Source organism: Parahaliea mediterranea (assembly GCF_017255185.1).
GTDB lineage: Bacteria > Pseudomonadota > Gammaproteobacteria > Pseudomonadales > Halieaceae > JAFKCZ01.
Genome location: NZ_JAFKCZ010000003.1, coordinates 114,707 through 172,193, shown reverse-complemented (window position 1 = coordinate 172,193; position 57,487 = coordinate 114,707). Strand labels below are relative to the sequence as shown.

Here is a 57,487-nt window from a genome sequence, read left to right as displayed (position 1 = left end):
GCCGCCGCGCCCCTGGTCCGCGCGGGCGTGCCGGTGTCCGGCGGTGAGCGGGGGGCGCAGGCAGTGGCCGCGAACGGGCATTTGGTGTCGCCGGTCCCCGGTGAGCGTCCCGGTTCGCCCGCGGCAACGGAGCTCCCGCGCCCGGAGGGGCGTGGGCTACCCTCGCCACCGGTCTCTTCCTCCTCTCCTTCCCCGTCTTCCCCGCCCGTCCCGCCGGTGGCGGGGTCGTTGTCCGCTCCCGCGACGGGAGCCTCACCGGACAGATCCCCCGCCGGGTCGCCGGCGAGCGCCGCGCCCGTCTCGCCGGTACTGGCGGAGGTGGAGTCGTCGGCGCCGGAGCGCGCCGCCCGGGAGCGGGCGGCGCGGGAATGGGCGACCTGGGAGCAGGTTGCCCGCGAGCAGCCGGTGGCGGGGCGTGCCGGGGCTGGCGAGTCGTCACCGGTGCGTGGCGAGGGCGCGGGGCACGGGATGAGCGAAGCGCTGCAGGGGGTGGTGCGCCAGCAGCTGGAAATGTTGGCCATGCCGGTACTGCGCTGGGAGGGGGACGTGTGGTCGGGACTGTTCATGGCCTTCACCCTCCACTTCCCGAACGCCCAGGCGCGGGACGGGCAGTCCGGATCCGGGGACGCGGGCGACGCCGGCTCCGGGGGCGACGAGTGGGTGTCGGAGTTGCGCCTGGAAATCGCCGGCCTGGGTGATGTCCAGGTGTCCCTGCGGATGTTCCGCGAGCAATTGGAGCTGGGGCTGGAGGCGTCGTCGGCGGCGCTGGCCGGTGAGCTCGCCGCGCGCCGCGAAGAGCTTGAAACGCGCCTGGCCCGCTGTGGTTTCGAGGCGGTAAGCCTGCACATTGGCGACCGGGAGGCGCGCAATGACTGACGAGGCGTCCGGTGCGGATCCCCGCCGACGCGCGGTGGCGCTGGCTTACGGCCCCGACGACAGTGCGCCCCGGGTCGTGGCCCGGGGCTACGGCGAACTGGCCGAGCGCATCATCGCCGCGGCGGATCGCGAGGGTATTTACGTGCACGGGGCGCCGGAGTTGGTCGGCCTGCTGATGCAGGTCGATATCGATGAGCAGATCCCGGAGAAGCTCTACCTGGTGATCGCCGAATTGCTGGTCTGCGTGGGCGATATCCAGCGCGGGCTGGGCGCCGGCGCCGACGACTCCGACCCCGCCTAGGCGGCCCCCGTCGGCGGGGCCGTGTTGCCGACCGGCTGGCCGTGTCTGTGAGTTTCTCACTGGATCACCTTGCCCATGAGTTTTTCGTCGGAATTCGGACTCAGTTCACAGTTTTCATCGCGGCGACGCTTGTCCTGATATTCTTTGTGGTTATTATAGGCTTAAAACAACATGCACCGAGATGGGGCATGACGCGCCCGGACGGCGCTGAATTCCAGTCTCGCTAAGTGCAGGCCAACATCGGCAGGGATGCAAGTCAGTTCGCGGAGTTCGCCACCAAGAGCGCACCCGTATGTCGTTTTAGTAGGGATCGGAGGTACAGCTCCGGCCGAATTGCACGAGGTGCCATGTCCGTGAGTGAAAATAATGTCGACCTGGTTGAAATCCAGGACCTGAATCTGAGCTATTTGCTCATCGCCCAACGCCTGTTGAAGGAAGACTACACCATGGCGCTGATGCGCCTGAAGGTCGACGACGAGACCGGGCGGCTGCTGCTGTCCCTCTCGGCCAAGCAGCTAGGCAGGCTGGCGCGCACCAACCAGTTGCTGTTCCGCTTTTGCATCAGCGACGCCAGCCACCTGTCGCAACTGACCCAGAATGAGCGCAGCCAGGGCATGGACCTGATGCATACCTCCTTGCTAATGGCTTCGCTGCCGCCATCGAGCGCGTTGAATACGGTGGAGGGGGTCTGAGGTATGTCGGGAAAAAGTCTGGTCGCAGAGATGCAGCAGGTGCAGCTGGCCATCGAGTTGATTGAGCTGGGTGCCCGCTTGCAGGTACTGGAAACGGAGACCGATCTGAGTCGGGGCAGGTTGGTGCGGCTGTACAAGGAAGTGCGGGGGATGTCCCCGCCCAAGGGCATGCTGCCCTTCTCCACCGACTGGTTCGTGACCTGGCAGCCGAACATTCATTCGTCACTGTTTTACAACTTCTACCGCCAGCTCACCGTCACCCTGGGCTGTGACCGGATGGAGGGCTTTACCAAAGCCTACCGCCTCTACCTGGAGCAGTTGGCGCTGGAAGACGCGGAGCCGGTGCTGGGGCTTACCCGGGCCTGGACCCTGATTCGATTTTTCGAGAGCGGCCTGTTCGAGCTGTCCGAGTGCACCCGCTGCGCCGGCCACTTCGTCATGCACGCGCACACGCCCAATAGCGATTACGTCTGCGGCATTTGCCAGCCTCCCTCGCGGGCCGGCAAGACCTCGCTGCAGGCCAACAGCCGCTAGCAGACCTCGTCCGGTTTCACGCCGCGGGCCCGCCCGGAGGCTTCTGGCGGGCGCCTGGCCGCGCCCGCCCGCAAGCCGGATAAATCCGTTTTTCATCCCGTTGGGCCGCTCCTGGCTCCGGCGGCGTGTGTGCGGCCATTGCCTCGCGGGAAACTTGTCCGCCGCCCTCAAGCGGCCCTGCCGCTTGCCGATAGACAGTCCAGAAGCTATCCATGCCGGCAACAAGGATAATCGTTGTGCTTATACCAATCGGGTTCGTGATCGTCGTGTTTTCCGTCTTCGGGGGCTTTGTCCTGGCGGGGGGGAACCTGGGGCCCCTGATCCAGCCCACCGAGATCCTGATGATCTGCGGCTCGGCGCTGGGGGCGTTTATCGCCGCCAACAACGGCAAGGCGATCAAGGCGACGCTCAGTACCGCGTCAAAGCTCAAGCGCACCACACGCTACAACAAAGAAACCTACATGGAGCTGATGTCCCTGCAGTACAAGCTGCTGTCCAAGATGCGCCGCGGCGGCATGCTGGCGATCGAGCGCGACGTGGAGAATCCGCAGGAAAGCCCGCTCTTTGGCGAGTATCCGCGCATTCTGGCGGACCCGATGATCATGGGATTTCTCACCGACTACCTGCGCCTGATGGTCAGTGGCGGCATGGACGCGATGGAAATCGACGAGTTGATGCTGCACGAGATCGAGGCCTTCGAGCACGAGGCCCACATTCCCTCCGACGCCCTGGGCAAGGTGGGTGACGCACTGCCCGCCTTCGGTATCGTCGCCGCGGTGCTGGGGGTGGTGAAGGCCCTGAGTTCCGCCGACGCCGGTGTCGAGCAGATGGGGCTGATGATTGCCCACGCCCTGGTGGGGACTTTCCTGGGCATCCTGCTGGCCTACGGTTTCGTGAATCCGGTGGCGAGCCGGATCGACCGCCAGGTCCACGAAGCGGTGAAAATGCTGCAGTGCATCCGGGTGACCCTGCTGGCCGCGCTCAACGGCTACGCACCGCCGCTGGCGGTGGAATTCGGACGCAAGGCCCTGCACACCTCCGAGCGCCCCAGCTTCAGTGAACTGGAGGAGCACGTGCGCTCCGCCCGGGGAGCGGAGCCCGAAGCGGCATGAGCAAGGGAGAGCGGCCCATTATTATTCGCCGTCCCCGCAAGGTGACGGTGGCCCATCACGGCGGCAGCTGGAAGATCGCCTATGCGGACTTCATGACCGCGATGATGGCGCTGTTCCTGGTGTTGTGGATTCTCTCCAGCGCCACGCCGCAGCAGCTGCGCAGCGTGGCGGAGTACTTCCGCACGCCGCTGTCGGTGGCCCTGGCCGGGGGCGACAAGCAGATGTCCAGCACCAGCGCGATACCGGGGGGCGGGCCGGACCCGACCCATATCGACGGTGAGAAAGAACGTATAGAGATGCGGCTGGAGAGTCGGGCCACCGATGTCCAGCGGCAGTTCGTGGCCCTGCAAAAGCGCATCGAATCGGTGGTCACCGCCGATCCGCAGCTGCGGGAGCTGTCGAACCAGATCCGTTTTGACATGACGCCCTACGGCCTGCGCATCCAGTTGGTGGATACCGAGCAGCGTCCCATGTTCGAGACCGGCAGCGACCAGGTGGCGCCCTACATGCGCGACCTGCTGCGCGCGCTGGCGCCGCTGCTCAACGAAATGCCCAACCGGCTGAGTATCAGCGGGCATACCGACAGCGTGCCCTACGCCGCCGGCGTGAGCGGCTACAGCAACTGGGAGCTGTCGGCGGATCGCGCCAACGCCTCGCGGCGGGAGCTGGTGATGGGCGGCTTCGACAACGGCAAGTTATTGCGGGTGACCGGCATGGGCGACCAGCTGCCGGCGCCGGGCAGCGATCCCGGTGACCCGGTCAACCGGCGCATCACCCTGGTGGTATTGAACCGGGAAGCGGCGCAACTGATTCGCGACCGCGTCGGGGCCTCGCTGGGCCTCGGTGAGTTGGCAACATCCAGATAAGTACTTCGGACATAGCATGGATATCAGCGATTTTTTTGACACGTTTTTCGAAGAGGCGCAGGAGCTCCTGGATGAAATGGAGCAGCACCTGCTGGCGCTGGACGTGGACGCCCCCGACCCCGAGCAGCTCAACGCGATCTTCCGCGCGGCGCACTCGATCAAGGGGGGCGCGGGAACCTTCGGGCTCGAGGTGTTGCAGCGCACCACGCACCTGCTGGAAAACCTGCTGGACTACACGCGGCACGGCGAACTGACCCTGCGCCGTGACATCGTGGACACCTTTCTGGAAACCAAGGATATGTTACAAGATCAGATGGACGCATATCGCGCTGGCGAGGAACCGGATCCCGAGGCCTATGAGCGCATTTGCAAGGTCCTGCAGCAAATGGCGCTGGATGAGATCGGCGAGACCGCCGATGTCGGCGGCGCGCCCGCGCCGGCACCGGCGGCCAAGCCCGAGCCAGCCCCCGAGCCTGAACCGCAGGCGGCGCCCGTGGAATCCGCCAGTGCCGGCGGCGACCTGCTCGAAGTGGTGTTGCTCGGTGTCGGCGAAAAGGACCGGGAATTGCTTATTGCCGAGTTGGGGCAGCTGGGAGATATCGTATCCCGGGACGGCGAGGAAGAGCGTTACCGCGTGCTTCTCACCTCCAGCGCCAGCGCCGACGATGTCGAGGCGGTGATGTGCTTTATCGCCGAGCCGGAGCAGTTGCAGATCCGGGCCGTGGAGGCATCTTCGCTGCCGGCGGATGCGCCGGCCCCGGCGCCCGAGGCGCCAGCGCCGGCCGAGACTGCCAGCAAGGCGGAGCCGTCCGGCGGCGCCGCGGCACCGGTGGCAAAGCCGCGCAAAGAGGCCAAGCCCCGCGACGGAGCCGCCAAGGGGGCGGGCAAGGGCGGTGGGGAGTCCACCTCCATTCGCGTGCCGGTGACCAAGGTCGACCAGATCATCAATCTCGTCGGTGAGCTGATCATCACCCAATCCATGTTGAACCAGGTGGTGGACGACGATACGAATGCCGGCGGCACCCTGTCCAGCGGGCTCAATCTCTTGCAGCGCAATGCCCGCGACCTCCAGGAAGCGGTGATGTCGATCCGCATGGTGCCCATGGATTACGTATTCAGCCGTTTCCCGCGGCTGGTGCGTGACCTCGCCTCGAAGCTGGACAAAGAAGTGGAGCTTGTCACCGAGGGCAAGTCCACCGAATTGGACAAGGGGCTGACAGAACGCATTATCGACCCACTGACCCACCTGGTGCGCAACAGCCTCGACCACGGTATCGAGGACCCCGACACCCGGGAAGCCGCCGGCAAGCCCCGCGTTGGCAAGCTGACCCTGTCGGCCCAGCACCAGGGCGGCAATATCCTGATCGAGGTGATCGACGACGGCGCCGGGCTCAACCGCGAGAAACTGCTGGCCAAGGCCGAGAGCAACGGCTTGCAGGTCTCCGACGGCATGAGCGACGAGGAGGTCTGGCAGCTGATTTTCGCGCCCGGCTTTTCCACCGCCGCCCAGGTGAGCGACGTGTCCGGGCGCGGGGTGGGCATGGATGTGGTCAAGCGCAATATCCAGGCCATGGGCGGCCACGTGGAGATCCTGTCCCGCGCCGGCGAGGGCACGACCACCCGCATCGTGCTGCCGCTGACCCTGGCGATCCTCGACGGCATGTCGATACGCGTCGGCAAGGAAATTTTCATCCTGCCGGTCAATGCGGTGCTCGAATCCCTGCAGCCGCGCAAGGAAGACCTCTACCCGATGACCGGCGGCGACGTCCTGCTGAAGATCCGCGAGGACTACCTGCCGGTGATCGCCGTCCACGAGGCCATGGACGTGGAGGGCGCCGGCACCGAACCCACCGAGAGCATTACCGTGATCGTGCAGGGTGAGGGCCGCCGCTACGCGCTGCAGGTCGACGAACTGATTGGCCAGCAACAGGTGGTGGTGAAGAACCTGGAAACCAACTATCGCAAAGTGCCCGGCGTGTCCGCGGCCACCATTCTCGGCGACGGTAGCGTCGCGCTGATCCTCGATGTCGCCGACCTGCATCGGCTGAGCCAGCGCAAGCGCGAGGGCGGTCCCTTCGACACCAGCCGCGATTCAATGTCCTTGAAGGAGGTAGCTCTGTCATGACCCAATCCAGTGCCGCGCGCGAGTCCGTCGACAGCAATGTGCGCAACAGCGAGTTCCTGGTGTTTTCCCTCGGCAGCGAGGAATACGCCATCGATATCCTGAAGGTTCAGGAAATACGCGGCTACGAAAACGTTACCCGCATCGCCAATGCCCCCGATTTCATCAAGGGCGTGGCCAACCTGCGGGGCGTGATCGTGCCGATCGTGGATCTGCGCATCAAGTTCCGCCTCGACAATGTCGAGTACAACGAGCAGACCGTGGTCATCGTGGTCAGTATCGAGGGGCGCATCGTCGGCATCGTCGTCGACGGCGTATCCGATGTGATGAGTCTCAAGCCGGACCAGATCAAGCCGGCGCCGGAATTCGGTGTGAGCATGCCGGTGGATTATCTCAGCGGTCTCGGCAACCTCGAGGATCGCATGTTGGTGCTGGTGGACATTGAGAAGTTGCTCACCAGCGACGAGATGGCCCTGGTGGAAAAGGCGGCCGAGTAGAGAGCGGTACGGTGGCGGTATTTCAACCCCTTTAACGCGGGGATTCTGGTGGTGAAACAAAGATGCGCAACAATCAGCCGGTAACGAACCGGGAATATGTCCTCGGCGAGAATCATTTCCTGATTTCTCACACTGACCTCAAGGGTCGCATAACCTACGCCAATCCGTCCTTTATCGAGGTGAGCGGGTTTAGCAACGAGGAACTGGTGGGTGCCCCGCACAACATCGTCCGCCACCCGGATATGCCCGGAGAGGCCTTCGCCGATCTCTGGGGCACGCTGCAATCCGGCGACCACTGGGTTGGCCTGGTGAAGAACCGGCGCAAGAACGGGGACTACTACTGGGTGCGCGCGCAAGTGACGCCGATTGTCGAGCGCGGACGCACGCTCGGCTACGTTTCGGTGCGGACCCGCGCGCGACCCGAGGAAATCTCCCGGGCCGCCGCGGCCTACGCCTTGTTGCGCGATGGCCGGGGAGGGCACCTGGCGGTTCATCGGGGGCAGTTGTCTCGCCGCGGGTGGCGCGGTGCCTTGCAGCGGCTCCTGGCCGGTTCGGCGGGGGCCGGGTTATACGCGCTACTGGCCCTCGCCGCGGTATTGGTGGCAGCGAGCACCGCCCTGGGCTTTGCCGCCATTTCCGGACAGGAGGGGGCGCCGGGCTGGATGTGGTGGGCGCAGTTGGCGGTGCCGGCCCTGGGGCTGCCGCTGCTTGCGTTGCTTACCCTGTACAACCGTCGCGCCCTGGTGGCGCCGTTAAGCGAGGCGGTGACCTTCTCGGTGCAGATCGCCGCGGGTAACCTGGCGGTGGCCTCGCCCGCCAAGCGGCGGGGCAAGACCGCGGAGCTAATGGCCAGCCTGGATATCATGCGCAAGAGCCTGGCCAATATCGCCGGCGATGTGCGCGAGGGCCTGGCCGTGGTCAACCCGGCGGCCAGGGATATCGCCACCGGCAACGACGAGATGGCGGCTCGCGCCCAGCATCAGGCGGCATCCCTGCAGCAGACCGCCTCCAGCATGGAGCAGATGTCGGCCGCGGTGCAGCAAAATACGGAGCACGCGCGTCAGGCCCGGGGCCTGGCCGAGGCTTCCGCCGCCACGGTGGTGGAGAACGGTGAGCTGATGGGCCGGGTGGTCGACACCATGACGCGCATCACCAGCGGCGCGGGGCGCATGGCCGATGTTATCGAGGTTATCGACAGCATTTCCTTCCAGACCAAGCTGCTGGCCCTCAACGCCTCGGTGGAAGCCGCCAGGGCCGGCGAGCAGGGTCGCAGTTTCGCCGTGGTCGCCGGCGAAGTGCACCAGCTCGCGGGTCGCTCGGCCGATGCCGCGAAAGAGGTCCGGGAGCTCATCGCCAGCTCCGCCAGCGATATCGAAGGCGGCGACGCGCTGGTGAGGCGCGCGGGCGATTCGATGGAGGACCTGGTGCAGAAAGTGACGCGTCTCAGCGAGCTGATGGGGGATATCAGTTCGGCGAGCGAGGAGCAGAGCAGCGGTATCGCACAGGTGACGGCGGCGGTGGCGGACATGGATGCCGTGATGCGCCAGGACGCGGAGCGGGTGCGGGCCAGCGCCGCGGAAACACTGCGACTGCTCGAGCGGGTGGAGCGCCTGGACCACTCGGCATCGGTGTTCCGGTTTGACCAGTCGCGCGATAGCGTCGTGCCGTTAAAGCCTTCCGCGCCTTCTGCTAGGGGCGACGGTGCGCGCCCGGCCGGCGGGCAGCGGCGGAGCGCGCAGCCCCAGGCGCTGGCCGGGAGCCGCAATTGACCGTGGTGGGTGGGCCGGCGTCGGCGGCGCCGATGTCGCAGATGGGAAGTTTGCGCGACCTGACCTTCAGCGATCGCGACTTCGGGCGGATTCGCGACCTAATCTACCGGCGCGCGGGTATTGTGCTTGCCGATCACAAGCGCGAGATGGTTTACGGCCGGCTCGCGCGTCGGGTGCGCGCCCAGGGGCTGCACTGTTTCGGCGATTATGTCGATCGTCTCGAGCGGGATTCAGCAAGCCCGGAGTGGGACGCCTTCACCAACGCCCTGACCACCAATCTCACGTCCTTTTTTCGCGAGGCCCACCATTTTCCCCTGCTCGCCGACCATGTCGCGGGTGCCGGGGGACGGGTGCGAGTGTGGTGCGCGGCGGCCTCGACCGGCGAGGAGCCCTACAGTATCGCCATTACCCTGATGGAGGCGCTGGGCGGGCGCAGGGAGTTCGAGGTACTCGGTACCGATATCGACACCGACGCCCTGGCCCGGGCCGAGCAGGGTATCTACAGTATGGAGCAGGTCAGTAAACTGCCGCCCGAACGCGTGCGACGGTTCTTCCAGAAAGGCAGTGGCTCGCGAGCGGGCTATGCACGCATCCGGCCCGAGGTCGCGGCGCGGGTGAGCTTCCAGAAGTTAAACCTGGTGGCGGACCAGTGGCCGGTCACCGGGGAGTTCGACGCGATATTCAGCCGCAATGTGATGATCTACTTCGACCAGCGCACGCAGGTGCGTATTCTCGAGCGCTTCGCGCCACATCTGAAGCCCGACGGCCTGCTCTTTGCCGGGCACTCCGAGAGTTTTTCCTACATCAGCGACCATTTCCGGCTGCGCGGCCAGACCGTTTACACCCTGGCGCGCTGAGCGGCGTTTTCGGGGGCGTGGTCGAATGAATTCGACCCTACAGGGGGGCAGGTTAACCCGTGTAGGGCGGAATTCATTCCGCCTCCCGCGCCGCCGATTCAGGTCGAATGAATTCGACCCTACAGGGGCGCAGGTTAACCCGTGTAGGGCGGAATTCATTCCGCCTCCCGCGCTGATTCAGGTCGAATGAATTCGACCCTACAGGGGGCGCTGGTTAACCCGTGTAGGGCGGAATTCATTCCGCCTCCCGCGTCGATTCAGGTCGAATGAATTCGACCCTACAGGGGTGCAGATTAACCCGTGTAGGGCGGAATTCATTCCGCCTCCCGCGCCGATTCAGGTCGAATGAATTCGACCCTACAGGGGGCTCAGGTTAACCCGTGTCGGGCGGAATTCATTCCGCCTCCCGCGTCGATTCAGGTCGAATGAATTCGACCCTACAGGGGGCTCAGGTTAACCCGTGTCGGGCGGAATTCATTCCGCCTCCCTCGCTGATTCAGGTCGAATGAATTCGACCCTACAGGGGCGCTGGTTATCCCGTGTCGGGCGGAATTCATTCCGCCTCCCGCGCCGATTCAGGTCGAATGAATTCGACCCTACAGGGGGCGCTGGTTATCCCGTGTAGGGCGGAATTCATTCCGCCTCATTCCGCCCCATTCAGGTTGAACGAATCCCATCCTAAAGGCCGGCGCGTCCCAGCCGATACACAGAGACGTAATCCCTGCCGGTGGTGGTCATTGTTGCTCGCCGCCCGTTGCAATGGAGGAGAAGGGACTTGAACTCTGCCAAAGTCCGCGTGTTGTGTGTTGACGACTCGGCATTGATACGCGATTTGATGCGAGAAATCATCAACGAACACGACGATATGGAAGTCGTCGCCACGGCACAGGATCCCCTGGTGGCGCGCGACCTTATCAAGCAATACAACCCGGATGTGCTGACCCTTGACGTGGAAATGCCGCGGATGGACGGGTTGGACTTCCTGGAGCGCCTGATGCGCCTGCGGCCGATGCCGGTACTGATGGTGTCGTCGCTGACCCAGGCGGGTTCGGAGGTGACGCTGCGGGCGCTGGAACTCGGCGCGGTGGATTTTGTGGAGAAGCCCTCGCTTGGCATCCGCAACGGCATGCTTGAGTACAGCGACCTGATTGCCCGCAAGATACGCGCCGCCGCCAGCTCGCGGCCGCAGCGGGCGGCGGCGGAGCGTCGCGATCCACCGCGAGTGATTCGCGCGCCCATGGTGTCGAGCGAGAAGCTGTTGATCCTGGGCGCGTCCACCGGCGGCACAGAGGCCCTGCGGGTGGTGCTGGAGCCGCTGCCGGCCAATGCGCCGGCGATCCTGATCGCGCAGCACATGCCGGGCGGATTTACACGCTCTTTTGCCCAGCGCCTGGACAGGTTGTGCCAGATATCGGTCAAGGAAGCGGAGGACGGCGAGCGGATACTGCCCGGTCACGCCTACATCGCGCCGGGGGATTCGCACCTGCTACTGGCGCGCAGCGGCGCCAACTACGTGGCGCGCCTGGATAATGGACCGCCGGTCAATCGGCATCGCCCGTCGGTGGATGTGCTGTTTCGCTCCGCGGCCGAACAGGCCGGCCGCAACGCCATTGGGGTGTTGCTAACCGGAATGGGCAAGGACGGCGCCCAGGGGCTGCTGGAGATGCGCCAGGCGGGTGCGCCCACGGTGGCGCAGGACGAGGAAACGTCGCTGGTGTTTGGCATGCCGCGGGAAGCGATTGCCCGGGGTGGAGCGGTCGAGGTGCTGCCCCTGGGACAGATTGCCCCGAGGATGATGGTTCTGGTCGAGGAGTCCGGGCGCGCGCAGCGGGTTTAATCGCGGCGCCGCCGGTCCCCGGTCGCAAGCAAGAAAAATTCACAACAACAGGCTTATTCATAAACAAAGTTAAAGGAAACGCCAGCATGACTAATTTACTGCGTAACCTGAAAATCAACGTGGCCATGGCCTCGATCCTGCTGTGTTTTGCAGTGCTCATCGGTGTCGTGGCGGCGCTGGGGTTGATCGCCAACCGGACTGCCGGTGAATCGCTGGACCTGATAGAGAATATCAGTGTCGAGCAGGTTGACGCGGCGGGCATCGCGGTCATGAATTTGAATGCCGCCCGGGTGAAGCTGGAAATGGCGGCGAACTACGTGGCCATGGATCGTTCGCTGCAGGCCGAGCGGCAGCTGAATCGCACCAAGGTGGACCTGGATGAATCGCAATCGCAGTTCGACAAATACATTGCCCTGCCCAAGAGCGATCAAGGCCAGGAGATGGCGCTGGCTATCCAGAGCAACTTCACCGAAGTCATGGAGCTGGTGAAGGAGCAGTACAGCGCGCTGGAGGCGGGGGACGTCGATGACTTCGATTCCCTGCGGCAGATACTGGTGCCGCCGACCGACGCCCTGGCGGAAAGCTTTGCCGCTTTTTCCAACTACGCCAACGAGCGCCGCGTGGAGCAGATCGGCGCCTACGAGGCGCAGACCGAGCAATTCACGCAGATCGGCATCGGCCTCCTGGTCTTCACGGTGGTGATGATCGCGCTGATCTACCTGGGCATGCGCAAGCTGCTCATCCAGCCGATCTACTCCGCGGTGGACAGCCTGCAGCACATCGCCGACGCCGATCTCTCGCACGAGATCGACGTCCCCGGCAAGAACGAGATCGGCCAGCTGTTTGCCGCCATGCACCATATGCAGCAGAGCCTGGGCAGGATCGTGACCGATGTGCGCGATAGCAGCAACTCGATTTACGTCGGCACCACCGAGATTTCCAGCGGTAACAACGACCTGTCCGCGCGCACCGAGCAGCAGGCGGCGTCCCTGGAGGAAACCGCGACCAGCATGGAAGAGCTGACCGCTACCGTGAAGCAGAATGCGGACAACGCGCGGCAGGCCAGCGGGCTGGCCAACGACGCCTCGATAACCGCCACCCGCGGCGGGGAAGTGGTCGACCAGGTGGTGGATACCATGCAGCGTATTTCCGAAAGCTCGAAGAAGATCGCCGATATCACCGGCATGATCGACTCGATTGCCTTCCAGACCAATATTCTCGCCCTGAACGCCTCGGTGGAGGCGGCCCGGGCGGGCGAACAGGGGCGCGGCTTTGCCGTGGTCGCGGGCGAGGTGCGCAACCTGGCCGGCAACAGCGCTGACGCGGCGCGGGAAATCAAGACGCTGATCGAGAACAGCGTGGCCCAGGTCGACCAGGGCTCAGGCCTGGTGGCCCAGGCCGGTGAAACCATGAAGGAAGTGGTGAGCGCGGTGAAGCGCGTGACCGACATCATGGACGAGATTTCGGCGGCTTCCCAGGAGCAGAGCGGCGGTATCGACCAGGTCAGCAACGCGGTCAGCCAGATGGACGAAGTGACCCAGCAGAACGCCACCCTGGTACAGGAGGCGGCCGCGGCCGCGGCGTCCCTGGAAGACCAGGCCCGGCGCCTGGAGCAGGCCGTGGCCATCTTCAAGCTCGCCGGTGTCCCGGCGCGCTCGGCGGAGTTGGCGCCGCGTTCCGAGCCGGTGGCCGACCAGCGCGAGGAGTTCGAGGGCGACGCCGCCAATGATGCCGAGCAGCGGGAGCGGGCCAGCGCGCCGGTGAAGCTGGCCACGGCAGGCGGGCGCGCCGCGCCACGGCGCGAGGCCGCCTCCGAGGACGAGTGGGAAGAGTTTTGACGGTTTTTTTAGCAGCCATTTAACGAGGCACGACAAAGATGGACAAGAACATGAGAATCCTGGTGGTGGATGATTTCCCCACCATGAGACGGATTGTACGCAGCCTGCTCAAGGAGCTCGGCTTTACCAACGTGGACGAGGCCGAAGACGGCCAGGAGGCCCTGACCAAGTTGCGCTCGGGCTCCTTCGAGTTCGTGGTGTCGGACTGGAACATGCCCAATCTCGACGGCCTCGAGATGCTCAAGCAGATTCGCGACGACGGTGACCTGAAGGACCTGCCGGTGCTGATGGTCACGGCCGAGGCGAAAAAGGAGAACATCATCGCCGCGGCCCAGGCCGGCGCCAACGGCTATGTGGTCAAGCCATTCACCGCAGCGACCCTGGAAGAAAAACTCGGCAAGATTTTCGAGAAACTGGGCAAATAGACGGGTACTGACCCATGTCAGGAGTAGCAATTATGAGTGGTGAGGCTCATCAGGTGGTCGCGAGTGACGGCCATGCAGGGGATGACCTGGTCCAGCGTATCGGCCAGCTGACCCGGATGCTGCGCGAAAGCATGCGCGAGCTGGGGCTCGACAAAGAAGTGGAAAAAGCGGCCCAGGCCATCCCCGACGCCCGCGAACGGTTGAACTACGTGGCCTCCATGACCGAGCAGGCCGCCGAGCGAGCACTCAACGCCATCGACCGCGCGCAGCCACTGCAGAACGAAATCGAGCAGAAAGCCAAGGAACTCGACGAGCGCTGGCAGGGTTGGTTCGCCGAGCCCATGGAGCTGGATCAGGCCAAGGACCTGGTGCAGGAGACGCGCGCCTACCTGAATACCGTCCCGGAAGTGACCCGGGCGACCAACCAGGAACTGCTGGAAATCATGATGGCCCAGGATTTCCAGGATCTGACCGGCCAGGTCATCAAGAAGATGATGGACGTGATCAAGGAGGTCGAGCACCAGCTGCTGCAGGTGTTGCTGGACGCCGTCCCGGACGGTAGGGACCGCGACGAAATGCAGCGTATCCTGGACGATCCGGGCGCCGGCAAGGAGAAGGCGGAAGCCTCGCTGGTCAACGGCCCGCAAATCAAGCCCGATGGCGAGGACGTGGTCAGCAGCCAGGACCAGGTCGATTCCCTGCTGGACGAACTCGGCTTCTAAACAGCGCCTGGCATTGGGCGGCGCGGCCGTCCCGCGGGCATAAGCGCGAATAAGGCACCTTAGGCGGCGTTTATCGTCGGATCGGTGTGCCGGAGTATTGCCGACAATGGCCGGCACTATTCAGGTATTCCCCCCAGTCCGACATGGCCGACGACAGTAGCGACCAGGAAAAGACCGAAGCCGCCACCCCCCGGCGCCTGGAAAAGGCGCGGGAGGAGGGGCAGGTTCCCCGATCCCGGGAACTGGCCACCTTTATGCTGCTGCTGGGTGGCGTCGGTGGCTTGTGGGCTCTCGGTACCGTGCTGGCCGGGCAGCTGGGGCAGGTCATGGAGCAATCCTTCCTGTTCGAGCGGCGCCAGGCCCTCGAAACCAGCGTGATGGTGACCCATGCGGCGGTCCTCGGCGAGCGCACCCTGTACTCGCTACTGCCCCTGTTCGCGCTGCTGGCCCTGCTGGCGCTGGCCTCGCCGATGCTGCTGGGCGGCTGGTCGCTATCCGCCAAATCCCTCAAACCCCAGTTCTCCAAACTCAATCCCATCAAGGGCCTGAAGCGGCAGTTTTCCAGCCAGGCGCTGGCGGAGCTGGCCAAGGCCGTGGCCAAGTCGCTGCTGGTCGGCGGCGTGGTGGTGTCCTACCTGGTCGCGCATCGCGGCGAATACATGGCCTTGATGGACCTGCCTATTGACCAGGCGCTGGCCAACACCGTGCGCATGGCCGCGGCGGCCTGCGGCTGGATGGTTCTCGTGCTGGTGGTGGTGATCCTGATCGACGTGCCCTACCAGTTGTGGAGCCATGCCAAGAAATTGCGCATGACCAAGGACGAGATCCGCCGCGAGCACAAGGAAACCGAGGGCGACCCTCAGCTCAAGGCGCGCATCCGCTCGCAGCAGCAGAGCGTGGCGCGGTCGCGGATGATGAGCAAGGTGCCGGAGGCGGATGTCATCGTGACCAACCCGACCCACTACGCCGTGGCGCTGCGCTACGACGAGGCGAACATGTCCGCCCCCCGGGTGGTGGCCAAGGGCGTGGACGCGGTCGCCGAACGCATTCGCTCGCTGGCGGCGGAACACCGGGTGCCCTTGATGGAGGCGCCGCCGCTGGCGCGTGCGCTGTATCGCCACGTGGACCTGGATCGCGAGATTCCCGCGGGGCTCTACACCGCCGTGGCCGAGGTCCTGGCCTGGGCATTCCGCCTGCGGCGGGTGCGCCAGGAGGGCGGCGTTTCGCCCGCGCAACCCCGCGACCTGCCGGTGCCGGCGGAGCTTAATGTGCCGGCCGGGGAGGGCCAGGAGCAATGAATACGCTGACCCGTTATTTCGGCAACAGCGGCATGTTCGATCGCGCGCAGATGCAGGTATTGGCGGGGCCGCTGCTTATCCTGCTGGTGATGGCGATGCTGATCCTGCCGCTGCCGCCATTCGCCCTCGACCTGTTCTTTACCTTCAATATCGCGTTGGCGGTGATGGTGCTGCTGGTCAGCATGTTCACGCTCAACGCCCTGCAGTTCGCCGCGTTTCCGGCGGTGCTGCTGTTCACCACCCTGCTGCGACTGTCCCTGAATGTGGCCTCCACACGGGTGGTGCTGATGGAGGGGCACCAGGGGGGCGACGCCGCGGGACGGGTCATCGAGGCCTTTGGCCAGTTCCTGGTGGGCGGCAATTTCGCGGTCGGCCTGGTGGTGTTCCTGATTCTGGTGGTGATCAATTTCATGGTGATTACCAAGGGCGCCGGGCGTATCGCCGAGGTGGGCGCGCGCTTCATGCTGGACGCCATGCCCGGCAAGCAGATGGCCATCGACGCCGATCTCAACGCCGGTCTGATCGGCGAGGAGGAGGCCAAGTCGCGCCGCGCGGAGGTGGCCCAGGAGGCCGACTTCTACGGTTCCATGGACGGCGCCAGCAAATTCGTGCGCGGCGACGCCATGGCCGGCCTGGTGATCATGGTGGTCAATATCATCGGCGGGCTGCTGATCGGCATGTTGCAGCACGATATGTCATTCGCCGACGCCGGGCGCACCTACACCCTGCTTACCATTGGCGATGGCCTGGTGGCGCAGATCCCGGCCCTGGTGATCTCCACCGCCGCGGGTGTCACCGTGTCGCGGGTCAATACCGACCAGGATGTGGGCCAGCAGATGATCAGCCAGCTGCTGATCAACCCCAAGGTCATGGCATTGTCGGCGGGGGTCATGGGCCTGCTCGGCCTGGTGCCGGGTATGCCCAACCTGGTTTTCCTGCTGTTTACCGGACTGCTGGGCGGCGCCGCCTGGTGGCTGACGCGACAGCGTGACAACCGCATTGCCGAGGAGCAGATCAATACCGGGCCGCCGCCGGTTCCCGAGGCGCCGGAGGCGAGCTGGGACGACGTTCAGTTGGTCGATACCCTGGGCCTGGAAGTGGGGCACCGCCTGATTCCGCTGGTCGACCACCGCCAGCAGGGCGAGTTGTTGGGCCGGATCAAGAGCGTGCGCAAGAAGTTCGCCCAGGATATCGGTTTCCTGCCGCCGGTGGTGCACATTCGCGACAACCTGGAACTCGGCGCCAATACCTATGTGCTGACCCTGAAGGGCGCGGAAGTGGGCCGCGGCGAGGCGTTTCCGGGCAAGTGGCTGGCGATCAACCCCGGGGAATTGAGCGGCGAGGTCGAGGGCGAGGCCACCCGGGATCCGGCCTTTGGCCTGCCCGCGGTGTGGATCGACGAAGGGCAGCGCGACCTGGCGCAGGTCTACGGTTACACCGTGGTCGACGCCAGCACGGTGGTCGCCACCCACCTCAACCACCTGCTGCACCGTCACGCCGGGGAAATGCTGGGCCGCCAGGAGGTGCAGCAGTTGCTCGACAAGCTCGGCGCCGAGAGCAAGGCCCTGGTGGAGGACGTGGTGCCCAAGGCGGTGTCGCTGACCTCCCTGCAACGCCTGCTGCAGAACCTCCTCGAGGAAGATGTTTCGATCCGCGACATGCGCACCATTCTCGATACCCTGGCGGAGCGCGCCACCGGCGAGTCGGACGTCGACGAGCTGACTGTGCAGGTGCGTATTGCGCTGGGCCGCGCCATCACTCATCAATGGTTCCCGGGGCGCGAGGAGCTGCATGTCATCGGCCTCGACAGCACCCTCGAACAGGTACTGATGCAGGCCATCAGCGGCGGCGAGGCCATGGAGCCGGGCCTGGCCGACACCCTGATGGCGGAGAGCGCGGCCGCCCTGGCCCGCCAGGAAGAGGCGGGCGAACCGCCGGTACTGGTGGTGCAACCGGCCCTGAGACCGTTGTTGGCGCACTTCCTGCGCCGCCGCCTGAGACAGCTCGTGGTGATGTCGCAGGCTGAAATTCCCGATGACCGCAGCCTGCGGATGACCAATGTGATAGGGGCGAATCAATGACTGTAAGGCGTTTTGTTGGAACCAGTAGTCGCGAGGCGATGCGCCAGGTGCGCGCCAGCCTGGGCGAGGATGCCCTGATCCTCGCCAATCGCCACACCGAGGCGGGCATTGAGATTCTCGCCATGACCGAGCACGACAGTGGCGCCGTGACAGCCGCGGCAGTCGATGCACCGCGTTTCGATACAGTGGCCGCCGATACGGCGCCAGCCGACGTTGCGGCCGCCGATGCTGCGGCAGCCGTTGCTGCGGCAGCCGTTGCTGCGGCAGCCGATGCTGTGGAAGCCAATGTCGCGGCAGCCGACGCCGCGGCGGATTTTGCCGCGGCACCCGCTGCCGCGAAGGCCGCCGCCGAAGGCGCGCGGGGCGCGCCACCCGCTGGGCTTGCCCATCCCGTCGCCGCCGCGACGGCGGCGGTCGCCGAGCCGACACCGGCCGTGTCGTCCGCTACCGGCGACGATTTGCTGGCGGCCCACGAGCGTCTGCTGCGTGAGGTCCAGGAGATGCGCGAACTGCTGGACGCCTCGAGGATGGCGCCGCGGTCCCGGGACGAGGAAGGCCGCACCGGCACCGCCGATGACAGCGCAGGCGCTGACGCCGGCCGCGCCGAAGCCGGCCGCGCCGATGCTGGCCGCGCCGATGCTGGCCGCGTCGAAGCCGTGCGCCGGAATATTCTCGCCGCGGGCCTCGGCGTGGGCCTGGCGGAGGAAATCCTGGCGGCGATGCCCACGGGACTGGAAACGGGGCGGGCGATGGACGCCTGGCTCGCCAGGCAGCTGATCGGGCGCCTGCGGGTGGCGGAGGACGCCGGGGCGGAACTCGACGAGGGGGGCGTGCTGGCGTTAATCGGCCCCACCGGAGTGGGCAAGACCACCACCGCGGCGAAGCTGGCCGCGCGCTACGCCATGCGCCACGGCTCCGAGGGCATCGCCCTGGTCAGCGCCGATCACTACCGGGTTGGCGCCCGCGACCACCTGCGGGTTTACGCCGAGCTGCTGGGCGTGGAAATGCACGCCCTGGAGCCCGGTGACAACCTCGCCGACCTGCCGCGACACCTGGCGGAAAAGCCGCTGCTCATTGTCGATACCGCCGGCATGGGGCAGCGCGACAACCGCCTGGTGGAGCAGATGACCCAATTGGCCGGCAGCGATCGCGCGGTGCGCGGCTTGCTGATGGTCAATGCGGCGGCGCACGCCGAGAACCTCGACGACACCATCGCCGCCTATCGCGGCGCCGCCCGTGCCGGCGGTAGCGAGATTCGCGATGCGATTATTACCAAGCTCGATGAAGCGCCGCGCCTGGGGCCGGCGCTGGCGGCGGTGATGCGCCACGGCCTGCGGGTCAACTTCGTCGCCCACGGCCAGCGGGTGCCGGAGGATCTGGCGCCGGCGGTGGCCCAGGACCTGATCACAGAAGCATTGATGGCGCCGCCCTTGGAGCACGTCGAGGACGGCGCGCGCGGGGGGCGCGACCCCCTGGATCGCAGCCTCACCCTGCACAGCGCCTGGGATGCCCTGAATGGCAGGCTCGCCGGACTGGGCGGGCTGGAGCGGGCCTGGGCCGGTGATGTCCCGGACCCCCTGGACGCCGTGCCGGCTGCGTCAGCGACCCTGGCCTGGTCGAAGGATGGCGCCCCCCTGCCGCTGGCGCTGGATGACGCCGGGCAGGCCCTGGTTCCGCCATCGGCGGGCTGCGCCGTTCGCGAGTTGGCCGATCTTCCCGGCGAGCCCTCGCTGTTGCTGGCCTCGGTGCCCGACAGTCACTCCTGGCTGTCGCTGCTGGAGCGGGGCATCGACTGGGTCGCCACGGCCTCGCACAACACCCGGGTGCGCCACGGCGGCGAGGCGGTGCCGCTGTCCGGCCTGCGCGCGCTGGCGCAGTCCGCCGGGGCGACCACGGTGACCTACCGCGGCCGCCAGGTGCAGCTCCGGCTGCAGCGTGCGCCGGCCTTTCTCACCGCCGGGGGGCGGCGCCGACGCTGCTCGGGCTATCTCCATGCCTGGATTGGCGAGTTGCGCCACCTGGACACCGGCAGTGTGCTCGGCCGCCGCTACTGGTTGGCCCCCGCGGAGCTTGCCGACGCGAGCTGCATCGCGCTGTTCGCCCGGCAGCTGACGGCGGAAGCCTTTTTCACCTTGCGGCGCACCGCCATGGACACCCTGGTTGAACGCCTGCCCGGCTGGCGTGGCCAGACCCCCCAGCTGCGTTACGCCGCCCACGGTATTGCCGCGCTGGCTATCCGCCTGGAGCGCGACAACAGCGACTGGGCGTTGGATATCCGCGCCCAGTTGCTGGCGCTGGGTGGGCGCTCGCGGCGCCGCTCGGCGGCTTCGTTGCTGGCGGCGGTCATGCAGCTGTTCAGCCAGCGCGAGGCCCTGCGTCGGTTGGCGCTGGCCGCGCCCGCCGGCAACGCATGATCGCAGTGGACCAGGCCGAGGGCCTGAGACGCTGGGCGCGCTCGCGCGGGGTAACGCCGGTGCAACGGCAGCGCGCCGAGCGGACCCTGGTCGTGGTCGGCCTGTCAGGGGCGGGTGGCGGTGACGTCGACGAGGTTTCCCGCCTGCTGAGGCACTGGGCGCAGGAGGGGCGCCACTGGGTCGGGGATCCCGGCGACTGGCGCATCGTGCCGATGGACGTGGCCAGCCCCTACATTCCCGTACTGGCGAACCAGCAACCCCGTTGGGGGCTGTGGGTGGAACACGACCGGCAGGGTTTCCGCCGCGCCTTTCGCCAGATCCAGGCCCTGGCGGCGCGGGGCGGCCCCAAGCGCCTGCTGGCCCTGCATCCCCCGACGCTGCCGCGCCGCGGGCTGCTCGGCAACCTGCAGCAGGCGGCGGCGGATTACTTCGGTACCGAATTGCTGGTGCTGGCCCGGTGACCCGCGCCCGTCGCCGGCGACTGGCCGGCGCCCTGGTGGTGCTGCTCGTCGCGCCGCGGGTGATCGCGGCCGCGGGCAGTTGGAGCGGGGAGCTGCCGGGGCTGCGGATAGCTGCCCCGGATCGCCTGTACTGGAGCGACCCCGTGTCGGCGCCCGACAGTGCGCCGGTGGATGGCGGCCGGGTATCGCGTGTCAGCTGGCGCTTCGAGTTGCCGCCGGGCCGGGGGATCGAGGCCTGGCTGTGCGGTGGCGAGCGCTGCGTTGCGTTGCAGCGCCAGCGCGGCGCGAGCACCGCGCTGGCGGGTGCCCCGGCGGGCGGACCGTTCCGCTTTCGCTTTGCCCTGCCGGCGGGGGAGCGTCGTGCGCTGTCGGTTCGCGGCTTGCGCCTGGGGGTGGACTATTTCCCTGCTCCCATTGCGGAAATAACCGCAGGCAAAGGCGTTTATTTGGCGGATGGTTTCGCCCCGGAGGCGGAATAATGGTTGCTGGGAAATCCTATTGGACAGCTTGAAGGCACGAGTCGGATCGCCATGACATACACGGCACAGGGAAAGATTACACAGGAAACACTGTTGCAGGAGTACCTGCCGGCGGTACGGCGACAGGCCCTTGCGCTGCAGGTTAAATTGCCCTCGAGCATCGATCTCGATGACCTTATACAGGCCGGGACGGTGGGTTTACTGGACGCCCTGGGGCGCTTCGACCCTAACGCCGGGGCCGCTTTCCTGCCCTTTGCCAGCCAGCGCATACGCGGCGCGATGATCGACGAGCTCCGTTCCAGGGACTGGTTGCCCCGCAGCGTGCGCCGTCATGCCCGCGACGTCGAGAGCGCGATGCACCGCCTGACCCAGCGCCTGGGCAGGCCGCCGGAGGAGCGCGAGGTGGCGGCGGAGCTGGACATGCCCCTGGACGAATACCAGCAGTTGCTGGGCGATATCAACAACGGTTTCCTGCTGCCCTACGAAGAGATGGTGGCGGAAAGCGGAGAGCCCGCCGCCGGCGATACCGGCGCGCGAACCCCCTTCGGCGCGCTGCTGGAGGGCGAGCAGCGTAAATTGCTGGTCCGCGCCATTGAGGAACTCCCGGAGCGGGAGAAAACTCTGATGGGCCTGTACTACCAGGAAGAGCTCAACCTCAAGGAAATTGGCGCGGTCCTCGGCGTCAGCGAGTCCCGTGTGTGCCAGCTGCACAGCCAGGCCATCAGCCGGCTGCGCAGCCGCCTCGCCGAGCCCGCCTAAAAATAGGGGACGGATACGAATGGCACTTACTTAAGTGAAAAACAGGGTATTTTGCCCTCTGTAGGGTCGAATTCATTCGACCAATAAAGGCGCTCACGGCATCAATGGCCGAATAAATTCGGCCCTACAACGGTTAAGTAAGTACCATTGTGCAGATACCTATTTTTAGGTGTCTGTCCCTCGTTCCTTTCTGGGCTCTGTTTTCAGGCGCTGGCGGGGTGGCGTGCCATCTAAATCCTCAAGAACTGTTCGCTGCTGCCGATATTTGCGGTAGCGGCTGACGGTATGCCTCGAGGCTACCGGCGGTCCCCGCGTGAACTGTCACGACAGATCATCACCCATCGACCTACCGCCAGGAGACGGTATTATGACCAACGAAATCCTTGCCCAGGACAAGCCCTCCCGCTCGCGTGCCGGCCGTCGTTCGCTGATGGCCCTGGCCCTGTGCCTGTTCGCCGCCCCGGGGATGGCCTGTGACGAACCCTCCTTTGACATCGAAATCCCCGACGGCAAAACCGCCTCGGAGAGCGAGATGGCGCAGGCGCAACAGGCGGTCAAGGCCTACGTCTCCGCCGGCGAGGCCTTTATCGCCTGTCTTGAGGACAGTGGCTCGACCGGCTCGCCGGCCTACACGCGCAAGCGCAACGACACCATCGACGGCATGGAAAAGGTGGCGGCGTCATTCAACCGCCAGCTGCGCTACTTCCGCAAGAACAGCTGATCGACCGGCTGATCCGTACCGTCGCCGCCAGCGGGTGGCCGGCTCCTGGCTGGTCGCCCTGCTGCGGCCCGCGCTGGCGGGCCCCGCGTCGGTAAACCCCGCACCGGCAATTCCCGCGCCGGGAACTCCGTGCCGCCATAATAGTTTCTATTGAAACTATATATGCTCCCTCCTATACTGGTTTCCCGCTGAAGACCGCAGGGCGTTCCTGCGCCATAGGAGACTGTACATGGCCGACCTGTTTGATAACCCCATGGGGCTGGATGGCTTCGAATTCGTCGAGTTCACCGCCCCCGAAAAGGGCATGCTGGAGCCGGTGTTCGAAAAGATGGGCTTTAGCCGCGTGGCCCGCCATCGCACCAAGGACGTGGAGCTGTGGCGGCAGGGCGACATCAACTTCATCACCAATTACCAGCCCGAAAGCCATGCCTGGTATTACGCCCGCGAGCACGGGGCGTCGGCCTGCGGCATGGCCTTCCGGGTCAAGGACGCCACCAGGGCCTATAACCTGGCCCTGGACAAGGGCGCCCAGCCGGTGCATGTGGAGACCGGGCCCATGGAGCTTCGCCTGCCCGCGATCAAGGGTATTGGCGGCGCCACCCTGTACCTGATCGACCGCTATGAGGAAGGCCACAGCATCTACGATATCGATTTTCACTGGCTGGAGGGCGTGGACCACAAGCCGAAGGGGCACGGTTTTCACACCCTCGACCACCTGACCCACAACGTGTACCGCGGTCGCATGGACTACTGGGCCCACTATTACGAGGATCTGTTCAACTTCCGCGAGATCCGCTATTTCGATATCAAGGGTGAGTACACCGGCCTGCTGTCCAAGGCGATGACCGCCCCGGACGGCAAGATTCGCATCCCGCTGAACGAGGAAGCCAAGGGGGGCGGCCAGATCGAGGAATTCCTCATGGCCTACAACGGCGAGGGCATCCAGCATATCGCCTTTGCTTGTGACGACTTGCTGGCCTGCTACGACCGCTTGAAAGCCGCGGGCATGTCATTCATGCCCGCGCCGCCGGATACCTATTACGACATGCTGGAAGAGCGCTTGCCGGGGCACGGCGAGCCCGCGCAGGAGCTGCGCACCCGCGGTATATTGCTCGATGGCACCACCGAGGGAGGCCAGCCGCGCCTGTTGTTGCAGATATTCTCCGCCAACCTGCTGGGGCCGGTATTCTTCGAGTTTATCCAGCGCAAGGAGGACGAGGGCTTCGGCGAGGGTAATTTCAAGGCGCTGTTCGAGAGCATCGAGCGCGACCAGCTCGCCCGCGGTGTGATCGGCGCAAAGGAAGACAGCGCGGAGCAGCAGGCCGGCTAACGGAGGAGTTCCGACATGAATATTCGCAAAATCCATCACGTGGCCTATCGCTGCCGTGACGCGAAGGAAACGGTCGAATTCTACAAGCGGGCCATGAACATGGACCTTGTGCTGGCCATCGCCGAGAACGAGGTGCCCTCCACCGGCGAGCCGGATCCCTATATGCACATCTTTCTGGATGCGGGCATGGGCAACGTACTGGCGTTTTTCGAGCTGCCGAACTCGCCGCCCATGGGGCGCGACGAGCAGACCCCGTCGTGGGTGCAGCACATCGCCTTTGAGCTGGACAGTGAAGAGGCCCTGCTCGCGGCCAAGGCCCAGCTCGAGGCCGAGGGTGTCGAGGTGCTGGGCCCCACCCACCACGGTATTTTCAAATCCATCTACTTTTTTGACCCCAACGGCCACCGCCTGGAACTGGCGGCCAATATCGACCGTCCGGGAGACCTGGAGAGCCTGCGTGAGGTGGCGCCGGCGATGATTGAAGAGTGGTCGCGGACCAAGCAAGCGCCACGCCACGCGGCCTGGCTGCACGAACGAGGAGACTGAGCGTGAAACTCGCTTCATTGAAAGCGGGGCGCGACGGCGCCCTGGTTGTCGTATCGACTGACCTGCAACGAAAACTCGCGGCGGGAACCACCCTGCAGGCCGCGCTGGATCACTGGGACGAGGCGCTGCCCAGGCTGCGGGCCCTGGCGGACCGGGTCGACGCCGGGGAGGGCGAGCCCTTCGACGAGGCGGCTTGCGCCTCGCCCCTGCCCCGGGCCTACCAGTGGGCGGACGGCTCGGCCTACGTGAACCACGTGGAGCTGGTGCGCAAGGCGCGCGGCGCGGAGATGCCGCAGAGTTTCTGGACCGACCCGCTGATGTACCAGGGCGGCTCGGATACCTTCCTCGGTCCCCGCGAGCCCATCGTGATGGCCGACCCCGGCTGGGGTATTGATTTCGAGGGCGAGGTGGCGGTGATTACCGGTGACGTGCCGATGGGTGCCAGTCGCGAGCAGGCCGCGCAGGCGATTCGCCTGGTCATGCTGGTCAACGATGTGTCATTGCGCAACCTGATCCCGGCGGAGCTGGGCAAGGGTTTCGGTTTTTTCCAGTCAAAGCCTTCCAGCGCCTTCAGTCCGGTTTGCGTGACGCCGGACCAGTTGGGCGATGCCTGGGACGGCGGCCGCCTGCGCCTGCCTCTGCGCGTGACCTACAACGGCGAGGCCTTTGGCAGGGCCGACGCCGGCGTGGACATGACCTTCGACTTCCCCACGCTGGTGGCGCATGCCGCCCGCACCCGCGCCCTGGGCGCGGGGGCCATCATCGGTTCCGGCACGGTGTCCAACAAGGACAGTGACGGCGGCCCGGGGCGCCCGGTGAAAGACGGCGGCCTCGGCTACAGTTGTATCGCCGAGATCCGGATGATCGAGACGATCCAGCAAGGCGAGCCGCAAACGGCTTTCATGCAGTACGGCGACCGGGTGCGCCTGGAAATGTTCGACGCCAAAGGTGCGTCGATTTTTGGCGCAATCGAGCAGGAAGTCCGGGCGCCGGAATAAATCTGCAAAATCGTCGTGTTCGCTGTTGACCACACTGGGAGTGCTACCTATAATGCACACCCTCGAATTCGGGCACGGCAACACAGTGCTTCGAAGTGAAGTCCAAGGGGTCTTCACGGCGAGATAGTATTGATGCGGGGTGGAGCAGCCTGGTAGCTCGTCGGGCTCATAACCCGAAGGTCGTCGGTTCAAATCCGGCCCCCGCTACCAATTACGCATCACCCGCTCCGTAAACTAGGTGATGCGTTCGGATAAGCCCCTTTTTAGGGGCTTTTTCGTATGTGCAAGAAAGTGCCGGTACGCCGGTGGGAGCGAAGTCAGCGTGGCAAGCAAAGAACAGCAGATCCAGCAGCTGCTGGCGCCTTCGGTGGAAGCGCTGGGCTTCGAGCTGTGGGGCGTTGAATACCTGTCCCAGGGTCGTCACAGCGTACTGCGCATCTATATAGAAAGCGAAGATGGCATCAGTGTCGACGATTGCGCGACCGTCAGTCACCACGTGAGTGGGGTGCTGGATGTCGAGGACCCGATCAGCGGCGAGTACACCCTGGAAGTTTCATCGCCGGGCGTCGACAGGCTGCTGTTCCGGCTTGAACAGTACCCGGCCTATAGCGGTGAGTGGATAGAGCTGCGGTTGCGCAGTCCCTTCGAGGGGCGGCGCAAGTTCAAGGGTGTGCTCAAAGGTATCGAGGGCGAGGACGTGATCGTCCAGGTGGATGACCACGAATACCTGTTGCCCCACGGCGCAATCGAAAAAGCGCGCATTCTACCCCGGGTATGACCGCGCCCTTGACAGGGTGACGGGTACAAGACGAACAGGCGAGGCTTGAGATGACAAAGGAAATTCTGTTGGTGGCAGAAGCCGTATCGAACGAGAAGGGTGTCTCCGAAGACATCATTTTCGAAGCGATCGAGCTCGCCCTGGCGACGGCAACCAAGAAACGGTACGAAGAAGACGCCGACATCGAAGTGACCATCGACCGCGCAACCGGCGACTACGAGACCATGCGTCGCTGGCTGGTGGTACCCGACGACGAACTGGCGCTTCTGGGTACCCAGCTCACCACCGAGGAGGCCGCAGAGAAAGACCCGAACCTCAAGCCCGGGGACGTCTACGAGGAGCAGGTGGAAAATGTCGGCTTTGGCCGCATCGCCGCGCAGACCGCCAAGCAGGTGATTGTGCAGCGCGTGCGCGACGCCGAGCGCGCCCAGGTGGTGGAACACTACATGGACCGCGTGGGCGAACTGGTTGCAGGCACCGTGAAGAAGGTGACCCGCGACAACGTCATCGTCGATCTTGGCAACAACGCCGAGGGCCTGCTGCCGAGGGACCAGCTGGTGGGTCGAGAGACTTTCCGCGTCAATGACCGGGTGCGCGCCATCCTCACCGAGATCAGCACCGAGACCCGCGGTCCGCAGCTGATCCTCAGTCGCGCCTGCCCGGAAATGCTGATCGAGCTGTTCAAGATCGAGGTGCCGGAGATTTCCGAGGAAGTCATCCAGATCCGGGCCGCCGCCCGCGACCCGGGCTCTCGTGCCAAGATCGCCGTCAAGACCAACGACCAGCGTATCGATCCGGTGGGCGCCTGCGTCGGCATGCGCGGCTCCCGCGTGCAGGCGGTGTCCAACGAGCTGGACAACGAGCGCGTGGATATCGTGCTGTGGGACGATAACCCGGCGCAGCTGGTGATCAACGCCATGGCCCCGGCGGAAGTCGAGTCCATCGTGGTCGACGAGGACAGCGGCACCATGGACGTGGCGGTGTCCGAGGACAACCTGGCCCAGGCCATCGGCCGTTCCGGCCAGAACGTGCGCCTGGCCAGCGAGCTGACCGGCTGGACCATCAACGTCATGAGCACCGAGGAAGCGGCGGAGAAGCACGAGGCCGAGTCCGGCGCCGTGATCCAGACCTTCATGGATCAGCTCGACGTGGACGAGGACGTGGCCGAGATCCTGGTGGAGGAAGGCTTCACCTCACTGGAGGAAGTGGCCTACGTACCGCTGGAGGAGATGACCGCGGTGGAAGGCTTCGACGAGGATATTGCCGAGGAATTGCGCGCCCGCGCCAAGGATGCCCTGTTGACCCAGGCGATTGCATCCGAGGAACAATTGGGCGCCAACGAGCCAGCGGAAGATTTGCTGAACATGGACGGCATGGACCGTCACCTGGCCTATATCCTGGCCAGCCGCGATGTTGTCACCATGGAGGACCTGGCGGAACTCGGCGTGGAAGACCTGATGGATATCCCGGAAATGACGGAAGAACGAGCGGGCGAACTGATTATGACGGCCCGCGCACCCTGGTTTGCGGAGGAAGCAGAGTAGGGCCTCGAACGAGGCAGAACCACCGCAAACAGGGCAACGGGATTAAGGAGATTATTGAATGGCGCAGGTGACAGTACAGCAACTCGCAGAAACTGTGGGAGCCTCCGTAGAACGTCTGCTAACGCAGATGAAGGACGCAGGCCTGCCGCACCAGAAAGCGGGTGAGGTGGTGTCCGAGGAAGACAAGCAGACACTGCTGAGCCACCTCAAACGCAGCCACGGGGAGTCCACCGCGGCGCCCAAACGCATCACACTGAAGCGCAAGACCATCAGTACGCTGCGCACGTCCGGCTCCCAGGGCAAGAAAACCGTGAACGTGGAAGTGCGCAAGAAGCGCACCTACGTCAAGCGCGATCCTGAAGAGTTGCGCGCCGAGGCCGAGGCCGAGGAAGCGCGGCTGGCGGAGGAGGCCGCCGCCGAGGAGGCGCAGCAGGCGCCGGAGCCGGCCGCGCCCGCTCCTGAGCCGGAGATCGCAGCGTCCGCTGAACCGGAACCCGCGCCGGAGCCGGCCGCGCCCGAGCCGGAACCCGAACCCGAACCCGAGCCGGAACCGGAACCGGAACCCGAGCCGGAACCGGAGCCTGCCGCGCCAGAGCCAGAAAAGCCGGCCGCGCCAGAGAAAGAAGACATCCTGGAACTGGATCCGGAGATTCTGCGCCAGCGCGCCACCGAGCGCCGCAAGAAGAAGGAAGCCGAGGAGGCTGCCGCGCGCAAGGCCGCGCTGGAGGCGAAGAAAGCCGAGGAAGAGCGCCAGAAGACCGAAGCCGCGGCCAAGGCCGTGCGCGAGAAAGAGAAGGAAGCCAAGCGGCCCAAGCGTCTGCACGAGGCGCCGACGACCGCGCCGAAGGATGAGCAGGGCCGCCGCAAGTCCGCTGGTAAAGGTCGGCTGGACCGCCCGGCAGGGCGCGGCAAGCAGCGTGGTCACAACCTGTCGCTGAGCGACCTGGAAGCGGCGGAGTCCGGTATCGGTCGCCGCCGCGGTGGCCGCCGCAAGATGAAGGGCGCCCACGCCGAGCACGGCAAGCACGGTTTCGAGATGCCCACCGAGCGCCAGGTACACGAGGTGGAGCTGGCTGACATGATCACCGTGCAGGGCCTGGCCCAGCAGATGAAGGTCAAGGCCGGCGAGGTGATCAAGGAGTTGATGAAGCTTGGCGTGATGGCCAACATCAACCAGATGATCGACCAGGACACCGCGACCCTGGTGGTTGAGGAGATGGGGCACTCGGTCAAGTTGATCAGCGCCGACGCCCTGGAAGAAAGCCTGGAGGAAACCCTGGCGCAGCACGAGGGTACTCCGGAGCCCCGCGCGCCGGTGGTTACCGTGATGGGTCACGTGGACCACGGCAAGACCTCGCTGCTGGACTACATCCGCAAGAGCCATGTCGCCTCGGGCGAGGCCGGCGGCATTACCCAGCACATTGGCGCCTACCATGTGGAGACCGGCCACGGCATGATCTCCTTCCTGGATACCCCGGGACACGCGGCCTTTACCGCGATGCGTGCCCGCGGCGCCAAGAGCACCGATATCGTCATTCTGGTGGTGGCCGCCGACGACGGCGTGATGCCGCAGACCGAGGAGGCGGTGCTGCACGCCCGCGCCGCGGGAGTGCCGTTGATCGTGGCGGTGAACAAGATCGACAAAGAGGGCGCCGATCCCGACCGGGTGAAAAACGAACTGTCCGCCAAGGATGTGATCCCCGAGGAGTGGGGTGGCGACACCCAGTTTATCCCTGTCTCCGCCCACACCGGCGAGGGCATCGAGGCCCTGCTGGACGCGGTGTTGCTGCAGGCCGAACTGCTGGAGCTGCAAGCGCCCCGCGACGTGCCGGCCCAGGGCATCGTCATCGAGTCGCGCCTGGACAAGGGGCGCGGTCCGGTCGCTTCGCTGCTGGTACAGAGCGGCACTTTGCGCCAGGGCGATATCGTACTGGCCGGCCTGCAGTACGGCCGGGTGCGCGCGATGCTCGACGAGAACGGCCAGCCCGTCGGCGAGGCCGGCCCCAGTATTCCAGTGGAAATCCTGGGCCTGGACGGCACGCCCGACGCCGGCGACCAGTTCGCCGTGGTGGAGAACGAGAAGCGCGCCCGTGAAGTGGCCGACTTCCGCCAGGAGAAGAGCCGCGACAGCAAGCTGCAGCGTCAGCAGGCGGCGAAGCTGGACAACATGTTCGAGAGCATGACCGCCGGCGAGAAGAAGACCCTCAACGTGGTGGTCAAGGCCGACGTGCGCGGCTCTCTGGAGGCTATCCAGACCTCGCTGCTGGACCTGGGCAACGAAGAGGTTCAGGTGAACATCGTGGCCGGTGGTGTCGGCGGGATCGCCGAGACCGACGTCACCCTGGCGATGACTTCCAATGCGGTCATTTTCGGCTTCAACGTGCGCGCCGACAACGCCGCCCGCCGCCTGATCGAGAGCGAGGGCGTGGACCTGCGTTACTACAACGTGATCTACGACCTGATCGACGATGTGAAGCAGGCCCTGTCCGGCATGCTGGCACCGGAGATGCGCGAGGAAATCGTGGGCATCGCCGAGGTGCGGGACGTGTTCCGCTCGCCGAAGTTCGGCCTGATTGCCGGCTGCATGGTGACCGAGGGTACTGTGTACCGCGCCAAGCCGATTCGTGTGTTGCGTGACAACGTGGTGATCTACGAGGGCGAGCTGGAATCCCTGCGCCGCTTCAAGGATGACGCCAGCGAGGTGCGCAACGGCATGGAGTGCGGTATCGGCGTGAAGAACTACAATGACGTGAAGGTCGGTGACCAGATCGAAGTGTACGAAGTGAAGGAGATCGCCCGCTCCCTGTAGTGGTGAGTAGCGGCGAGCCGGCGAGGGTCCCGAGAGGTCATGGCAAAGGAGTACAACCGCACCCAGCGCGTTGCCGATTACCTGCAGCGCGAACTGGCCGCCCTGATCCAGCGTGAGCTGCGGGATCCGCGTATTGGCATGGTCAGTATTACCGGGGTGAACGTCAGTCGCGACCTGGGCTACGCCAAGGTGTATTTCACCTGTCTCGGTGCCGACTCCACGGAGGAGGCAGCCGGGTCCGCCGAGGCGCTGAACCACGCCGCCGGTTTCCTGCGCGCGCAGGTGTCCCGCGACAGCAACATGCGCAGCGTGCCCCAGTTGCGCTTTTACTTCGACACCAGCGTGGGCCGCGGTCGTGACATGGAGGCGTTGATTCGCAAAGCCGCGGACGCCGATCGTGAACTCGGCCTGCGCGACGACGATGTCGAGTCCGGGGAGGGGAATTAGTGGCCCGGCGTCGTCGCGGCCGCCCGGTTGACGGTATCCTGGTCCTGGACAAACCCGGCGGGGAGAGTTCCAACCGGTCCCTGCAGCAGGTCAAACGGCTGTATTTTGCCGCCAAGGCCGGACACACTGGAAGCCTCGACCCACTGGCCACCGGCGTACTGCCCTTGTGTTTTGGCGAGGCCACCAAGTTTTCCCAGTACCTGCTGGACGCGGACAAGGCCTATCGCAGTACCTTTGTGCTGGGTGTCGCCACCGCCACCGGAGACGCCGAGGGCGAAATCCTGAGCGAGGCCGATGCCTCGGCGATCGACGAGGCGCGGGTGAGGGCGGCTCTGGAGTCGTTCCGCGGCGAGATCGAGCAAGTGCCGTCGATGTATTCGGCGATCAAGCAGGACGGTCAACCGCTGTATAAGCTGGCCCGGGAGGGGCGCGAGGTCGAGCGCAAGGCGCGCCGGGTCACCGTGCACAGCCTGGAACTCACGGCCTTCCGGCCGGGCGAGCGGGCCGAGGTGGACATCGAGCTGGCCTGCAGCAAGGGTACGTATGTGCGCTCCATCGCCGAGGACCTGGGGGCGGCCCTGGGCTGCGGCGCCCATGTCAGCGCCCTGCGCCGCACCAAGGCGGGACCCTTTACGCTGGCTGACAGCGTGAGCATGGAGACGCTGGAGTCGCTGAAGCAGAATGACCAGCTGGCCGAGATGGACCGGCTGCTGATGCCCGCCGATATCGCCGTGGAGGGCATGCCCCTGGTTCGCCTGACCGAGTCGGCGGGCTTCTACATACGCCAGGGCCAGCCGGTTCTGGTGCCAAACGCGCCCTGTAATGGTATGGTGCGCGTCGCCCTGGAGAGCGGTGAGTTCCTGGGCGTGGGAGAGATATTGGACGACGGGCGCGTGGCGCCGCGTCGGCTGATAGTCAGCCGGTAATCGGTATTGCCGGCGGCACAGAGCGAAACCTGTCTGTAGATCTGCACGGACAGGCTTCTTCATTCATACGCGGTGCCTGAAACGGGCCCGCCCAGGCAGATTCAACAGAGGAATTGAGTAATGGCATTAAACGCTGAACAGAAAGCAGAAATCGTCAAAGAGTACCAGGTGTCCGAGGGCGACACGGGTTCCCCCGAAGTACAGATTGCGCTGCTGACGGCAAATATTGAGCAGCTCCGGGACCACTTCGCCGAGCACAAGCAGGACCACCACTCGCGCCGCGGCCTGATCCGCATGGTGAACCAGCGCCGCAAGCTGCTGGACTACCTCAAGCGCAAGGAAGTCACTCGCTACGCCGAGTTGATCAAGCGACTGGGTCTGCGTCGATAAGCTGCACCACATACCGGGGCCCTTGCGCCCCGGTTGTCATGTATAGAATTGGAGAAAAATTGTGAATCCAGTAACCAAGACATTCCAGTACGGTGACCAGACCGTCACTCTGGAGACCGGCCGCATCGCCAGGCAGGCGACCGGCGCGGTATTGGTCACCGTTGAGAACACAGCGGTCCTGGTGACCGTGGTGGCCGAGAAGAGCGCGAAGGAAAACCAGCCCTTCTTTCCCCTGTCGGTCCACTACCAGGAGAAAACCTACTCCGTGGGCAAGATCCCCGGCGGCTTCTTCAAGCGCGAAGGGCGTCCCAGTGAAAAAGAGACGCTGACCTCCCGCCTGATCGACCGTCCCATCCGCCCGCTGTTCGCCGATGGCTTTATGAACGAAGTGCAGGTGGTGTGCACGGTGATGTCCGCCGACAAGCACATTGATCCGGACATCCCCGCGATGATCGGCACCTCCGCCGCGCTGGCGATTTCCGGCGTGCCCTTCAACGGCCCCATCGGCGCGGCCCGCGTGGGCTTCAACGAAGCCAAGGGCTACTTCCTGAACCCCACCTACGAACAGCTCAAGGACAGCAAGCTCGACATGGTCGTGGCGGGCACCAATGAAGCGGTACTGATGGTGGAGTCCGAGGCCAAGCAGCTCAGCGAAGACCAGATGCTGGGCGCGGTGCTCTACGCCCACCAGGAAATGCAGGCCGTGGTCCAGGCGGTGAGCGAGCTGGCCGCCGAAGCCGGCAAGCCGCGCTGGGACTGGCAGCCGCCGGCGGTAAACGAGGAACTGCTGGCCGCGGTGGAAGCACAGGTGAAAAACGACCTGGGCGAAGCCTACCGCATCACCGAAAAGGCCGCACGCTACGATCGCGTGGGCGAGATCCGCGAGGCCTGCGTGGCCGCGCTGGCGGTGGAAGGCGGCCCCTCCGGGGACGAGGTCAAGGACATCTTCAAGAAGGTGGAAAAGACCCTGGTACGCAAGCGCATCCTGGCGGGCGAAGCGCGCATCGACGGTCGCGACAACCGCACCGTGCGCCCCATCGCCTGTGAAGTGGACGTGCTGCCCAAGGTGCACGGCTCCGCGCTGTTCACCCGCGGCGAGACCCAGGCCATCGGCGCCGTGACCCTGGGCTCCACCCGCGACGCACAGATCATCGACGCACTGGAAGGCGAGCGCCGCGATCCCTTCATGCTGCACTACAACTTCCCGCCCTATTCCGTGGGCGAGGCCGGCCGCATTGGCTTTACCGGTCGCCGCGAAATCGGCCACGGCCGCCTGGCCCGTCGCGGTCTGGCCGCGGTACTGCCCGGCGAAGAAGCCTTCCCCTACACCGTGCGCATGGTCTCGGAAATCACCGAATCCAACGGCTCCAGCTCCATGGCCTCCGTGTGTGTGGGCTCCCTGGCGCTGATGGCCGCCGGCGTGCCGCTGAGCGCACCGGTAGCCGGTATCGCCATGGGCCTGGTGAAGGACGGCAACCAGTTCGCCGTACTGACCGACATCCTCGGCGACGAGGACCACCTCGGCGACATGGACTTCAAAGTGGCCGGTACCGCCGAGGGCGTGACCGCGCTGCAGATGGACATCAAGATCGAGGGCATCAACGAGCAGATCATGGAGATCGCCCTGCAACAGGCCCTGCAGGCCCGCCTGCACATTCTGGGGCAGATGAACACCGTACTGCCGGCGGCCCGTGAGGTGACCTCCGAGAACGCGCCCAGCATGGTCACCCTCAAGGTCGACTCCGACAAGATCCGCGACATCATCGGCAAGGGCGGCGCCACCATCCGCTCCATCACCGAAGAGTCCGGCGCCACCGTGGACATCGACGACGACGGCACTGTGCGCGTGTTCGGCCAGGACCAGGCCGCCCGCGACAAGGCGGTGGCGCTGATCGAGGAAATCACCGCCGAGGCGGAAGTCGGCGCGGTGTACACCGGCAAGGTTGCGCGCATCGTCGATTTCGGCGCTTTCGTCAACATCCTGCCCGGCAAGGACGGCCTGGTGCACATTTCCCAGATCGCCAACGAGCGCGTCGAGAATGTCACCGACCACCTGAGCGAAGGCCAGGAAGTGCGGGTCAAAGTGCTGGACGTCGACCAGCGCGGCCGTATCAAGCTGTCCATCAAGGAACTGCTCGAGGACGAGGCCGCCGAGGCCCCGGCCCAGGAATCCGCCGATTCCTGATCCGCGCGGTATCTATCGCGAAATTCAAGGGCGCCATCCGGCGCCCTTTTTCGTTGTGCGCCAGGCATGGCGCGTAGCGCCGTGACTGGCTGTTCCGGTACATGTGGTGGTTTTTGTTGGCATCTTTTTGAGAGGCGGCCTCGCGGCCGCTGCATCGTGCCCCGGCAGGCGGTGTCTCTTTTGTTCCGCTCCGGGGGGCTTGCGGCGCGTCTGCCTCTTTATTGTTTGGGTGGCGAGTTGCTCCTAACTTCGAATGGCCTGAGTGCCGGGCATGGCTTGGGGGCTCCGTAACTTCGGTAGTCCGCCGGAGGGTGCTGCGGTCGCGTTGCCGCCAAGCCGATGCGGTGTTCGCACCGACTCCCCTGCGCTGCACAAAAGAGACACCACCCACCGCGACCCAACGCGGGGGACGCTGACGATTCGTTCAATGCAAATTTCGCCGCATTCCGTGTAGGGTCGAATTTATTCGACCATTCACCGACCGTTCGCCAACCATTCCCGCTTGACCGCTTAACAGTCACGCCGTACCGTATCGGCCTTTTCTCCCCCACACGGAGCCGTGTTCATGAACCGCGTTATTCCCACCCTGCTACTGGCCGTCGCCCCCTCGCTGGCCCTTGCCGATATTTTCGCCGTCAAGGCCGGTGCCGCCGCCTGGATGGTCGAGGGGGACGGTCCTGGCTATGGCAGCGATGCCGAGCAGCAACTGTCGCTGAGCGCGGCATTGGAGCACCCCATCCCGCTGATCCCCAATGTCAAGTTGCGCTACTGGGACTACGCCGAAAGCGACCGGGGCAGGGATCTGGAACTGACGACGCTGGACGCGGTGTTGTACTACGAGATACTCGATAACCCGGCCATTGACCTGGATCTCGGCGTCAGCGCCACCAACTACAGCGATGGCCGGGCCCCGGGCGGGCGGAAATTCGAGGGTTGGTTGCCCCAGTTGTACGGCGCGGTGCGCGTGCCGGTACTGGGCAGCGATCTCGGCCTGTACGCCGAGGGTACCGCGACCAACTGGGACGACAGCAGCGCCTACGACTTCGAGGGGGGCGTGGACTACCTGCTCGACCTGCCGGTATTGGACCTGTCGTTCCGCCTGGGCTATCGCCAGGTCGAAAACGATTTCGATGACTTCGACGACTTCAGCGGCAAGCTTGAATTCAGCGGCTGGAGTCTCGGCGTGCTACTGGACCTGTAGGCGCGAAGGCGCCTATTCAGGCGCCTCCATCGGCGGGTAGCCCCGCCGGTTCCGCATCCAGTTAATGCCCCGCAAGACGCCGGGGCTCAGCGCGAGTTTGCGTTCCAGCCGGTATTTACCGGGAAAGTTCATCAGCGCAAGGCCCGCCAGCAGGGTCAGCAGGCCCTGCCCGGGCGTGAACAGCATGACCACGCCGAGCAGGGCCAGCACCAGGCCGATGCAGTTCTTGAGTACGATCAGGATCAGGTTGAGCAGCGCGTAGGGCGTGGCCTGGTGCCAGGCCGTGCGCCGCGGCCGGGTAAAGTAGTCCGCCGGCAGCCGGGTAACCGCCCAGGGCAGGGCGAGCAGCGTGCCCGCCAGCGCGACCAGCGAAATCACGCTGGCCCACACCAGCATCGTTTCCCAGTTTGGCCACTCCGTCATATCTGGATTGTAGAGCCCGAGAGTGCGGTTTGAACAGCCGTGGAGTTTCGCGATATCGCCAAAGCTCCCGCGCTGAAACCGCTGTTGAGGTTCAGCGCGCGGCCAGCATGCCCCAGTCGGATGCCGGATTCACCGCCAGGCGCACGTTGTCGATCAGACGGGTGTCGCCGAGGCGGGCGGCGGCGAGGATGGCGATTTCCTCGGTGTGCTCGTCCACCGCGCGCAAGGTGCGGGCGTCGCGGATGGCGAAATAGTCGGGCTCGAAGCCGGCCTGCAGCAGCTGCATGCGGGCGTGGGATTCGAGTTGCAGGAAGTTGTCGAAGCCGCAGGCGATGGCCTCGCGACAGGTGGTGAGTGTTTCGTGAATGACCGGCGCTATTTCGCGCTGGGCAGCGGTGAGGTAACCGTTGCGCGAGCTCTTGGCCAGGCCGTCACAGTCGCGGGCGGTGGCCACGCCCTCGATGCGGATCGGCATGCACAGATCCTCGACCATCTTGCGAATGATGGATAGCTGCTGGAAGTCTTTTTCGCCAAACACCGCCACGTCTGGCTGCACCATGTTGAACAGCTTGTTGACGATGGTGGTGACGCCGTTGAAGTGGCCGGGGCGACTGCTGCCGCAGAGGGTCTCGGACAGGTCGGGCACCTGCACCTGGGTGTGTTTGTGCATGCCCTCGGGGTAAATCTCCTCCACACCCGGGGCGAACAGTACCTGTGCCCCCTCGCTGAACAGCTTCTCCTTGTCCGCGGAGAGTGTGCGGGGGTAGGCGTCGAGGTCTTCGTTGGCGCCGAATTGCAGCGGGTTGACGAAAATACTCACCACCACGATGTCACACAGGGCGCGCGCCCGGCGCACCAACTCGAGGTGCCCCTCGTGCAGGTTGCCCATGGTGGGAACAAATGCGATGGAATTGCCTTGTTGGCGGTATTCCCGGAGGCCGGCGCGCAATTGCGCGGTGGTGGCGTAAGTTCGCATATCTACCGTATCCCTTGCAGTGGAATGGGTGACGCTAAACCAATCGTCGGTCTATTTACTGGGGGCGCTATGCCGACGCCCTCACCCTGTCCGGCATTCTCCGTGTCGGTGGGTGAGGCAGTATGCCCCATGCGTGTGTTACGGGCAATGCATTTTCAGCAAATTTTAATTGGCGGGTGTTACCAAAGGAAGCACATCACCAAATGGAATAAGTGAGTGTTTGCTTACCTTGGGGGCCTTTAATATGCGAGGTTGTGCCGTGGAGGGGGCTGGCCGAGGCAGTCAGCTGTAACTGTGCTCGTCGCTGGGGTAGGCTCCCGCCTTCACCGCCTCGACGAAGGCGCGCAGCGCGCCCTGCACGCTGCCTTGCTCCGCCATGAAGTTTTTCACGAAGCGCGGCACGTGGTCCGACAGCCCCAGCAGGTCGTGCAGAACCAGCACCTGGGCGTCGGTGCCGGCGCCCGCGCCGATGCCGATTACTGGTATATCCAGCTTTTCGCTGATGTCGGTGGCCAGGTGCGCGGGCACGCATTCCAGTACCAGCAAGCTGGCGCCGGCGTCCTGGATTTCCACCGCGTCGGCGAGGATGGATTTGGCGCCCTTGGGCGTGCGGCCCTGGACGCGGTAGCCGCCGAACACGTTGACCGACTGGGGGGTGAGGCCCAGGTGGGCGCACACCGGGATGCCCCGCTCGACCAGCATGCTGATGGAGTCGCTGAGCCAGGTGCCGCCCTCGAGTTTGACCATTTGCGCACCGGCCTGCATCAGGCGGGCGGCGTTGACCATGGTGTCCTCGGGGGTGCCGTAGGTCATGAAGGGCAGGTCGGCGATCACCAGCGAGTCGGGGCGGGCGCGGGCGACGCACTCGGTGTGGTAGACCATGTGGTCGATGCCCACCGGAATGGTGCTGCCGTGGCCCTGCACGACATTGCCCAGGGAGTCGCCCACCAGGATGGTCTCGGCGCCGGCCTCGCTCACCAGGCGGGCGAAGGTCGCGTCATAGGCGGTGATGCAGACAAATTTTTCCCCGGCGGCTTTCATCTTGTCCAGGGTGCTGATGGTGATCTTGCCCATGGCCGGTTATCCAAAGAAGGTGGGATTGAAGTAGTGGCGGCCGCTGCGAATATCCAGCAGGTAGTCGACCAGGTGCCGGTAATCGTGCTCGCCGCCCGCGAGATCTATTTCGCTGGCGTTCACGATCAGTAGCGGAGCGCCATCGTAATACAGAAAAAACTCGCTGTACACTTCGTTCAGGCGCTCTAGGTAGTCGCGTTCCACGCCCTGTTCGAAGGGAATGCCGCGTTGCTCGATGCGCGACAGCAGCACGTCGGTCGAGGCCTGCAGGTAAATCACCAGGTCCGGCGGCGGCGCATCGATGGTGAGCTGCTGGTAAACGCGTTCGTACAACTGGAATTCGTCGGGCTCGAGGTTGATGCGGGCGAACAGCGGGTCCTTGTCAATCAGGAAATCGGCCACCCGTAACGGTTCGAAGATGTCGCCCTGCCGCAGGTCCTGGATTTTCTCGGTGCGCTGGAACAGGAAGAACAGCTGAGTCGCCAGGGCCGCCTGTTTGCGGTTGCGATAGAAACGCTCGAGGAAGGGGTTATCCTCGGCCTGTTCGAGCAGGGTCTGGTAGTTGAAACTGGCGGCCAGGCGTTTGGCCAGCGTGGTCTTGCCCACGCCAATGGGGCCCTCGACCGCGATAAACCGGGGTGGCGTGCGCCCCTTGAGGTCGATATTGATGGTCGTGCTGTCACCGCTCAAGCTGCGACTCCTGGTGTGCGGGGCCCGGGCCCTAGTGGGTTTTGAGGCGAATGCGCGTGCGTTCGAGTCGCGCGTCGGGGCAGCGCCCGACCACGGAACCCAGTTCCTCGCCGTCGGGCAGCCGCAATGCGGGGTTGCAGATGTCCGCCAGTGGAACCAGGACAAAATTGCGCCCGGTCATCTCGGGGTGGGGCACCTGTAGCCGGGGCAGGTCGATGCGCTGGTCGCCGTAGAGCAGGATGTCGAGATCGATGGTGCGCGGCCCCCAGCGCTCGCCCCGCTGGCGCCCCTGGCGATCCTCAATGGCCTGCAGTGCGTCGAGCAGGGCCAGGGGTTGCAGGTCGGTGATAACCGCGAGTACGGCGTTGAGGTAATCCGGCTGTTCCCCGGGGCCGACCGCGGCGGAGCGGTATACGGGAGAGGCGGCGGCCAGGCGCAGGCCCTCGATGCGGCTCAGGGCGGTCACGGCCTCTTGCAGTTGGGATTCGGGCTCGTCGAGGTTGCTGCCCAGGGCGATGTAGCAGGTGATCATGAGGTGGTATTGCTGCGCCGCCGCCTGCGCGGGCGCCGCCGGCGGCCGCGAGGCGCGCTGTCGTCGACGATCTGTTGCAGTTGCTGGTTTTCCGGCAGGGTCTGGAACTCGGTCCACCAGGCGCCCACGTCGCCGGTGTCCTCGCCGGCTTCCTCGCGCAGCAGCAGGAAATCATACGCCGCGCGGAAGCGCCGGTGCTGTACCAGCTCCGCCGCCTTGCGACCGCGTCGCTCGAGGCGCAGCTGCAGCTCCCAGATGTCGCGCATCGGCATGCTGAAGCGCTTGGGGATGCTCATCGACTGCACCGCGCGGGCGACGACCTGCTGGGTGGCGCTGTGCAGGGCGGGCACCGGGGGCTCGCCGGTCGCCTGCAGGTTGCGCGACAGCTCGCCCACCGCCGGCCACAGCAGCGCCGCCAGCTGGAAGGCGGGAGTGACCGGCTTGTCGTCGCGGATGCGCGAGTCGGTACTGGCCATGGCGGCCCGCGCCAGGGCCAGGGCGGTGCCGCCTTCCTCCAGCAGGTGACTGCTGTCGGGGAACAGGTACTGCAGCAGGCGGTATTCCAGCAGCAGTTCCAGGGTGCGCTCGGCGCGACCGGTCAGGAACAGCTTGAGAAATTCGTCGAACAGGCGCGCCGCCGGAATTTCACCGAGCAGGGGGGCGCACACGGGGATGGCCGCCGCGGTTTGCGCGTCGATGCTGAAATCCAGCTTGGCGGCGAAACGCAGCACCCGCAGCATGCGCACCGGGTCCTCGCGGAAGCGTTGCTCCGGGTCGCCGATAATACAGATGCTGCGCCGTTCCAGGTCCTCGAGGCCGTGTACGTGATCGAACACCTCGAAGGTGCCGCTGTCATAGTACAGGGCGTTGACCGTCAGGTCGCGGCGCACCGCGTCTTCCTCGAGGGTGCCGTAGACGTTGTCGCGCAGCAGCAGCCCGCTGGCGGACTGGCGCGCGTGGGCGCCGCCCTCGCCGCCGTTGTCGTGGTGGCCGCGGAAGGTGGTGACTTCGATGACTTCGCGGCCGAAGCGTACGTGGACGATGCGAAAACGGCGGCCGATGATGCGGGAATTGCGGAATAGGGCGTGGACTTCCTCGGGGGTGGCGTCGGTGGCCACGTCGAAGTCCTTGGGATGGCCGCCCAGGAGCAGGTCGCGAACCGCGCCGCCCACCAGGTAGGCCTGGTAGTCGCTGTTGCGCAGGCGCGACATGACCTTGAGGGCATTATCACTGATGTTCTTGCGGGATATGCAGTGCTGATCCCTGGGAATGACCTTCAAGCGCGCCGCCTTGTGCATGGGTTGACGGTGCGCAGTCTAACACAGTTGCCCGCGTCCCGTGCCAGCGGGGCGAAGCTCTTGGGGAGGGAAGAATAAGACGGGGAAAACAGCCGTTTTCCCCATCCAGGTCTCAACCGAGTTATTGTTATGCGCTAGCCGGTATTATTGTTATTTGGCAGGCATCGGAACCAGAAGCTGCCAAATGTCAGTTCTCGCGGCCCGGTGTCGCGGCCGCCGTGGGTATATCCCCGGGATTGCCGTCGGCGACAGTCGCCGGGCCCCTGCGGGTATTCCCGTAAGAAAGGAACGATGGGGAAGTAGCCTTCCCCAACCAGGTCCATAGTGAATGCTATTATTTTTATTACAGCAGATTTTTATTTTTATTGTTGTAGCTGCCTATAAGAGTGCAGGCTGTGTGCCAGTTTTTGCAAAAACCTTTAAAAACAATGAGTTAAAAATTTTGGAGGGCACCGGTTTCGTGCGCGGTACAGATAGTTGTTACCTTTTTACTCCGGCTTTTGTTACAGCTTCGTGACGGGGTAACGCTCAGCCGGCGGCTTTTTTGCGTCGTCCGGCGCCAGTGGCGCCGCTTTTTTTCCGAGGAATATCAAAGCGCTGGCGGCGCTCCCACAGGCACTTGCGGCTGATGCCCAGTTTTTGTGCCAATTCGGTCTCGCTCATGGAGTCCTGGTGTTCCAGGACGAAACGCTGGAAGTAATCTTCCAGCGACAGGTCTTCCTGGGGGTCGGAGCTGATATTGCGGGGTTGCTGCGGGGCGCTGCTCTTTATGCCCTCGCCGCGGATGCGGTTGATATTGACCAGTTCCAGGTCGATGCCCAGCGCCTCGTTGTCGATCTCGTCGCCTTCGGAGAGCACTACCGCCCGCTCGATGGCGTGCTCCAGTTCCCGCACGTTGCCCGGCCACTGGTAGGTGGTGATGGCCTGGATCGCCTTGGGCGACAGCTGCATGGAGTTTTTGCCGAGCCGCTCGATCTGCGTCTCCAGCATGCGCTCGGCCAGGTGCAGGATGTCCTTGCCGCGTTCCCGCAGGGGCGGCAGCGACAATCGCAGCACGTTGATACGGTAGTAGAGGTCCTGGCGGAACTGGGACTCGGCGGCCAGCGCCTGGAGATTGCGGTGCGTGGCGCAGATCAGGCGTACATTGACCTTGCGCGAGGTCACCGAGCCGATGCGGCGGATCTCCCCCTCCTGGATGAAGCGCAGCAGGCGGGCCTGGGCCTCCATCGGCAATTCGCCGATCTCGTCGAGGAACAAGGTGCCGCCATCGGCGGCCTCGATCAGGCCCATGCGGCTGGCGTTGGCGCCGGTGAAGGCGCCCTTCTCGTAACCGAACAGCTCGGATTCAATCAGGGTGTCGGGGATCGCCGCGCAGTTGACCGATACCAGGGTCTTGTCGGCGCGCTTGCTGTATTGGTGCACGCTGCGCGCCACCAGTTCCTTGCCGGTGCCGGTTTCGCCGAGCACCAGTACCGTGGAGTCGGTGGGCGCCACTTTCTTGATACTGCGGAACAGTGACTGCATGGCGGGGCAGTTGCCGAGCAGGCCGGTGTCACGGGGCGAGCCGGGTTCGCGGTGTTCGCGGGCCGCGTCGCGCGCGCTTTCGGCGCGGGGGGTGGGGTGGTCGGCGATGATGCGCTCCACCGCGCCCAGCATGTCGCTGTGGTCGAAGGGTTTGGCGATATAGTCCACCGCGCCCATGCGCATCGAGTCCACCGCCGAGCGCAGGCTGGCGTAGCTGGTCATGATCAGCACCGGAACTTCGCCGGCCTTCTTGATCAGGTCGGTGCCCGGGGCACCCGGCAGGCGCAGGTCGCTGATGATGAGGTCGAAATCATTGAGGTTGTGCCGCGACTCCGCCTCCTGCACCGAGGCCGCCTCCGACACGTTGTAGTCGTTACGTTCCAGCAGCCGCCGCAGGGCACTGCGAATGACCGATTCGTCTTCGACTACCAGTATTTTTGGCATGGGTGTTACCTTGTGCAAGACGGTGACACAACATACCCCGCGACCCGCCAATTTTCCAGTCGTCGCGAGATTCGCCTGTCACCGGGGGTTACATTGTTAGCCGGAACTCGCCGTCGTAACTGCCCAGCGGCAGTTGCAGCGTAACCCGGGTGCCGGGGCGGTGCCCCTCGTCGATGGGGCTTTGCAGCTGGATCGAGCCCTGCATGTCTTCCATGATGCTGTACACCAGCGCCAGGCCCAGGCCGGTGCCCCGACCCGGGTCCTTGGTGGTGTAGAAGGGCTCGAACACCTGGCTCTGGATTTCCAGCGGTATGCCGCAGCCGTTGTCCTCCACGTCGATCAGTGCCCGGCCGTCGCCGGTGCTGGCCCGTACCCGAATGCGCCCGTCCTCGCCGCAGGCGTCGCGGGCGTTGCCGAGCAGGTTGATGAAAACCTGCAGCAATTTCTGGGTGTCGGCGACCACCAGGGTCTCGCGATCGCACTCGTTGATGTACGCCACCGGCTTGGCTTCGTAATCCAGTTGCAGCAGGTGCACCGCCTCGTCGACGCAGTCCGCCAGGTTGCAGGCGACCAGGCGGGTGTCGCCGGCGCGGGAGCCGGTGTGGGAGAAGTTCACCAGCGACTCCACGATCCGGCTCACCCGGTCGGTCTGCTTGAGAATGTCGCGGGCGGTGTCGCGCACCTCCTCGGGATCGGTTTCGTAGTCCAGGTTCTGCGCCAGGCAGGCAATACCGGTAATGGGGTTGCCAATTTCATGGGCCACGCCGGCCGCCAGGCGGCCGATGGAGGCCAGGCGTTCATTATGCAGGAGTTCGGTTTCCAGGCGCTCTAGGTCGGAAATATCCTCCACCAGAACCAGCCGGTCGCCCCGGTTGTGTTCGCCTGGGGTACGCTCGCCCGGGGCGCGCCCGCCCGGTGTCGTCTTGTGCAGGCTGATCCAGCGCGAGCTGCCGTCGGGCAGGGCCACCTCGCGCTTGAGCAGCGATTCGCTGTCGTCGTCCAGAAAGGCGCCGAAAATCTGCCGCCAGGGGGCCGGCATCGACTCGTGCAGGGAGCCCAGCACGCGCCGCGCGGGGATGTCGGTGATCTCCTCCATGCTGCGGTTCCACAGCAGCACCTCGCCGTCGGCGGCGGTGGAAAACACGCCGATCGGCAGGTTGTCCAGGGTCTGGCGATAGTGGCGGCGCAGGTTGTCCAGCTCGGCCGCCAGGCCGGTGAACTGGCCTTCGGCCTTGTCCAGCTGGCGTTCGATCAGGTAGAGATCCTCGGTGTTGCCCTCGATCCCGGGCTGGAAGGGGATGCAGCGGTTGAGTACTCCCTGGGCCACAGAGGGGCCCAGCAGGCCGGACAGGTTGGCCTCGATGCGACTGCGCAGGCGGCGCAGGGCGTAGGGGCGGGATTCGCTTTCGTCGAACTGCAGTTCCATCAGCGCCCGGCGCACCTCCGCGCGGGCGGTGCGCTCGCCGAGGGAGGTGGCGAGGGAGTCGATGAACTCCCCGGCACTGTGCAGGGCCAGGGTGCGCCGGGTGGGGCGGCCCACGTCGTCCATCGAGCAGATTTCCGCCGCCACGCGCTCCTCTTCGGAGCTGTCGGTGAGCAGCGATATCGCGATGAACAGCAGGCTGTTCAGCCCCAGGGACAGCACGCAGGCCACCGCCCAGGCCTCGCGGGCGTCGCCGAACCAGTCGATGGCCAGTGCCGCCAGCCAGGGGGGGTGGCCGGCGCCGAGAATCGGCAGCAGCAGGGTGTAGGCCCACACCGCCAGCCCCGCCGCCAGGCCCGCCAGCAGGCCGCGCCGGTTGCCGCGGTGCCAGTAGGGGGTGGCGACGATGGCGGGCAGGAACTGCAGCGTGCCGGTGAACGCGGTAAGGCCGAGTTCGACCAGGCTGTGGCGGCCGTTGACCGCCAGGAAGCAGGCGTAGCCGGCCAGGATGAGGAAGGTGATGAGGCTGCGACGCAGCCACTTCAGGTGCGAGTAGAGGCTCTGTTGGCGGCCGATCTGGATGAAGCTGCGGGGCAGGATCAGGTGGTTGATGATCATGTTGGCCAGCGCCAGGGTGGTGACGATGATGGTGGCGCTGGCGGCGGACAGGCCGGCGACGAAGGCCGTCGCGGCAATGCCCGCGGATTTCAATCCCAGCCCCAGGGCCAGGCCGCTGTACTCCCGTGGCAGGTCGTGGGCCAGGGCCAGGCCGGCCCAGGTGATGGGCAGCACCGGCAGGCTGATCGCCAGCATGTACAGGGGCAGGCCCCAGCTCGCGGCCCGCAAATCGAGGCTCTCCTTGTTCTCGGCGAAGGCCATGTGGAACACGTGCGGCATGCACACCGCGCCGGCGAAAAATACCAGTAGCAGCAGGCGTGTGGCATTGCCCTGCAGCGGCCCCTGCAGCAGGGCGGCGGCGGGGGCGGACTCCCGCACCCACTCCTCCATGGCCTCGAAACCGCCGAATACCTGATAGACCGCGGCGAACATCAGCGTCAATAGCGCCGCCAGTTTCACCAGTGACTCGAAGGCGATGGCCGTTACCAGGCCGGTGTTGCGCTTGTGGCTGGCGATATTGCGGGTGCCGAACAGAATGGCGAACACGATTATGATCAGGCAGAACACCAGCGCCAGCCAGTCCTGGCGCTCGGCGGCGGGCAGCAGGTTGGCGGTGTCGCCGGCCAGGATGTGCACGCTGTCGGCCACCGCCTGGAGCTGCAGGGCCAGCAGCGGCAACAGGGTGAGGCACATCGCCAGGCTGATCGCCGAGCCCACCCACTGGCTGCGAAAACGGAAGGTGAGGACGTCGGCCAGGGAGGACAGCTGGTACACGCGGCACAGTCGCAGCAGGGGGAGCAGTAATAGCGTGGCGATGAGGAACATGAGCACCACGCCCAGGTAGTACAGCATGAAACCGTAGCCGTAGCGCCACACCAGTTCGAAGATGGCATTGCTGGCCATGGCGCCGGCGAACACGCCCAGCGACAGCACGTAGGTGGCGGGGTGCTGGACCAGGCGGCGCGGCAGCAGGTCGCTATCCGCCAGGTGGGCGACCAGGAACAGGATGCTGAGGTAGGCGACGATGGCCAGTACGATTTGCGCCAGGCTAAAGCTCATCGGGGTACCTTGAGCGCTGGTTCCACCAGGCCGCCAGTACCGCCGCAAACCACAGCAGGTAGGGGCGATACCACTCGGCTTCGCTGTGCCACATCCAGCGTTCGATGGCCGGGAGAAAGATCAGGGCGAGCCCCAACAGCAGCAGCAAGGCTCTGTTGACGTACATCGTGAGCGTTCCTTGTGGTGATCCCGTCGATACTACTCAAGCCCCGCGGGGCGGTAAAGCCGCGCCACCCGGTGTTGGCGCGAGCGTGGCCGTGGCCGGCACCCACTGCGCGCGCCAGTGGTCCACGGCAAAGCGCAGCAGCGCGGCGCAGTCGGAGTACTCGTCGGGGGGCGCCGGCTGGCCCAGGTGCTCCAGGGCCAGGCGCAGGTTGCGCGGCGCCTGGTTGTCGTCCAGCGGCGGGGCGTGGGTCTGCTTGCTCAGTTTCTGGCCCTCCCGGTTGGTGAGTACCGGCAGGTGGTCGTAGCGCGGTGAATCGAATCCCAGCAGGTGTTGCAGCCACATCTGTCGCGGCGTGGAGTCGAGCAGGTCGCTACCGCGTACCACGTGGGTGATGCCCTGGGCGGCGTCGTCCACCACCACCGCCAGCTGGTAGGCGAACAGGCCGTCCTTGCGCCGCACCACGAAGTCGCGCAGCGCGCCGCCGATGGGCCAGTGCTGCGGCCCCTGCCAGCGATCCGGCCAGTTCGCTTCATAGTTCGTGTCGACCGCTACCCGCAGGGCGGTGTCGCCGTCGGATTGTGCCTGCCGCGTACGGCAGTCGCCGGCGCAGTTGCCCAGCTCGTCGGTCTGCGCGCGCGTGCAGCGGCAGGCAAACAGCCTGCCGGTCCCCCGCAGGGTGTCCAGCGCCGCCAGATAGGCCTCGGTGCGGGCGCTCTGCCACAATACGTTTTCGTCCCAGTGCAGGCCGTGGGCCTCCAGGCTGGCCAGGATGGCTCGCGCGGCGCCGGGCTGTTCCCGCGGCGGGTCGATATCCTCCATGCGCAGCAGCCAGGCGCCATCGGCGGCGCGGGCGTCCAGATAGCTGGCGAGGGCGGCGATCAGGGAACCCTGGTGCAATGGGCCCGTGGGGGAGGGGGCAAAGCGTCCCCGGTATGTGATGTCAGGGGCGGGCATGAGAGAGCCGCCCCGGAGGGCGGCCGCGGGAGCGGATTAGCCCAGCTCCTGCTTTTCCTTGATTTCGTCGAGGGTCTTGCAGTCGATGCACAGGGTCGCCGTGGGGCGGGCCTCCAGGCGCTTGATGCCGATCTCCACGCCGCAGGCGTCGCAGAAGCCGTAGTCGTCCTGGTCGATGCGCTCGATGGTGCCGTCGATCTTCTTGATCAGCTTGCGCTCGCGGTCGCGCGTGCGCAGCTCCAGGCTGAACTCCTCTTCCTGGGTGGCGCGATCGGCCGGGTCGGGAAAGTTGGCGGCCTCGTCCTTCATGTGGGTCACGGTGCGATCCACTTCCTGCATCAGGTTGGACTTCCAGTCGCGGAGAATGTTGCGGAAGTGCTCCCGCTGCTTCTCGTTCATGTACTCCTCGCCGCGCTTGGGCTTGTACGGCTCGAAGCTCTTGAACTCTGAAGGGGGCTTAACCGCCGGCTTGGCGGAGGCTTTTTGCGCTGCTTTTGGCATGGTCACATTTCCCATACTGCACAATGAATCAGGCACTCATGGATAAAGCAGCGTTCTGTTCTGACCGCCAGGGCGCTGCTCTCAAGCGCGCAGAAGCTACCAGATATCCCCACCCGGTGCCACAAAAAAATAACGGCTTTGCCGGGCGTTGTCGCAGCCCTGTCAAGCGCTGTTAGAATGGTCGTCCAACTGACAGATGGAATTCCCCTATGCCCAGCGTATTCGAGCGCCGTGGCAGTGCCGCGCGCGTGCGTGAAATCGAGCCGTTCCGGGTGGTCGAGATCCTCGCCCGGGCCCGGGCGCTGGCCGCCGCGGGGCGCGATGTCGTGCACATGGCCGCCGGCGAGCCCGATTTCGCCACCGCCGCTCCCATTGTCGAGGCGGGCAGGGCCGCCCTGGCCCGGGGCGCCACCCACTACTCGGAGGCGGCGGGCTTGCCCGCGCTGCGCGAGGCCCTGTCGGCCTATTACCAGCGGGATTACGGCCTGGATATCGACCCCGGCCGCATCGTGATTACACCCGGCGCCTCGGGGGCGCTGTTGCTGCTGTCGGCGCTGTTGCTGAACCCCGGAGAATCGCTGCTGATGAGCGACCCGGGCTACCCCTGCAACCGGCACTTCCTGCGCCTGGTGGAGGGGCGCGGCCAACTGGTGCCGGTTGGGCCGCAAACGCGCTACCAGTTGACCGGCGAGCTGCTGGAGCGGCACTGGCGCGAGCACACCGCCGGGGCCCTGCTGGCCTCGCCGGCCAATCCCACCGGCAGCGTGCTGCGCCGCGAGGAGCTGGCGACGCTGGCCGCCACGGCGCGGGCCCGCGGCGGTTACCTGCTGGTCGACGAGATCTACCACGGGCTGGGCTACGATGTCGCCACTCCATCGGTGCTGGAAGTGGACCCCGACGCCTTCGTGATCAACAGCTTTTCCAAGTACTTCGGCATGACCGGCTGGCGCCTGGGTTGGTTGGTGGCGCCGGCGGCGGCGGTGCCCGAGCTGGAAAAGCTGGCCCAGAACCTGTTCATTTCCATGTCCACCATGGCCCAGCACGCCGCCCTGGCCTGTTTCGAGCCCGCCACCCGGGCGATTCTGGACGAGCGCCGGGAGGCCTTCCGCGCGCGGCGCGACTTCCTGCTGCCGGCGCTGCGGGAACTGGGCTTCGAGGTGCCCTGCACGCCGGAGGGCGCTTTCTATATCTACGCCAATGCCGGCCGCTTCACCGACGACAGCCAGGCCTTCTGCCTGCAGTTGTTGGAGGAGCACGGCCTGGCGCTGACCCCCGGGCTGGATTTCGGCCGCCAGCGGGCCAATGAGCACGTGCGCTTTTCCTATACCACGTCACTGGAACGGCTGGAGGAGGCGGTGGCGCGCCTGGCGGGGGTGTTGCGTTAATGGAATTTGGACCCCTGGTGCGCGGCCGCCTGTTGCGCCGCTACAAGCGATTCCTGGCGGATGTCGAGCTGCCCGACGGCGAGGTGATAACCGCCCACTGCCCGAATACCGGCGCCATGACCGGCTGCATGCCCGAGGGGGCGCCGGTGTGGCTGTCGATGAGCGCCTCGAAAACCCGCAAGTACCCCCACACCTGGGAGCTGGTGGATACACCGCGGGGCATGGCCTGTATCCACTCGGCCCTGGCCAACCGGGTGGTGCACGAGGGCTTCGAGGCGGGGCGGGTGCGCGGTTTCGACGACTATCCGACCCTCCGCCGCGAGGTGAAATACGGCGGCGGCAGCCGCGCCGACCTACTGCTTGAAGGCGAGCGGGGCCGGGTGTACGTGGAGGTCAAGTGCGTCACCCTGTGCCGCGAGGACGGCTGGGGCGCGTTCCCGGACGCGGTCAGCGAGCGCGGGCGCAAGCACATCCGCGAGCTGCAGGCGGTGCGCGACGCCGACACCCGGGCGGTGTTGCTGTTCTGCGTGTTTCACAGCGGCATTGAGCGGGTGTGCGCCGCTGGCGATATCGACTCCAGGTACCGCGACGCGCTGGCCGAGGCCATGGACGAGGGGCTGGAGGTGCTGGCCCACGCCACCGATGTCACCACCCGGGGGCTGACCCTGGGGCGGGCCCTGCCTTTTAGTCTCGATGCGGTTGAATAGGGCACAGGGTGCGAATGGTGCTTACCTAAGCGTTGTAGGGCCGAATTTATTCGGCCATTGCTGCCGTGAGCACCTCTTTTGGTCGAATAAATTCGACCCTACAGAGAACGAATACCCTGTTTTCGACTTAAGTAGGTGCCATTCGGCACAGGGTACCATTCACTAGTCGAGGTAAATATCCCCGTTGGCCAGGGTGAAGGGCACCGGCCGCAGGGACTCGCCGAGGCAGGGGCCGGCCACGCACTCGCCGTTGTGGCTGAGGAATTCCGCGCCGTGACGCTGGCACACCACCAGCATGGCGTCGGCGCTCGCCACCGAGCCGCCCATCGGGTCCAGGGTGTCGTCCGCGTGGGGGCAGCGGTTTTCGTACAGGAACAGCTCTCCCGCTTTCTTCACCACCAGTAGCGACAGGTAGTCCACCTGGATGCTGGCGCTGCTGTCGTCCTCGAAGTCGTCGATGTGGCCGATGCGGCTCATGGTTGTCTCCTTCCGTTGGCTGCCTTCTGGCGGTTCGCTGGCAAATGGCTGCCTCAGTGCGCGTCGGCCTTTGTCAGGGCTGCGAAAAGTGCGCTATTGTCCTGCTTCGTGCCCCCGAATCAAGCGTTGCCGTGAATCTCTCCCCCTTGTTCCATGCCGCGTGCCCGAAGACGCCCGTCCCCCGCGGGGTGTCGCGGTGTTGAGCGCCGACCAGCTCACCGGGGTGGACGAGAGCCACCTCGTCGAGGTGCCCGGCGGCCACCGCCTGTGCCCCGCGGTGGCCGGCGACTTCGCCGCCCTGCAAAGGGATGCCGCCGCCGCCGGATTCGACCTGCGCATCGCCAGTGGTTTTCGCTCCTTCGAGCGGCAGCGCGCGATCTGGAACGCCAAGGCCGGGGGTGTCCGGACGGTGCACGACGACCGCGGCCGGCCGCTCGACATGGCGCGTTTGGCGCCCGGGGAGCAGCTGCGCGCCATCCTGCGTTTCTCCGCCCTGCCCGGGGCCTCCCGGCACCACTGGGGCACCGATCTCGACGTCTACGACGCCGCGGCGGTGGCCGCGGACTACCGGGTGCAGCTCACTCCCGGGGAGGTGGCGGACGACGGCGTGTTCGGCCCCCTGCACCGCTGGCTGGACGCTCGCATGGCTGCGGGGCGCAGTCGCGGGTTCTACCGTCCCTACGGGGTCGATCGCGGCGGGGTGGCGCCGGAGCGCTGGCATCTCAGTCATGCCGGGTCGGCGCGGGACTGTGAGTCGCGCATGGGGGGGCGGTTGCTGCGAGATTGCTGGCGTCGGCATCTGGCGCCGGACGGCCTGCTCTTGCGGGGGGAGATCGAGGCGGAACTGGAGATGCTGGTGGCGCGCTATGTGACGGTGCCGCCGGATTGGTGCCCGGCCAGGTAGGTTGCCCCGGATACGAGGGGCGACAAGCGGATAGGCCGTAGCGGGCCTATCCGTCTGTCGGGTGCCGCTGCCGGTGTCAGTCCTCGGACTGGCCGTGCAGGTGGCCGTAGTGCGTGTCGTAGTCCTTCTGGGCGGCGGCGATTACCTTGAGGGCTTCCTCGCGGCCGTAGACGAAGTCCACCTTGATGTCGATGTCCTTGCCGGGCACCATCTTGTAGGTGGAGAAGTAGTGCTGCAGGCGCTCGATCTTGATCGGGGGCAGGTCGGTGATGTCCTGCACGTCGCCCCAGATGTTGTCGCCTTCCAGCACGGCGACGATCTTGTCGTCCGCCTCGCCGTCGTCGATCATCTGGATGCCGCCCACCACGCGGGCGTTCAGCAGGATGTCGGCGCGGGTGATCAGGCGCTCGGAGTACACGCAGATGTCCAGCGGGTCGCCGTCCGCCTCGTCGACGTCGGGGCAGCGCTTGGCCACTTCCTCGGCGCAGTAGGTGCGGGGAATAAAGCCGTACAGCGCGGGCGGGCTGGAGGTGGTGCGCTGGGGGCGGTCGACCATCATGAAGCCGGAGTTTTTGTCCAGCTCGTACTTGACCACGTCGGAGGGGGTCATTTCCACGAACACCTGTACGATGTCCTCGGGGGAGTCTTCCGCGCGGGTGTGGAGGCCGTGCCAGGGGTGACGGCGCCAGCGGTTCAACTCACGGTTCTTGTACATGGGATACCTCGGTTAGCAAGGGGTGGTTTTGGGGGGCGGTATTGTACTCCCCCGGGCGCCGAAAATCTTGTGCCCCGGGGCCGCCCTCAGACGGCGAAGCGGGTCTTCAGCTTGCGCGGTACGCCGGCCAGTTTTAGCCGCGTGTAGCGGGGCAGGCCGTTGCGGTACTCGGGGTAGGCCTCGCCGCTCACCAGCGGCGCCAGGTACTCCCGGCCCGCCTCGGTGATGCCGAAGCCGTCGCGCGTGATGTAGCCGCGCGGCATTTTCTTCTCGCGGTTGGCCACCTCGGACAGGGGCGCCTCGCCGATGGACCAGCTGTAGCGTTTGCCCTTGCCGCGCACAATGGCGGGCATCACCGCGTTTTTCCCCGCCACGGCGAACTCCACCGCCGCCCGGCCCACGGCGTAGGCCTGGTCGAGGTCGGTCTGGGAGGCGATGTGCCGGGCCGAGCGCTGCAGGTAGTCCGCTACCGCCCAGTGGTATTTGTAGCCGAGTTCGGACTTCACCATCTCCGCCAGGGAGGGCGCGAGTCCGCCCAGTTGCTGGTGGCCGAAGGCGTCCACCACGCCGGAGTCGGTGAGGAAGGTGCCGTCCTTGTACTGGGTGCCCTCGGAGGCCACGATCACGCAGAAGCCGTATTTCTTCACCGTGCGCTTGACCCGGGCGAGGAATTTCTCGCGGTTGAAGGCCACCTCCGGGAACAGGATGATGTGCGGGGCGTCGCCCTCCTGCTCCACCGCCAGGCCCGCCGCCGCGGCGATCCAGCCGGCGTGGCGCCCCATCACTTCCAGGATGAACACCTTGGTGGAGGTCTCGCACATGGAGGCCACGTCCAGCGCCGCCTCGCGGGTGGAGATGGCGATGTACTTGGCCACCGAGCCGAAGCCCGGGCAGTTGTCGGTCAGCGGCAGGTCGTTGTCGATGGTCTTGGGGACGTGGATGGCCTGGATCGGGTAGCCCATGGACTCACTGAGCTGCGACACCTTGAGGCAGGTGTCGGCGGAATCGCCGCCACCGTTGTAGAAGAAGTAGCCGATGTCGTGGGCGCGGAACACCTCGATCAGGCGCTCGTACTCGGCGCGGTTTTCCTCCAGGCTCTTGAGTTTGTGCCGGCAGGAGCCGAAGGCGCCAGCGGGGGTGGTGAGCAGGCCGCGGATGGCCGCCTTGCTCTCCTTGCTGGTGTCGATGAGGTCCTCGCGCAGGGCGCCGATAATGCCGTTGCGGCCGGCGTAGACCTTGCCGATCTGCTTGCGGTGTTCGCGGGCGGTCTCGATGACGCCGCAGGCGGAGGCGTTGATCACGGCGGTGACGCCGCCGGACTGTGCGTAGAAGGCGTTTTTCCTGGCCATGGGGGAATCCGTGGTGCGCGAGGGTCCGCAGCGGACCCGTTCGTGAAAAGTGCGCATGATACGCGAAAGCTCGGGCCTTGTGGACCGGCATGGGTAGTATTACCGCCCGGCGTTCACTAGTGGGTCCCTGTGGGGCGGATGCGCTGCGGATACGGTGAGGCGCGTGCTACACTCGCGGCGTCGATCGAGGAGTCCCTGTTGAAAGGCCACATACATATACTCGGTATTTGCGGTACCTTCATGGGCGGCATCGCCCTCCTGGCCCGGGAACTGGGCTACCGCGTGACCGGTTCCGACGCCAATGTCTATCCTCCCATGAGTACGCAGCTCGAAGCCGCGGGCATCGAGCTGATGGCCGGCTACCTGCCCGAGCACCTGCAGCCGGCCCCGGACCAGGTGGTGGTGGGCAATGCCATGACCCGTGGCAACCCCGCGGTGGAATACATGCTCAACCGCGGCCTGGATTACATCTCGGGGCCGCAGTGGCTGGCGGAACACGTGCTGCGCGACAAATGGGTGCTGGCGGTGGCCGGTACCCATGGCAAAACCACCACCAGCAGCATGCTGGCGTGGATTCTCGAATACGCGGGCATGTCCCCGGGGCTGCTGATCGGCGGGGTGCCGGCCAATTTCGGCCAGTCGGCCCGCCTCGGTGGTACCGACTTTTTCGTGGTGGAGGCGGACGAGTACGACACCGCCTTTTTCGACAAGCGCTCCAAGTTCGTGCACTACCGTGCCCGCACGCTGGTCATCAACAACCTGGAGTTCGACCACGCGGATATTTTTCCCGACCTCGCGGCCATCCAGCGCCAGTTTCACCACGTGGTGCGCACCGTGCCGGGCGAGGGCCAGGTGATTCATCCCGCGGGGGTGGCGGCGGTGGACGCGGTGCTGGAGCAGGGGTGCTGGACGCCCACCTGCACCTTCGCGGTGGAGGCGCCGGCCAACTGGCGGGCGGAACTGCTGCGCGAGGACGGTTCCGCTTTTGTCCTGCATCTGGCGGATGCCGCGCCGCTGGCCGTGGAGTGGGGCTTCCTCGGCCGCCACAATATCGAGAACGCCCTGGCCGCGATGGCGGCCGCAAGGCATGTAGGGGTGAGCCCGCAAGTCGCGGTGGAGGCACTGGCCGGCTTTCGCGGCGTCAAGCGCCGGCTGGAGCTGCTGGGCAGCCCGCGGGGCGTCTACGTCTACGACGATTTCGCCCATCATCCCACCGCTATCGCCACCACGCTGGAGGGCCTGCGCGCCCACGTGGGGCAGGGCCGGGTGATCGCCCTGATCGAACCGCGTTCCAACACCATGCGCCTGGGCAGCCACCGGGAACGGCTGGCCGCCGCCACCGCCACCGCGGACGCGGTGTACTGGTACCAGCCTCCGGGCATGGACTGGTCCCTCGATGGTGTGGTGCAGGCGAGCCCGGCACCGGCGCGGCTGTTCAGCGACCTGGACCAACTGGCCGCGGAAGTGGCGGCGGGCGCGAGCCCGGGCGATCGCATTGTCATCATGAGTAACGGCAGCTTCGGCGGTGTACATCGGCGCGTGCTGCGGCAATTGGAGAGCGCGCAAGGCTGATGTTCGAGACACTGACCAAACTGTTTGACCGACTGATTCTCGGCCGGCCATGGCTGTGGCTGGCCCTGGTAGGCCTGCTGTTGCTGGCCTGTGCCAGCCAGTTGCCGAAGATCAAACTCGACGCCTCGGCGGACTCGCTGATGCTGCAGGGCGACCCGGCACTGGATTTCTACCGCAAGGTGAGCAGCGAATACGGCTCCGAGGACTTCCTGCTGGTGACCTGGGAGCCGGAGGCGCCGCTGCTGAGCGAGGCCTCCCTGGCGCCGCTGTCGGCGATGGCGGACGAGTTGCGGCAGCTGGAGGGGGTGTCCTCGGTGGTGACGGTGCTGGACGTGCCGCTGCTGCAGAGCCCGCCGGTATCGCTGTCGGATATCACCGGCGGCGACCCGCTGCCCACCCTGCGGGATCCGGGCGTCGATCGCGAGCTCGCGCTGGCGGAGTTCACCGCCAGCCCGATTTACTCGCAACTGCTGGTGAGCGAGGACGGCACGCTGACCGCGGTGCAGATCAACCTGCGCCGGGACCAGCGCTATTTCGAACTGCTGCGCCAGCGGGAGGCCCTGCGCCAGGCCCGCAATGAGCGCGAGCTCAGCGCCGCCGAGACCGCGGAGTTGGCCTCGGTCGAGGCCGCGTTCAAGGCGCACACCGCGGTGGCCCTGGAACGGCAGGGCCGGCTGGTACAGTCGGTGCGCGACATCACCGACGGCTACCGCGAGCACGCGCGCTTGTTTGTGGGCGGGGTGCCGATGATCGCCGCCGACATGGTCAGCTTCGTGCGCAGCGACCTGGTGCTGTTCGGCAGCGCCATTCTCGGGGTCATGCTGCTGGTGCTGGCGCTTATCTTCCGGCGGGTGCGCTGGGTGGTGATCCCCCTGGCCACCTGTAGCGCGTCGGTGCTGGTGATGCTGGGCATCCTCGGCTATTTCGACTGGCGCATGACCGTCATTTCCTCGAACTTCGTGGCGGTGCTGTTGATCATCAGCCTGGCGATTTCCATCCACCTCATTGTGCGCTACCGGGAGCTGCACGCCGCGGACCCCGACGGCGACCTGCGCCAGCGGGTGCGCGAGACCGTGCGGCTGATGGCCGTGCCTTGCACCTATACCGGAATCACCACCATCGTGGCCTTCGTGTCCCTGGTGGTGTCGGGCCTGCAGCCGGTGATCGACTTCGGCTGGATGATGACCGCGGGCGTGCTGGTGGCGCTGGTGCTGGCCTTTATCCTGGTGCCCTGCCTTATCCTGGTGTGGCCCAAGGGGCGCCCCTTCCGCTACGCGGCGGAGGGCGAGCCCTTCACCCTCTATTTCGCCCGGGCCACGGACCATTTCCACCGCACGATTGTCGTCGTCACCGCGGTGTTGTGCGTCCTGGTGCTGGCGGGGGTGTCCCAGCTCAAGGTGGAAAACCGCTTTATCGATTACTTCAAGGACACCACCGAGATCTACCGCGGCATGGAGCTGCTCGATTCCAAGCTCGGCGGCACCATTCCCCTGGATATCGTGCTCAGCGCGCCCGACGAGGACGCGCCGCTGCCGGGGCTGGAAGCCGACAATGTCGGCGAGGCGGCGCCGCCGGCGGCGGACGATCCTTTCCTGGACGAGAGCGAGGATTTTTCCGCGTCGGCAGCCGTTGACGACGATGAGTGGGGCGATGACTTCGCCGATGACGGTTTCGGCGACGACAGCTTCGCCTTCGACAGCCCGGCCGGGGACGGCAATTTTCAACCCAGCTACTGGTTCTCCCTCGCCGGCATGGAGCGCATCGACGCGGCCCACGCGCTGGTGGATCGCCAGGCGGAGTCGGGCAAGGTGCTGTCGCTGTCCACCACTTTCCAGGTGGTGCGGCAGTTGATGGGGGACGACATCGGCAGCGTGGAACTGGCCCTGGTGCAAAAAAGCTTGCCCGGGGACATTGCGGCGTTGATGGTAAACCCCTATTTTTCCGCGCAGGACGACCAGGCGCGGATTACCGTGCGGGTCATGGAGACCAGCGAGACCCTGCGCCGGGACGCCTTCCTCAAGCGCCTGCACGCCGACCTGGTGGACACCCTCGGCGTGGCGCCGGAGGACGTGCAGTTCACCGGCATGCTGGTGCTGTACAACAATGTGCTGCAAAGCCTGTTTCGCTCCCAGATCCTCACTTTGGGGGCGGTGTTCCTGGCCATCCTGGTGATGTTCGTGCTGCTGTTTCGCTCGCTGAGCCTGGCGCTGATCGCGCTGGCGCCGAACGTGTTGGCGGCGGGCCTGGTGCTGGGCGTCATGGGCTTGTTGGGTATCCCCCTCGACATCATGACCATCACCATCGCCGCCATCGTGGTGGGTATCGGCGTGGACGACTGTATCCACTACGTGCACCGCTACCTGCGCGAGTTTCCCAAGGATCGCGACTACCTGGCCACCCTGTACCGCTGTCACCGCAGTATCGGCCGGGCCATGTACTACACTACGGTGACCGTGGTCGTCGGGTTTTCCATGCTCACCCTGTCCAACTTCAACCCCAGCATCTACTTCGGTTTGCTCACCGTGCTGGCGATGATCGCCGCCGTGCTCGGGGCGTTGCTGTTGCTGCCCCTGTTGATCATCCTGTTCAAGCCGCTGGGACCGGAAGGGCGTTGATATGGACTGCCGCCCGGGCTGTGGTGCCTGTTGCATCGCGCCCTCCATCGCCCGGCCGTTTCACGGCATGCCCCGCGGCAAGCCGGCGGGAGTGCGCTGCGTTCACCTCGACGACGCCATGCGCTGCCGCCTGTTCGGCGACCCGCGCCGGCCGGCGGCGTGCGCCCAGTTTCAGGCGGAGGACAGTGTCTGCGGCCGCGACCGGGCCGAGGCCCTGGCGCGCCTGCAACGGCTGGAAGTCGTGAGCCTGCCCTGCTGACCCCCGC

The 57,487-nt window shown here is 65.6% G+C and carries 53 protein-coding genes and 1 tRNA gene (1 of these 54 only partly in view); 40 read left to right on the top strand and 14 right to left on the bottom strand.

The features are described from left to right. The 33 genes from JYP50_RS22075 to JYP50_RS04240 form a co-directional block, all read left to right on the top strand. On the top strand, window positions 1-876 hold the 3' portion of the coding sequence (locus JYP50_RS22075; RefSeq protein ID WP_206559261.1) for a flagellar hook-length control protein FliK. The gene continues 531 nt to the left of window position 1, outside the view; 876 of the gene's 1,407 nt are visible here — the last part of the coding sequence; its start codon lies beyond the left edge, outside the window; it ends in the stop codon at window positions 874-876. Next, complete coding sequence (locus JYP50_RS04395; RefSeq protein ID WP_206559260.1) at window positions 869-1,177, top strand: EscU/YscU/HrcU family type III secretion system export apparatus switch protein; 309 nt, start codon at window positions 869-871, stop codon at window positions 1,175-1,177. Before JYP50_RS22075 ends, JYP50_RS04395 begins: the two co-directional genes overlap by 8 nt. Window positions 1,178-1,530: 353 nt before the next feature. Beyond that, a complete protein-coding gene (locus JYP50_RS04390; RefSeq protein ID WP_206559259.1) occupies window positions 1,531-1,869 on the top strand; it encodes a flagellar transcriptional regulator FlhD in 339 nt (112 codons plus the stop codon). Between the two features lie 3 nt (window positions 1,870-1,872). Continuing rightward, entirely contained in the window at window positions 1,873-2,403 is a 531-nt protein-coding gene (gene flhC / locus JYP50_RS04385; protein ID WP_206559258.1) for a flagellar transcriptional regulator FlhC, read from the top strand. A gap of 236 nt (window positions 2,404-2,639) precedes the next feature. After that, window positions 2,640-3,515, top strand: a complete 876-nt coding sequence (gene motA / locus JYP50_RS04380; protein ID WP_206559257.1) for a flagellar motor stator protein MotA — start codon at window positions 2,640-2,642, stop codon at window positions 3,513-3,515. Further along, complete coding sequence (gene motB / locus JYP50_RS04375; protein ID WP_206559256.1) at window positions 3,512-4,381, top strand: flagellar motor protein MotB; 870 nt, start codon at window positions 3,512-3,514, stop codon at window positions 4,379-4,381. Before motA ends, motB begins: the two co-directional genes overlap by 4 nt. A gap of 16 nt (window positions 4,382-4,397) precedes the next feature. Next, a complete protein-coding gene (gene cheA / locus JYP50_RS04370) occupies window positions 4,398-6,506 on the top strand; it encodes a chemotaxis protein CheA (protein ID WP_206559255.1) in 2,109 nt (702 codons plus the stop codon). Then, entirely contained in the window at window positions 6,503-7,000 is a 498-nt protein-coding gene (locus JYP50_RS04365; RefSeq protein WP_206559254.1) for a chemotaxis protein CheW, read from the top strand. Before cheA ends, JYP50_RS04365 begins: the two co-directional genes overlap by 4 nt. A gap of 62 nt (window positions 7,001-7,062) precedes the next feature. Beyond that, window positions 7,063-8,769 (top strand): methyl-accepting chemotaxis protein, encoded by a 1,707-nt coding sequence (locus tag JYP50_RS04360; RefSeq protein WP_206559253.1) that lies wholly within the window; start codon window positions 7,063-7,065, stop codon window positions 8,767-8,769. 2 nt (window positions 8,770-8,771) lie between these two features. Further along, window positions 8,772-9,626 carry a CheR family methyltransferase gene (locus JYP50_RS04355; RefSeq protein WP_347136722.1) on the top strand — a complete coding sequence of 285 codons (855 nt, stop codon included), beginning with the start codon at window positions 8,772-8,774 and terminating at the stop codon, window positions 9,624-9,626. Between the two features lie 775 nt (window positions 9,627-10,401). Continuing rightward, window positions 10,402-11,463: a protein-glutamate methylesterase/protein-glutamine glutaminase gene (locus tag JYP50_RS04350; RefSeq protein ID WP_206559251.1), complete on the top strand. Its 1,062-nt coding sequence runs from the start codon at window positions 10,402-10,404 to the stop codon at window positions 11,461-11,463. A gap of 86 nt (window positions 11,464-11,549) precedes the next feature. Then, window positions 11,550-13,301, top strand: coding sequence for a methyl-accepting chemotaxis protein (locus JYP50_RS21955; RefSeq protein ID WP_277602421.1), 1,752 nt, complete (start codon window positions 11,550-11,552; stop codon window positions 13,299-13,301). Between the two features lie 38 nt (window positions 13,302-13,339). Then, window positions 13,340-13,726 (top strand): chemotaxis response regulator CheY, encoded by a 387-nt coding sequence (cheY, locus tag JYP50_RS04340; protein ID WP_206559250.1) that lies wholly within the window; start codon window positions 13,340-13,342, stop codon window positions 13,724-13,726. 32 nt (window positions 13,727-13,758) lie between these two features. Further along, window positions 13,759-14,448 (top strand): protein phosphatase CheZ, encoded by a 690-nt coding sequence (gene cheZ / locus JYP50_RS04335; RefSeq protein WP_206559249.1) that lies wholly within the window; start codon window positions 13,759-13,761, stop codon window positions 14,446-14,448. A 143-nt stretch (window positions 14,449-14,591) separates the two neighbouring features. Beyond that, a complete protein-coding gene (gene flhB, locus JYP50_RS04330; protein ID WP_206559248.1) occupies window positions 14,592-15,746 on the top strand; it encodes a flagellar biosynthesis protein FlhB in 1,155 nt (384 codons plus the stop codon). Further along, a complete protein-coding gene (flhA, locus tag JYP50_RS04325; RefSeq protein WP_206559247.1) occupies window positions 15,743-17,827 on the top strand; it encodes a flagellar biosynthesis protein FlhA in 2,085 nt (694 codons plus the stop codon). Before flhB ends, flhA begins: the two co-directional genes overlap by 4 nt. After that, window positions 17,824-20,241 (top strand): flagellar biosynthesis protein FlhF, encoded by a 2,418-nt coding sequence (gene flhF, locus JYP50_RS04320; RefSeq protein WP_206559246.1) that lies wholly within the window; start codon window positions 17,824-17,826, stop codon window positions 20,239-20,241. The genes flhA and flhF overlap by 4 nt, the downstream gene beginning before the upstream one ends. Continuing rightward, window positions 20,238-20,702, top strand: a complete 465-nt coding sequence (locus JYP50_RS04315; protein ID WP_206559245.1) for a hypothetical protein — start codon at window positions 20,238-20,240, stop codon at window positions 20,700-20,702. The genes flhF and JYP50_RS04315 overlap by 4 nt, the downstream gene beginning before the upstream one ends. Next, window positions 20,699-21,181, top strand: a complete 483-nt coding sequence (locus tag JYP50_RS04310; RefSeq protein ID WP_206559244.1) for a flagellar protein FlhE — start codon at window positions 20,699-20,701, stop codon at window positions 21,179-21,181. Before JYP50_RS04315 ends, JYP50_RS04310 begins: the two co-directional genes overlap by 4 nt. Before the next feature lie 51 nt (window positions 21,182-21,232). Then, a complete protein-coding gene (locus JYP50_RS04305) occupies window positions 21,233-21,940 on the top strand; it encodes an RNA polymerase sigma factor FliA (RefSeq protein ID WP_241262819.1) in 708 nt (235 codons plus the stop codon). Between the two features lie 367 nt (window positions 21,941-22,307). After that, entirely contained in the window at window positions 22,308-22,661 is a 354-nt protein-coding gene (locus JYP50_RS04300; RefSeq protein WP_206559243.1) for a hypothetical protein, read from the top strand. A 229-nt stretch (window positions 22,662-22,890) separates the two neighbouring features. Continuing rightward, window positions 22,891-23,991, top strand: coding sequence for a 4-hydroxyphenylpyruvate dioxygenase (hppD, locus tag JYP50_RS04295; protein WP_206559242.1), 1,101 nt, complete (start codon window positions 22,891-22,893; stop codon window positions 23,989-23,991). Window positions 23,992-24,006: 15 nt separating this feature from the next. Next, a complete protein-coding gene (locus JYP50_RS04290; protein WP_206559241.1) occupies window positions 24,007-24,537 on the top strand; it encodes a VOC family protein in 531 nt (176 codons plus the stop codon). 2 nt (window positions 24,538-24,539) lie between these two features. Then, entirely contained in the window at window positions 24,540-25,535 is a 996-nt protein-coding gene (locus JYP50_RS04285; protein ID WP_206559240.1) for a fumarylacetoacetate hydrolase family protein, read from the top strand. 133 nt (window positions 25,536-25,668) lie between these two features. Beyond that, window positions 25,669-25,745 (top strand) — tRNA-Met (locus JYP50_RS04280). Between the two features lie 112 nt (window positions 25,746-25,857). Then, the gene (rimP, locus tag JYP50_RS04275; protein WP_206559239.1) at window positions 25,858-26,313 is read left to right on the top strand and encodes a ribosome maturation factor RimP; all 456 of its coding nucleotides are present in this window, start codon (window positions 25,858-25,860) and stop codon (window positions 26,311-26,313) included. 50 nt (window positions 26,314-26,363) lie between these two features. Beyond that, a complete protein-coding gene (gene nusA, locus JYP50_RS04270; RefSeq protein ID WP_206559238.1) occupies window positions 26,364-27,857 on the top strand; it encodes a transcription termination factor NusA in 1,494 nt (497 codons plus the stop codon). Window positions 27,858-27,915: 58 nt separating this feature from the next. Further along, window positions 27,916-30,666: a translation initiation factor IF-2 gene (gene infB / locus JYP50_RS04265; RefSeq protein WP_206559237.1), complete on the top strand. Its 2,751-nt coding sequence runs from the start codon at window positions 27,916-27,918 to the stop codon at window positions 30,664-30,666. 39 nt (window positions 30,667-30,705) lie between these two features. Continuing rightward, window positions 30,706-31,113: a 30S ribosome-binding factor RbfA gene (rbfA, locus tag JYP50_RS04260; RefSeq protein ID WP_206559236.1), complete on the top strand. Its 408-nt coding sequence runs from the start codon at window positions 30,706-30,708 to the stop codon at window positions 31,111-31,113. Beyond that, window positions 31,113-32,039, top strand: coding sequence for a tRNA pseudouridine(55) synthase TruB (gene truB, locus JYP50_RS04255; protein WP_206559235.1), 927 nt, complete (start codon window positions 31,113-31,115; stop codon window positions 32,037-32,039). The genes rbfA and truB overlap by 1 nt, the downstream gene beginning before the upstream one ends. Before the next feature lie 120 nt (window positions 32,040-32,159). Next, complete coding sequence (gene rpsO, locus JYP50_RS04250; RefSeq protein WP_206559234.1) at window positions 32,160-32,429, top strand: 30S ribosomal protein S15; 270 nt, start codon at window positions 32,160-32,162, stop codon at window positions 32,427-32,429. A gap of 61 nt (window positions 32,430-32,490) precedes the next feature. After that, complete coding sequence (gene pnp, locus JYP50_RS04245) at window positions 32,491-34,614, top strand: polyribonucleotide nucleotidyltransferase (RefSeq protein WP_206559233.1); 2,124 nt, start codon at window positions 32,491-32,493, stop codon at window positions 34,612-34,614. Between the two features lie 565 nt (window positions 34,615-35,179). After that, the gene (locus JYP50_RS04240) at window positions 35,180-35,815 is read left to right on the top strand and encodes a TIGR04219 family outer membrane beta-barrel protein (RefSeq protein ID WP_206559232.1); all 636 of its coding nucleotides are present in this window, start codon (window positions 35,180-35,182) and stop codon (window positions 35,813-35,815) included. 12 nt (window positions 35,816-35,827) lie between these two features. Here the strand turns inward: JYP50_RS04240 and JYP50_RS04235 are convergent, their stop codons facing one another. The 6 genes from JYP50_RS04235 to pcnB all read right to left on the bottom strand — a co-directional run bounded on the left by JYP50_RS04235 (window position 35,828) and on the right by pcnB (window position 40,790). Beyond that, window positions 35,828-36,238, bottom strand: coding sequence for a PGPGW domain-containing protein (locus JYP50_RS04235; RefSeq protein WP_206559231.1), 411 nt, complete (start codon window positions 36,236-36,238; stop codon window positions 35,828-35,830). Between the two features lie 91 nt (window positions 36,239-36,329). Then, entirely contained in the window at window positions 36,330-37,214 is an 885-nt protein-coding gene (gene panC, locus JYP50_RS04230) for a pantoate--beta-alanine ligase (protein ID WP_206559230.1), read from the bottom strand. 282 nt (window positions 37,215-37,496) lie between these two features. Continuing rightward, window positions 37,497-38,288, bottom strand: a complete 792-nt coding sequence (gene panB, locus JYP50_RS04225) for a 3-methyl-2-oxobutanoate hydroxymethyltransferase (RefSeq protein ID WP_206559229.1) — start codon at window positions 38,286-38,288, stop codon at window positions 37,497-37,499. A 6-nt stretch (window positions 38,289-38,294) separates the two neighbouring features. Beyond that, window positions 38,295-38,978, bottom strand: coding sequence for a deoxynucleoside kinase (locus JYP50_RS04220; RefSeq protein WP_206559228.1), 684 nt, complete (start codon window positions 38,976-38,978; stop codon window positions 38,295-38,297). A 31-nt stretch (window positions 38,979-39,009) separates the two neighbouring features. Next, window positions 39,010-39,510, bottom strand: coding sequence for a 2-amino-4-hydroxy-6-hydroxymethyldihydropteridine diphosphokinase (folK, locus tag JYP50_RS04215; protein ID WP_206559227.1), 501 nt, complete (start codon window positions 39,508-39,510; stop codon window positions 39,010-39,012). After that, window positions 39,507-40,790, bottom strand: a complete 1,284-nt coding sequence (gene pcnB, locus JYP50_RS04210) for a polynucleotide adenylyltransferase PcnB (protein WP_241262818.1) — start codon at window positions 40,788-40,790, stop codon at window positions 39,507-39,509. Before pcnB ends, folK begins: the two co-directional genes overlap by 4 nt. Before the next feature lie 346 nt (window positions 40,791-41,136). On the opposite strand from pcnB, the gene JYP50_RS04205 reads away from it, so the two are divergent. After that, complete coding sequence (locus JYP50_RS04205) at window positions 41,137-41,325, top strand: hypothetical protein (protein ID WP_206559225.1); 189 nt, start codon at window positions 41,137-41,139, stop codon at window positions 41,323-41,325. Window positions 41,326-41,336: 11 nt separating this feature from the next. On the opposite strand, the gene JYP50_RS04200 is transcribed toward JYP50_RS04205, so the two are convergent. The 5 genes from JYP50_RS04200 to dksA all read right to left on the bottom strand — a co-directional run bounded on the left by JYP50_RS04200 (window position 41,337) and on the right by dksA (window position 47,497). Next, window positions 41,337-42,776, bottom strand: coding sequence for a sigma-54-dependent transcriptional regulator (locus JYP50_RS04200; RefSeq protein WP_206559224.1), 1,440 nt, complete (start codon window positions 42,774-42,776; stop codon window positions 41,337-41,339). Between the two features lie 88 nt (window positions 42,777-42,864). Then, window positions 42,865-45,876 carry an ATP-binding protein gene (locus JYP50_RS04195; RefSeq protein WP_206559223.1) on the bottom strand — a complete coding sequence of 1,004 codons (3,012 nt, stop codon included), beginning with the start codon at window positions 45,874-45,876 and terminating at the stop codon, window positions 42,865-42,867. After that, window positions 45,866-46,042, bottom strand: a complete 177-nt coding sequence (locus JYP50_RS04190; RefSeq protein ID WP_206559222.1) for a hypothetical protein — start codon at window positions 46,040-46,042, stop codon at window positions 45,866-45,868. Before JYP50_RS04190 ends, JYP50_RS04195 begins: the two co-directional genes overlap by 11 nt. Window positions 46,043-46,078: 36 nt before the next feature. Further along, window positions 46,079-46,996: a tRNA glutamyl-Q(34) synthetase GluQRS gene (gene gluQRS, locus JYP50_RS04185; protein WP_206559221.1), complete on the bottom strand. Its 918-nt coding sequence runs from the start codon at window positions 46,994-46,996 to the stop codon at window positions 46,079-46,081. 36 nt (window positions 46,997-47,032) lie between these two features. Further along, window positions 47,033-47,497, bottom strand: coding sequence for an RNA polymerase-binding protein DksA (gene dksA, locus JYP50_RS04180; protein WP_241262817.1), 465 nt, complete (start codon window positions 47,495-47,497; stop codon window positions 47,033-47,035). 209 nt (window positions 47,498-47,706) lie between these two features. Between dksA and JYP50_RS04175 the strand changes: the two genes are divergently transcribed. Then, entirely contained in the window at window positions 47,707-48,882 is a 1,176-nt protein-coding gene (locus tag JYP50_RS04175) for a pyridoxal phosphate-dependent aminotransferase (protein ID WP_206559219.1), read from the top strand. Continuing rightward, window positions 48,882-49,589 carry a DNA/RNA nuclease SfsA gene (sfsA, locus tag JYP50_RS04170; protein WP_206559218.1) on the top strand — a complete coding sequence of 236 codons (708 nt, stop codon included), beginning with the start codon at window positions 48,882-48,884 and terminating at the stop codon, window positions 49,587-49,589. The genes JYP50_RS04175 and sfsA overlap by 1 nt, the downstream gene beginning before the upstream one ends. Window positions 49,590-49,751: 162 nt before the next feature. Here the strand turns inward: sfsA and JYP50_RS04165 are convergent, their stop codons facing one another. Beyond that, window positions 49,752-50,066 carry a Rieske (2Fe-2S) protein gene (locus JYP50_RS04165; protein ID WP_206559217.1) on the bottom strand — a complete coding sequence of 105 codons (315 nt, stop codon included), beginning with the start codon at window positions 50,064-50,066 and terminating at the stop codon, window positions 49,752-49,754. Window positions 50,067-50,226: 160 nt separating this feature from the next. On the opposite strand from JYP50_RS04165, the gene JYP50_RS04160 reads away from it, so the two are divergent. Next, on the top strand, window positions 50,227-50,970 hold the full coding sequence (locus JYP50_RS04160) for a M15 family metallopeptidase (RefSeq protein ID WP_347136719.1): 744 nt from the start codon (window positions 50,227-50,229) through the stop codon (window positions 50,968-50,970). A 76-nt stretch (window positions 50,971-51,046) separates the two neighbouring features. Here JYP50_RS04160 and JYP50_RS04155 read toward each other — a convergent pair whose 3' ends face one another. After that, the gene (locus tag JYP50_RS04155) at window positions 51,047-51,685 is read right to left on the bottom strand and encodes an inorganic pyrophosphatase (protein WP_206559216.1); all 639 of its coding nucleotides are present in this window, start codon (window positions 51,683-51,685) and stop codon (window positions 51,047-51,049) included. A gap of 86 nt (window positions 51,686-51,771) precedes the next feature. Then, the gene (locus JYP50_RS04150; RefSeq protein ID WP_206559215.1) at window positions 51,772-53,034 is read right to left on the bottom strand and encodes a 6-phosphofructokinase; all 1,263 of its coding nucleotides are present in this window, start codon (window positions 53,032-53,034) and stop codon (window positions 51,772-51,774) included. Window positions 53,035-53,232: 198 nt separating this feature from the next. Here JYP50_RS04150 and mpl point away from each other — a divergent pair, with 198 nt between their 5' ends. Genes mpl through JYP50_RS04135 form a run of 3 tightly spaced genes read left to right on the top strand, consistent with a single transcriptional unit; the run spans window position 53,233 to window position 57,480 of the window. Beyond that, a complete protein-coding gene (mpl, locus tag JYP50_RS04145; RefSeq protein ID WP_277602420.1) occupies window positions 53,233-54,606 on the top strand; it encodes a UDP-N-acetylmuramate:L-alanyl-gamma-D-glutamyl-meso-diaminopimelate ligase in 1,374 nt (457 codons plus the stop codon). Further along, a complete protein-coding gene (locus tag JYP50_RS04140) occupies window positions 54,606-57,221 on the top strand; it encodes an efflux RND transporter permease subunit (protein ID WP_206559213.1) in 2,616 nt (871 codons plus the stop codon). Before mpl ends, JYP50_RS04140 begins: the two co-directional genes overlap by 1 nt. 1 nt (window position 57,222) lies before the next feature. Next, window positions 57,223-57,480: a YkgJ family cysteine cluster protein gene (locus JYP50_RS04135; RefSeq protein ID WP_206559212.1), complete on the top strand. Its 258-nt coding sequence runs from the start codon at window positions 57,223-57,225 to the stop codon at window positions 57,478-57,480. Window positions 57,481-57,487 lie beyond the last annotated feature (7 nt).

Bases quoted from the DNA above. Each gene is read 5' to 3' on its own strand.
- JYP50_RS04360 (WP_206559253.1), top strand. From the start codon at position 7,063: ATGCGCAACAATCAGCCGGTAACGAACCGGGAATATGTCCTCGGCGAG.
- sfsA (WP_206559218.1), top strand. From the start codon at position 48,882: ATGGAATTTGGACCCCTGGTGCGCGGCCGCCTGTTGCGCCGCTACAAG.
- JYP50_RS21955 (WP_277602421.1), top strand. From the start codon at position 11,550: ATGACTAATTTACTGCGTAACCTGAAAATCAACGTGGCCATGGCCTCG.
- cheZ (WP_206559249.1), top strand. From the start codon at position 13,759: ATGAGTGGTGAGGCTCATCAGGTGGTCGCGAGTGACGGCCATGCAGGG.
- hppD (WP_206559242.1), top strand. From the start codon at position 22,891: ATGGCCGACCTGTTTGATAACCCCATGGGGCTGGATGGCTTCGAATTC.
- JYP50_RS04155 (WP_206559216.1), bottom strand. From the start codon at position 51,685: ATGTACAAGAACCGTGAGTTGAACCGCTGGCGCCGTCACCCCTGGCAC.
- JYP50_RS04150 (WP_206559215.1), bottom strand. From the start codon at position 53,034: ATGGCCAGGAAAAACGCCTTCTACGCACAGTCCGGCGGCGTCACCGCC.
- JYP50_RS04205 (WP_206559225.1), top strand. From the start codon at position 41,137: ATGCTATTATTTTTATTACAGCAGATTTTTATTTTTATTGTTGTAGCT.
- JYP50_RS04195 (WP_206559223.1), bottom strand. From the start codon at position 45,876: ATGAGCTTTAGCCTGGCGCAAATCGTACTGGCCATCGTCGCCTACCTC.
- JYP50_RS04365 (WP_206559254.1), top strand. From the start codon at position 6,503: ATGACCCAATCCAGTGCCGCGCGCGAGTCCGTCGACAGCAATGTGCGC.
- motB (WP_206559256.1), top strand. From the start codon at position 3,512: ATGAGCAAGGGAGAGCGGCCCATTATTATTCGCCGTCCCCGCAAGGTG.
- panC (WP_206559230.1), bottom strand. From the start codon at position 37,214: ATGCGAACTTACGCCACCACCGCGCAATTGCGCGCCGGCCTCCGGGAA.
- flhF (WP_206559246.1), top strand. From the start codon at position 17,824: ATGACTGTAAGGCGTTTTGTTGGAACCAGTAGTCGCGAGGCGATGCGC.
- JYP50_RS04135 (WP_206559212.1), top strand. From the start codon at position 57,223: ATGGACTGCCGCCCGGGCTGTGGTGCCTGTTGCATCGCGCCCTCCATC.
- JYP50_RS04140 (WP_206559213.1), top strand. From the start codon at position 54,606: ATGTTCGAGACACTGACCAAACTGTTTGACCGACTGATTCTCGGCCGG.
- nusA (WP_206559238.1), top strand. From the start codon at position 26,364: ATGACAAAGGAAATTCTGTTGGTGGCAGAAGCCGTATCGAACGAGAAG.
- flhC (WP_206559258.1), top strand. From the start codon at position 1,873: ATGTCGGGAAAAAGTCTGGTCGCAGAGATGCAGCAGGTGCAGCTGGCC.
- dksA (WP_241262817.1), bottom strand. From the start codon at position 47,497: ATGCCAAAAGCAGCGCAAAAAGCCTCCGCCAAGCCGGCGGTTAAGCCC.
- panB (WP_206559229.1), bottom strand. From the start codon at position 38,288: ATGGGCAAGATCACCATCAGCACCCTGGACAAGATGAAAGCCGCCGGG.
- cheA (WP_206559255.1), top strand. From the start codon at position 4,398: ATGGATATCAGCGATTTTTTTGACACGTTTTTCGAAGAGGCGCAGGAG.
- JYP50_RS04305 (WP_241262819.1), top strand. From the start codon at position 21,233: ATGACATACACGGCACAGGGAAAGATTACACAGGAAACACTGTTGCAG.
- infB (WP_206559237.1), top strand. From the start codon at position 27,916: ATGGCGCAGGTGACAGTACAGCAACTCGCAGAAACTGTGGGAGCCTCC.
- JYP50_RS04165 (WP_206559217.1), bottom strand. From the start codon at position 50,066: ATGAGCCGCATCGGCCACATCGACGACTTCGAGGACGACAGCAGCGCC.
- JYP50_RS04240 (WP_206559232.1), top strand. From the start codon at position 35,180: ATGAACCGCGTTATTCCCACCCTGCTACTGGCCGTCGCCCCCTCGCTG.
- rbfA (WP_206559236.1), top strand. From the start codon at position 30,706: ATGGCAAAGGAGTACAACCGCACCCAGCGCGTTGCCGATTACCTGCAG.
- JYP50_RS04190 (WP_206559222.1), bottom strand. From the start codon at position 46,042: ATGTACGTCAACAGAGCCTTGCTGCTGCTGTTGGGGCTCGCCCTGATC.
- flhB (WP_206559248.1), top strand. From the start codon at position 14,592: ATGGCCGACGACAGTAGCGACCAGGAAAAGACCGAAGCCGCCACCCCC.
- JYP50_RS04235 (WP_206559231.1), bottom strand. From the start codon at position 36,238: ATGACGGAGTGGCCAAACTGGGAAACGATGCTGGTGTGGGCCAGCGTG.
- cheY (WP_206559250.1), top strand. From the start codon at position 13,340: ATGGACAAGAACATGAGAATCCTGGTGGTGGATGATTTCCCCACCATG.
- gluQRS (WP_206559221.1), bottom strand. From the start codon at position 46,996: ATGCCCGCCCCTGACATCACATACCGGGGACGCTTTGCCCCCTCCCCC.
- rpsO (WP_206559234.1), top strand. From the start codon at position 32,160: ATGGCATTAAACGCTGAACAGAAAGCAGAAATCGTCAAAGAGTACCAG.
- JYP50_RS04300 (WP_206559243.1), top strand. From the start codon at position 22,308: ATGACCAACGAAATCCTTGCCCAGGACAAGCCCTCCCGCTCGCGTGCC.
- folK (WP_206559227.1), bottom strand. From the start codon at position 39,510: ATGATCACCTGCTACATCGCCCTGGGCAGCAACCTCGACGAGCCCGAA.
- JYP50_RS04290 (WP_206559241.1), top strand. From the start codon at position 24,007: ATGAATATTCGCAAAATCCATCACGTGGCCTATCGCTGCCGTGACGCG.
- JYP50_RS04200 (WP_206559224.1), bottom strand. From the start codon at position 42,776: ATGCCAAAAATACTGGTAGTCGAAGACGAATCGGTCATTCGCAGTGCC.
- JYP50_RS04175 (WP_206559219.1), top strand. From the start codon at position 47,707: ATGCCCAGCGTATTCGAGCGCCGTGGCAGTGCCGCGCGCGTGCGTGAA.
- JYP50_RS04395 (WP_206559260.1), top strand. From the start codon at position 869: ATGACTGACGAGGCGTCCGGTGCGGATCCCCGCCGACGCGCGGTGGCG.
- flhA (WP_206559247.1), top strand. From the start codon at position 15,743: ATGAATACGCTGACCCGTTATTTCGGCAACAGCGGCATGTTCGATCGC.
- JYP50_RS04315 (WP_206559245.1), top strand. From the start codon at position 20,238: ATGATCGCAGTGGACCAGGCCGAGGGCCTGAGACGCTGGGCGCGCTCG.